This window comes from Micromonospora sp. NPDC005979 (assembly GCF_040614415.1).
GTDB lineage: Bacteria > Actinomycetota > Actinomycetes > Mycobacteriales > Micromonosporaceae > Micromonospora.
Genome location: NZ_JBEXUR010000001.1, coordinates 1 through 57,671, shown reverse-complemented (window position 1 = coordinate 57,671; position 57,671 = coordinate 1). Strand labels below are relative to the sequence as shown.

The following is a 57,671-nucleotide window of genomic DNA, read 5'->3' as shown; positions in this document are numbered from 1 at the left end:
AGGCCACCCACGGTGTAGATCATCATCGGGGATCCGCCGGAGGTGCTGCCGTCACCGGTGGCGACACCTCCAGCGGGTACGGAGCCGGCGGCCGCGCCGCTGACCATGCCGCACGTCGCGGGGTCGGTGGCCTCGGCGGGGATGCCGTTGACCCCGATCGACTTGGCGAACGTCGACTCGCCGAGCGCCTCCATGTCGTACTTGCCGTTCTTGTTGGCGTCGATGCCGTGCTGCACGAGGTGCAGATCCTTCAGGTGCTCGATCGTGCCCTTGGGCAGCTCGGCAGCGGGGATGGTGCGCTCGTAGCTGAGGTTGCCCTTCGCGTCGGCCTTCGGCATCCGGTCCACCGCCAGTCCGCTGGCCTTGGTCGTGTCGCCGGTGGTGGTCAGCGAGATGAAGATGTCCCCGTACATCTTCAGGCCCTCCTCGGTGCTGACGTAGCCGTTGCCGTTGGTGTCGGCGGACTTGTCCGGGCAGTGAAAGTCCATGCCGTTCGCCGCGCCGTGCACGTGCTGGGCGTGCGGTGAGTTCGGCGTCATGCCCTTCGACCGGATCATGACCTTCAGGTCGCCGCCGCTCGTCGCGGTCAACGTCGCGGTGCCGGTCGCCCCGGTCTCGTTGAGGTCCTGCAACTGGACCTGCACGCTCTCGTCGGCGTGCGCGACGCCCGGGAACGCGAGGACCAGCGCAGCCGCTGGAAGGGCGAGCAGGCTTCGGGACAGTCTCACAACAAATCTCCGTCTCCGCCGGGGTACGGCGTCAATGTTCAGGTGCTGTCGGGAGGGATTCGTCGCCTCCCGTACAGCGGATTGGTCCCGGCCCGAATTCTTTTCCGGCCCGGGCAGCGAACCGTCGGACGGACCAGTTCAGGTGACGGTCACTGTCGTGCTGTGCCAGCCGGTCGCGCCGTCGGGGAAGGGCGCGGCCCGTTGGTCGGTCTGGGTCGCGCCGGTGGCGTCGGTGGCCCGGACCCGCAGGGTGTGGCTGCCGGCCGCAGCGTCCCAGCGGTAGGTCCACTGCCGCCACAGGTCCGGTGACGGGCCGTCGGCGAGGCGGGCCTGCTGCCACGGCCCGTCGTCGACCTGCACCTCGACGGCGGTGATCCCCCGGCGTTGCGCCCAGGCGACACCGGCGACCATGACGGGTCCGGCAGGGCGTTGGGCGAAGGGTTTCGGGGTGTCGATCCGGGATGCGGTCTTGACCGGCGCGTCGGCGGCCCACCCGCGCTGCACCCAGTACGGGTCGAACGCGTCGAACGTGCTCACCGTCATCGACGTGAGCCACTTGCAGGCGCCGACGTAGCCATAGAGACCGGGAACGAGCATGCGGACGGGGAAGCCGTGGTCCAGCGGCAGGGGTTCACCGTTCATGGCCACGGCCAGAAGCGCGTCGCGGCCGTCCAGGATCGCGTCGAGTGGCGTCCCGATGGTCATGCCCTCCACCGACCGGCTCACGAGCTGGTTCTGCCCGGCGTGGATGCCCGCCTCGCGCAGTAGCGGGGCCAGGGGAATCCCGGCCCAGCGGGCCGTACCGATGTACGGGCCGCCGACCTCGTTGGAGACGCAGTTGAGGGTGATGTCCCGCTCCACGAGACCACGGGCGAGCAGTTCCTCGAATCTCCAGCTACGGGGTCGGTCGACCGCCCCACCCAGGGTCAGCCGCCACGTCTTCAGGTCGACCTGCGGCACGGTGAGGGCGGTGTCGACGCGGTAGAAGTCCCGGTTGGGGGTGACGAATGCCGCGACCCCGTCCACACCGGCGGACACACCGGCGGGTAGCGGCGGCGCGGGACGCACCGGCGGTGGAAGGCGGACGGCGGCGCGGGACCGGGCACCTACCGCGTTACCGTGACCGACAGCCTGGCCGACGGCGGCCGTGGCACCGGCGGTCAGCGCTGTGCCGGCCGCCGTGGCCAGGAACTGGCGGCGGTTGAGCAGCCGCGGTCGGCGCGACGCGCTGACCGGGACCGTCCGGGCAGCGCGCACCACCAGCAGCATCGCGGCCATCCCGGCTCCGGCCCCCACCAGTACCGGCAGGATGTCCACCGGCGTCGCGGTCGGGCGGGACAGGACGGCCGCGGCACCGAGGGCGGCGAACGCGACAAGGCCGGCCGAGCCGTAGCGGCGCCGCCGCAAGGCCGTCACGCCGAGCACCACCGCGGTCAAGGCCAGAAGGGTGTAGACGCCGGCGAGGAGGGCGATCTTGTCGTTGGCACCGAAGGTGCGGATGGCAAACGCCTTGACCGGCTGCGGTGCCAGGTCGATCGCGACACCGCCGACTGCCAGCACCGGATCGGCGGCCGGGTTGACGAGCGCCGCGACGAGATGCGCCACGCCGAGGGTCACCCCGGCGGTCAGCACGCCGACGACCAGGCCGCGAGCGGCGGTGCTCCTCCGGGACGGCCCCGGCCGGCGGTTCGCCGGCCGGGGCTCGATGTCGCTGGACACCATCAGCTCTTGGGCATCAGAACGCTGTCAACGATGTACACGGTGGCGTTGGCCGTCGACACGTTGCCACAGACCACCATCGAGGTGCCGTCGACGGTGAACGACGTGCCGCTGCCGGTCACCGTGACATCGTCGCCCTGCAGCGTCTTGTGCGTGCCGGCCAGGGTGTCCGGGGACAACTGGGTCGTCACCACGTGGTGGGTCAGGATCTTCTTCAGCATGGCGTCGTCGGCCAGGACCTTGTCCAGATCGGCCTTCGGGATCTTGGCGAACGCGTCGTTGGTCGGCGCGAACACCGTGACGCCCTGCGCGCCGTTGAGCGAGTCCACCAGGTTGGCCTTCTGCACGGCCGTGACCAGCGTCGACAGCAGCGGGTTACCGGACGCGGCGGTGGCCACCGGCACCTTCGCCATCGCCTCGAAACTTCCCGGGTTGGACGCGTCGGTCGGCACCGCCGCGCACCCCGCGCCGAACTGACCCGCCATCATCATCGACGGCGATGCCGAGGCCATCGGCGCGCTCGCCGACATGCTCGGGCCGGCGCTCGTACCGCCGGCGGTGTCCTCGCCGTCGGTACCACCGCAGGCGGAAAGGGCCAACGCGGCGATGACGCCGACCGTGGCAAACAGGTTCCGCTTCATACGAACTCCCCAGATGCTTGTACTCAAGTGCTGCTGTCATGAGGCATTCGAGGCGAACCAGCAGACGGATGGGTACAAGATCGGAAAATCTTGTGATGCCGACAATCGGCGCGACGACCGGCGGGGTGAGCAGGTGAGCGAGACCGTGTACCTGCGCTTCGGTGCCCGTCGCCCACAGGTCGCTGCGGTGTCGTCATGATTCAGGGCGGCGCTGCACAAGCCGGCTGATAATAGGTACCGGCCTCACCTGTGCGATCGCGGCCAGCGCTCGGCGGGACGGACGGCGTCGACGCGGATGGCGCTTCGGCCACAACCCATACCTGGGCGAGCACAGCGCCCAGCGGCCCGGACGTACTCGCGGCGATTGCCCAGTCGACGACTCAACGAGGGCTGCGGGGCCGGGCTGGAGCGACCGTTGCCGGTACGGTCGCCGCTTGGGAGTTCTCGCAGCAAAATGGCCCTCAGCGATGTCCGAGGTCGATTAGATCGATGGCCCGAAGATTTTGCGCCGTATGGCGGGGATGGCTGCGCTCGCGCGGAGGAGCGCGCGGAACACGGTCCGGTTCGACGGTGTCGCGAGGGCGGCGTTGGTGGCATTTCGGCTGGACAGGGCCAGGGCTTGGTTGGCGTCATGTCGCATCGCGGTTTCGTAGCCGCCGATGGCGCTGACGGTGTCGGCGCCGGCGGTGAGGGCTTGGCGCAGGTGTTCGGCGTCGCCCAGGGCGGTGTTGGCGCCGATGCCGGCCATGGGTGTCATGTTGTGGATGGCGTCGCCGAGGAGCGTGATTCGTGAGGGTGCCCACTCGGGGAGCTGGGGCATGGTCCGTAGCGGCACGGTGGTGATGGTGGTGGCGTCCGTCGCGTCGACCAGGGTCCGTAGGGGTGCCGCCCAGTCGCGGACGCGTTCGGTGACGAGTTGCTTGAGCTGGTTTCGGTCGAGATTCTCGACCCCGTGCGGGTACGAGTCGCGGGATCCGGCCCAGGCCCAGACGACGTACTCGGCGGCGCCGTTGCTGACGTCGGTGTTGTCGGGATCGCCGCTGGGCCAGGTGGACAGGAACATCCATCCGTTGCGGGCGGGGACGACGTTGTTGATGCCGCCGTCGGTGAAGTCAGCCGGTAAGGCGGCGGCGACGACGCCCGCTAGGGGAACGCGACCGGCGATGTTGATGATGCCGAGTTCCTGACGCTGCAGGCTGGGGAGACGTTGGTGACGGACGCGGGAGTTACTGCCGTCGGCCCCGACCAGGATGTCGCCGTCGGCGTGGGAGCCGTCGGCGAAGTACGCCCGCACGCCGTCGTCGTAAAGCTCGTAGTGGGTGAACGTCTTGTCCCAATGCACGAGAGGTTCCGCGTCGTCGTCGGTGCCGGTGTTGTGCAGGAGGGCTTCGTAGAGCTTGCCGCGGCTGATCGCGCGGCGTTTGGTGATCGGGTCGGTGGTGTCCTCGGGGAACCTCTTGTCGATGGTGGCCAGGACGCCGCGGCGGGGGTCGTGGAACCGGATGATCAGCGGTACGGGACTTCCAGCCGTGTCGATCATCTTCCAGTTCTCATCGGGGAGGCAGGCGTGCAGGGCCCGCAGGCCGTCGGCGTTGAGGTGGATCCCGTAGCTGGCCGGTTGCTGTGCCCGGTGGGCGGATCGTTCGAACACTCGGGCATCGATTCCCGCGCGTCGTAGTCCGTGCAGGAGGGTGAGGCCGCCGAGGCCCGCGCCGATGATGAGTACGCGCATGAGGTGCTGCCTTTCGTGCCAGCGATCTGGCGTTAAGGGCCTACCGGTCGACAACGGGCAGCCGGTGCATCGGTCGGGTGGTTCACGTGGCGAGCATCGTGCGCAGGAGTCGCTGGAGTTGCTGGGTCTGCGCTGAGGTGAGCGGCGCTGTCGCGGCCGCGGCCGCGGGTTCGGCAGCCTGGTGCGCCTGGGCGAAGACCTCACGGCCGTGCTCGGTCAGGGTGACGGCCCGCAGTCGCCGGTCGCCGGGCACGAGCTGGCGCGAGGCCAGGTCGAGTCGTTCGAGGTCGTCGACGATCCGGACGATCGAGGCTTTGTCGTGGTTGGTGTGCGCGACGAGGTCACGTTGGCTCAGCGGGCCCGAGGCGTGCAGCCGCATCATCACCATCAGATGGCGCCGCTCGATGCCGAACGGCACCAAGGCGTCGTCCATCGCCCTCGCCACGCGGTCGTGTGCCTGACGCAGCAGCAGGCCGATCGCGAAGGGCGACCCCTCCTCCGGGTTCTCCGGAGTGCCGGACGGAGCTGACTGGTTGGCGGAAGCTGATTCTCTAGGCACACCGGAACACTATCTCTCGTGATACAGGTTTGCAAGAGACCGTTTCACGTGTAACCATTTTCCCCATGAGCTTCCAGCGAGCGACCCTCACGATCGGCGATCGGATGCCCCAACACGACGTCAGCCGCCAACCCGAGCCACCACCGCGGTCCGGCCCGCAGCAGGGCCGCCACCAGGCACCCGAGTCGGGATGGGCGGCCATCAGGCAAACCTGGAGCGACCCGGACCGCTGGATCGGAATCGTCGTGGCCGCCGCGCCGGGCCTGGTGTTCGTGGCCGTGAACCTCGTGGCCTCCCTGTACCCGGCGATCACCGCCGCTGCCGTGACCGCTCTCGCCGGCCTGGGCTACCGCCTGGCGCGCCGACAGTCGCCCAGATCGGCACTGATCGGCATCCTGGTCGTGGCGTTGTGCGCGGTGGTCGCCGCCGTCACCGGCGAGGCACGGGGGTTCTTCCTGGTCCCGACGCTGATCCCGTTCGCCGTGATCATGGCGTGCCTGGCCACCATCATCGCCCGCCGCCCCCTGACCGGGCTGCTCCTCAACCGGGTCACCGGCGGCCCTCCTGACTGGTACCGCAACGTCGCGCTGCGCCGCGTCCACCTGACCGCCACCGGCGCGGCGATCGCTATCAACGTCATCAACGCCACCGTGCAGGTGATCTTCTACGAACGGGACGACACAGTCGTACTCGCCGTCGCTCACGCGGCCACGGGACCGGTCTTCGCCACCCTCGTCGCGGTCACGATCGTCGCCGTCCGCAAGACCCTGGCAGCTCAGCGATGACCGTCCCTACCGAGCGCCCGGCCAGCCGCTCAGCCAGTCCGGCAGCCGCGAGCGGCGAGCTGACCGTGACGAGCGTCTTCACCGTGACCGGACAACACCAGGCCCAGCTGTACGCGCTGCTGACCGCCAACGGCCACGACGTACTCGAGCACACGCCCGGCTTCCTCGGCTCAACACTGACCCGCTCCGACGACGGCCGACATGTCATCCACCACGCACGCTGGCGCGACGACGACGCCCTGGCGGCAATGCTGGCCAGCCCGGCCGCGCGTGCCAGCATGGCGGCCTCGCGTCTGCTTGCCGACGTGCAGGTCTTCCGTTCCCACCACACCCTGACTTTCGACGCATCGTGACCAGCACCCAGACCACACCGTCTCCGCAGCCCCAAGCCACGTCGTCGACGCGGCGGTGGCCGATCTGGCTGTTCCGGCTGACCATCACCACTGCCACGGTTCTGGCCTTCGACCAGGCCGTCTTCGCCGGCCAGTTCCTGTCCGGCAGCTACGGGGCACTGCACCTCCATCGGGACACCGCCACAGCCACCGTCGCAGCACTCGCAGCCAGCATCGTCACCTCGGCCCTGTGGCGCCGCGCCGGGACAGGCCCACGCTGGCCAATGCCCGCGTCAATCGTGCTGTTCGTCCTGACCGCACTGCAGACCTGGCTCGGCTACCAACTGATCCTGGCCGTGCACATCCCCCTGGGCGTCACCATCATCGTGCTGCTGATCGCCCTCACCGCCGCCGCATGGAGAAAGACCCGATGAACACCATCAGCCGCAGAACCTTCCTCGGTATCGCCGGAGCCGGGATCGCCGCCGCCGGCATCGGCGTCCCCTTCATCAGCGGCATCGCCGGCGCCAGTTCCACCGGAAAGGTCCTGCCCAGCCGCGCACCGCTGCCACCGCCATTCCGACGGCGGCTCACCCTCCCGCCCGTGCTCCGCCCGACCCGCTCCGACGCCACCACCGACTACTACGACATCGCACAGACCGTCACCCGAGCCACGATCCTCCCCGGGCTGACGACCGAGTTGTGGACCTACAACGGGTCATTTCCAGGGCCCACCATCCGAAGCGAACGAGGCCGCACCGTCACGGTCCGACACACCAACAACCTGCCGGTACCCACCGTCGTCCACCTGCACGGCGGGCGGACGCCACAGGACAGCGACGGCTACCCGACCGACTACGTCTACCCGACCGACATGAGCTACTACGCCCGGCACCACCGCCACGGACATCCCGGCAGCGGCCACGGCATGGTCAACGGCGGCGATACCCGACAGGGCTCTCGGACCTATGCCTTCCCACTAGAGCAGCGAGCGGCGACCCTGTGGTATCACGACCACCGCATGGACTTCACCGGTCCCAGCGTCTGGCGAGGACTCGCCGGCTTCCACCTGCACCACGACGACGAAGAGGCAGCGCTTCGCCTGCCGGAGGGCGACCGTGACCTGCCACTGATGATCACCGACCGCAGCTTCGACGCCGACGGATCGCTGCTCTACCCGAGCCTCGACCCCACCCTGGTGAACCAGCACGGCGTCCACGGCGACTACGTCGCCGGGGTCCTCGGTGACGTCATACTCGTCAACGGCACACCCTGGCCCATCGCATCGGTCGAACGGGGCACCTACCGGATACGGCTGCTCAACGCCTGCAACGCCCGACGACTGTCACTACGACTCGACCCGGCACCCCCGTCCGCCATCACCCAGATCGGCACCGACGGGGGCCTCCTCGCCGAACCCATCCGACACGACCACCTCGAACTGGCCCCCGCCCAACGCTTCGACGTACTCATCGACTTCTCCCACTACGCCCCGGGCGCCGAGGTCACCCTGGTCAACGACTTCGGCACTGCGGCAATGGGACAGGTCATGCGGTTCATCGTCGGCGACGGCCGGCCGCAGGCATTCACGGTGCCGGATCGACTATCCGCTGTTCCCGTGCTGCGGCCAGCCGACGCGGTCACCACCCGCAGGTTCGACTTCCGCGCCGGTGACGTCAACGACCACGACGGCTGGCTCATCTCCCAAGCCCCGTTCAGCCCCGACTCCATCGCCGCGCACGCCCGCCTCGGCACCACCGAAATCTGGCAACTGAACGCCGACTTCCACCACCCCGTCCACATCCACCTCAGCCCGTTTCAAATCCTCGCCCGAGGTAGCGGCGGCCTTGGCCCCTTCGACGCCGGCTGGAAGGACACCATCGACCTACGCCCCGGCGAACAGGCCAAAATCCTCATCCACTTCGACGGCTACCAAGGCAAATACGTCTTCCACTGCCACAACCTCGAACACGAGGACATGGCCATGATGGCGAACTTCGTCGTCAGCTGAGCCGACGGCGCTGAGGTGCCAAGGGCTGACGATCTCGACTGTTGGTTGGTGCCGCCGTGGCAGCTCCAGATGATGACCGTGGTGCCGTTGCTCGTGCCTGCGCCGTTCACGTCAAAGCACTTGTTGCCGTAGACCATCAACTGTCGGCTCGCCGTGTGGGTCCAGCGCTGGTTCGAGGAGCCAAGACAGTCCCACAACTGCACCTGCGCGCCGTTGGTGGTCGTGGCACCAGGCACATCCACACACCGAGGACAGCTGAGTGTCGGAGCTCTGAAACACGAAACCAACGCGGGCGCTCTCTCTACGCCAGCGCCTGCGGACTACCTGTCCGCCTGAACCACGAGGACAACCTGGTCGCCGCGGGCGCCATCACCACACCCCTGCGAGGCGTTCGTCCCGGACCACGTCGACCTTGTCGACGCCTACCCCGACTAACTGTGGTGACCGCCGGGGTTGCTCCTTCGGAACTGTCTGACTAATATCTCAACGCTTGTCTAGTTTTCGGTTGCCGGTGAGGCTTCCGCCTTTGCCGGGACCTGCTTGCGACGAACCCACCAGGTTGAGGAATCGGTATGAAGCTGATCGTTTTCGGGGCCAGCGGCGGCACCGGACGCCTCGTGGTCTCCGGCGCGCTCGACCGCGGGTTCCAGGTGACCGCGGTGGCCCGCCACCTCGACGGGCTGCCGTCACATCCCGATCTCGCGTTGCAACCCGCTGATGTGCTGGCCGGCGGCGACTCGTTGCGGGAGATCGCTGTCGGGCACGACGCAGCGATCTCCGCGATCGGCAGCACGGCCCGGAATCCGAACGGCATCTACTCCAAGGGTGGCCAGGCGGTCGTCACTGCGCTGCAGGACGCTCAGGTGCAACGGTTGATCGTCGTCTCGTCCGGTGGGGTGGAGCCCAAGGACCCCGGGTTGCCCTGGTGGTTCCGGCTGATGATTCCGCTGTTCCTGCGTGAGTTGTACGAGGACATGGGCGTGATGGAGGACATCGTGCGGTCTAGCCGGCTCGACTGGACTCTGGTCCGCGCCGGTTACCTCAGCGACAAGCCGGCCACCGGGACGTTCCGGGTCGAGGACGGGAAGAACCCGCCCGGTGGGTCGCGGCTCAGCCGTGCCGATCTGGCGAACTTCCTGCTCGACCAACTCGACACCAGCCGGTGGAGCAAGGCTGCCCCGACGCTGACCTATTGATCTCATCGTAGGTTCAGTTTTGCGTTCGGGGAGAAGGCACGGCGAGGATTTGACGCATACGACGGCGGAGCACTCCGAGCAGGCGAGCCCGAGGGATCTGCTGACGCTGGGGAAGGTCACCGCCCGTACCGGATGGCGGCCCCCGCTCTGCGTTTCTACGAGAGCAATGGGCTGATCGTCGCAGAGCGCGGTGCGGGCAACCAGCGTCTCACCGCAGGCACATGCTGCGCCGCGTCTCGCTGATCCTCGTTGCTCGGCGACTCGGCATTCACCTTGCCGATGTCGCGGAGATCTTCGCGACGCTGCCGATCGGCCGGCGCCGACCCAGCGGGACTGAGGACATGTCACGCGGTTGGAACCCCCAGCACGCCACGCTGCGTGCCGATGGGAGTACTTCATGATGCGGTGTGCCGTCGCGCACCTGCCAACAGGGCGAGCGAGAACGGTTCGAGAAGACGGCTTTCAGCATCATTGCAGCCGAGCAGGTGCCGGCGATCTTCGGCGCCGACGCGTAGGCGTCAGGCCGGCGGGGCGATGACGTTGCGAATGGCCGGGCCGGCCAGGCGCAGGACGTCGTCGAGGTCGGCGTCTGCGATGTGGGGCATGCGCAGCAGGTAGCGCTGTGCGGCGATGCCCATCATCATGGCGCTGGCCAGGGAAGCGCGCAGGTGGGCTTCCGGATCGTCGACGGTCGCAGCGATCGCGTCGACGACCTCGGTGGTGATGTGACGCCGCAGTAGTTCGGCTGCTTCTTCGCTGGTCATGCTCGCGCGCACGAGCACCGCCATCGGGCTGTTCGGGTCGGCGGCCCAGTTGCTCAGCATGCCGTGCATGAAGTTGTGCACGCTCTGCGCCGGATCGTCGGTGGTCAGCTCCGCGATCGGGATGTGCCAGTGCACCGCGGCCCGGAACAGCTGCTGCTTGCTGCCGAAATACTGCAGGATCGACGACTTGTCGACCTCGGCCGCCGCGGCGATCCCACGGATCGTGGTGCGCTCGTAGCCGAGCTCGGCGAACAGGGCGCGAGCGGCCTCCAGTATGCGCCGCCGGGTGCGCTCGCCCTTGCGTTCGCCCTGCGGCGCCTCTGCGGCGGCCTCGGTCATCGTGCAGCACCCTTCCGTACGTCGGCGTCCGATCGTACAAGCCGGCACATCCCTACTTAGAGCGCGTTTGGTTTGCGGGTCGGTCGGGTGTGCCGCACAGCAGGTCCAATCGATGAGCGTGAGTCGGTCGGTAGGCACGCATGGATCGAGTGCGGCGGTACCCCTCTGACCTGACCGACGCCGAGTGGGAGATCATCGAGCCGATGCTGCCGTCCCCGCAGTGGATGGGCAGACCAGAAAAGCATCCCCGGCGGGTCATCATCGACGCCATCTTGTGCGTGGTGCGCACCGGCTGCGCATGGCGGTACCTGCCGGTCGACTTCCCGCCCTGGCAGACCGTGTACGCGCACTTCACCCGGCTGAACAGCCGCGGCGTGACCGAGCGGATCCTGACCGAGCTACGTGAGCAGATCCGGGTGGCTCACGGCCGTGACCCGGAGCCAACGGCGGGGATCATCGATTCGCAGAGCGTGAAGGGCGCCGACACCGTGCCCCGCGACTCCCGCGGCTACGACGCCGGCAAGAAGATCAACGGCCGGAAACGGTTCATCGTCACCGACACCCTCGGCCTGCTGGTCACCGTCTGGGTCCTCGCCGCGTCCTGGCAGGACCGCGACGGCGCCAAAGGAGCCCTGCTCGCCACCTACGCGGCCACGCCCATCCGACACGTCTTCGCCGACTCCGGCTTCGCCGGCCGCCTCGTCGACTGGGCCCGCGACCCGCTACGCACCACCGTCGAGATCGTCCGCAAACCCACCGACCAGAAAGGGTTCGTCGTACACCCCCGCCGCTGGGTCGTGGAGCGGACCCTGGCCTGGGCCACCGCCCACCGCCGCCTGGCCCGCGACTACGAAACCCGCCGCGCAACGTCAGAGGCCATGATCCGATGGGCCGCCCTCGGCGGCATGCTCCGCCGTCTCACCCGAGGCGAACCCGCCACCCGCCAACAACGCCGCACCTTCAACACACCCGACTGACACCAATGTGAAACGCGCTCTCAGGCGAGGCCCTCGCACACGCGATTACCGGGTGCGGGTGATCGACTTATGCTCGACGTAGCCGGTCAGGCCGACCTTGCCGTACTCGCGGCCGAGGCCGCTGGCCTTGTAGCCGCCGAAGGGTCCGTCGAAGCTGATCGGAGAGCCGTTCAACGTGACTGTGCCCGTGCGCAGCCGGCGGGCGACGGCCAGGGCGCGGGCGGCGTCCGTGGACCAGATGCCGCCGGACAGTCCGTACTCGGAGTCGTTGGCGATCCGCACAGCATCGTCATCGTTGTCGTAGGCGATGACGGCCAGGACCGGGCCGAAGATCTCCTCCTGCGCGATGCGCATGCCGTTGTCGACGTCGGCGAATACGGTCGGTGTGACATAGTTGCCGCTCTCCAGGCCTGCCGGGACCTGCGGCCCGCCGGTCACCAGCCGTGCGCCCTCCTCGATGCCGATGTTGATGTAATCAATGACCCGCTGCTGCTGGTCGCGGCGGATCATCGGGCCGATGAAGGTGTCGGCGGCGGAGGGATCGCCGACCTTCAGCGACTCGACCATTTCCTTCACTGCGGCCACGACCTCCTCGTAGCGGCTGCGCGGGGCCAGGATCCGAGTTTGCAGGATGCACGCCTCACCGTTGTTGCCCAGCGAACCGAACCTGAGGCCCTGCATCGCGGCCGCCAGGTCGGCGTCGTCCAGGATCAGGGCGGCGGACTTGCCGCCCAGCTCGAGACCCACACGCTTCAGCTGCTCCCCGGCGATCGCCGCGATCCGCCGTCCGGCGCGGGTCGAACCGGTGAAGGAGATCTTGTCCACGTCGGCGTGCGAGACGAGGTGCTCGCTGGTCTCACGGTCCGCCGGAAGAACACTGAGGACGCCCTCGGGCAGGCCGGCCTCGTGCCACAGGTCCGCCAGCAGCATCATGCTCAGCGAGTTCTCCGGGGAGACCTTCAGCACGACGGTGTTGCCCGCCAGCAGAGCCGGGATCAGCTTCGCGGTGGCGGCGGAGAACGGGGAGTTCCACGGGATGACCGCGGCGACCACACCGATCGCCTCGCGCCGCACGATGGTGTCGAAGGCCACCGAAGGGTCGGACGGGGTGACGATTTCCTCCCAGCCGAACTCCTCGGCTGCCTGGAGGTAGGCGTTGGTCTGACGGGTCAGGAATGGCTGACCGATCTTGGTGAACCAGCCCGCCGAGCCGTTCTCGGTCGAGATCGCCGCGGCGATGTCGTCGGCCCGAGCGGTGCGCAGCGCATCGTAGCGACGCACGACCTCCTGGCGCTCTTCGGGCGTGGTGCGCGGCCACGGGCCGTGGTCGAATGCCTCACGCGCCGCAGCGACCGCCCTGTCGATGTCGGCCGGCGCGGCCTGCGCCGCACGGCCGATGACCGACTGGTCGTGGGGCGACCGGATATCGAGCATCAGCTCCGGTGCGCTGGGAGTCACCCAGGAACCACCGATGTAGAGCTTGTCGCGCACAGTCATGTCTGTCATTCCTCAGGTGAAAAGTGGTGGAGGGAAGGGGATGGTGGGGTGGGTATCAGGGCTTGGCCGGGCGGACCATCCGCGCGACCTCGGTGTCGGCGAAATCGCCGAGTCCGTCGCGGTCGGTGGATACGCTGAGTTCGCGCCACGCCGCGTCTTCCGCGGCTCGCGCCGTCGTGATCTGCGGGGCGAGCCAGGCGGCGTCGGAGCCGAGCAGAAGCCGCATCGGCGGTGCCGGCTCTTCGGTGAGCCTCAGGATCGCGGCGGCCATCTTGGCCGGGTCGCCCCGCTGCACGTCGGGGTTGTTGCTGTAGGTGCGGGCGAAGGCGCCGACCGTTTCCTCGTACTCGGGGTGGATGTCCGGCACCGTCATCGGGGCGACTGCCCACGGGGTTCGGATTCCGCCAGGTTCCACCAAGGTGACGCGGATCCCGATGGGGGCTACCTCGCGGGCCAGGATCTCGGTGAAACCGCCCAGCGCCCACTTGGATGACTGGTAGGCGCTCAGACCGGGCTGGTTGCGCCGGCCGCCGATGGTGGAGACGTTGATGATGCTGCCAGAACGACGCGGGCGCATCACCGGCAGGACGGCGCGCACCGTGTTGACCGCACCGAAGAAGTTGACGTCGACATCGCGGTGGAAATCGTCGTCGGACATGTCCTCGATCGAACCGACAGTTCGGGCACCGGCGCTGTTCACCAGCACATCGACCGCGCCGAAATCGGCGACCGCGCAGGCGACCGCAGCACGGGCGGAGTCCGGATCGGTGACGTCCATGATGCGTACGCGCAACCGGTCGCGGTACTCGTCAGGTACAGATACGCCGTGGGGCGCGAGGTCGGTCGCTACTACGTTGTGGCCGGCGGCGAGGGCGGCCTCGACGACCCGGCCGCCCAGTCCCCCCGCCGCGCCGGCTATCAAAAAGGTCTTGATCATTGCGTTCATCCCTTTGGCGGCGAACTGGGGCGCGCTCGCGGAGCGGGGCAGGTATGCGGCGCGCATTGACCGGCCCCGTTCCCCAGCCACCACGGTGTCGGTCAGGCGGTGGGGTAATCCGTGGACCGGCTCACCTTGGCCCACGAGTTGGCTTCCGCTATACGGCCTTCCTCTGAGCTGATCGCGATTCCTAGCGCGTCGCTGCCGAGCAGCAGCCGGCGCGGAGGCTCCGCGGCGTCCACAGTGTCGACGATGGCGCGGGCCATGCGGTGCGGGTCGCCGGGCTCGTTCCCGGCATACTGCGCGAATCGATCCAGCCACGCGCCAACCGTCTGCTCGTAGTCAGGCGTGATGGGACCGGAGGGCTCGGCGGCCCCGGTGGCCCAGCCGGTGCGGATACCACCCGGCTCGACGATGGTGACCTTGATGCCCAAGGGGGCCACTTCGTTGGCGAGGACCTCGGAGAAGCCCTCCACAGCAAACTTCGCCGTCTGGTAGGCACCCAGGCCAGGGGTGCCGCCCACCCGGCCGCCGATCGAGGAGATCTGCACGATGTGCCCGGAGCGCTGGCCGCGCATCACGGGTAGGACCGCCCTCGTCACATTGACCACGCCGTACAGGTTCGCCTCGACCTGCGCGCGGAATTCCTCCTCGGGAAAATCCTCGATCGAGCCGCTGGTGGCGTAGCCCGCGTTGTTGACCACCAGGTCGATGGAGCCGAACCGCTGCACCGCCGCGGCGACCACCTCTCGGGCCTGCGCCGGGGAGGTGACGTCGAGCGCGACGGTCGCGAGACGCTCGGGGTGCTCTGCCACCAGGGAAGCCAGCGCTTCCGGCTTGCGGGAAGTCGCCACTACTCGGTCGCCGGCCTCCAGCGCTGCGAGCACCAGTGCCTTGCCCAGGCCCTGCGAGCCACCGGTGATCAGCCAAGTCCTTGTCATCGTACGTATCCTCTCGCTTGTCATTCCTCGCCGCCCGAAGCGGGCAGCAACACAACCGTAGAGTTACGGTCGCTAAATGCAACAGCGATGAGGCGATAATATTCTGTTCCACAGCTCACACGTAGAAGCTCGCCGGGTAGCTGAAACAGTCGAGTATGATCGCAGCACCATGAGAGCCGATGCCGCCCGTAACCTAGATGCCGTCCTCCGCGCCGGAGCTCGACTTCTGGCCGAGGACCCCGGCACCTCCATGTCAGCCGTCGCCGCTGCCGCCGGAGTGGACCGCACCACCCTGCACCGCCGCTTCGCGAACCGCGAAGCCCTGCTCAGCGCCGTCTTCCAGGCCAAGCTCGACTCCGCCGAAAACGTCCTCGACGAGGCCCGCCTGACCGAGGCCCCCGTGCCCGTCGCCCTGCACCGCTACGTGGAGGGAATCGTCCCCGTCAGCCGCGAATGGCCTCTCGACACTCGCCGCATGATGCAGAACGACCCTGCCGCCAGCATCCGCCGCCAGGAGCAGAGCGCCCGAGTCGACGCCTTCATCCGCCGATCACGAGACGAGGGATACCTCCGCGTCGACGTGGACATGACCTGGGCGCGAACGGTCCTCGACCAACTCGTCGACGCCGCAGCCCACCAGTTCCCCACCCTGACGCCACCGCAAGCCGCCGACCTCGTCGTAGCCACCTTCATGAACGGCCTCGGCGCGGCCTGACGGGGGTCTGTGGATCTAACGGTGCTTCCGGCCTGACCCGCTAGGCGTTGCAAGTTCGAGCACTCGTTCAAAGTTCGTGACGGGCGCCGTGCTCGTCGAGAAGGAAGTACTTGGTGCAGATGCCGGTGGCCGAGGCCCAACCCCTCACCCATCCGCCCACAACGGGCACCACAGCCCAAACGATCATCACCGAGTGCGACGCCAAACTGGAGCGCTACCGCGCCGCTCTCGACGCTGGCGCCGACCCGGCCGTGGTCACCGCCTGGATCGCCCAAACCCAGGCCGAACGCACCCACGCGGAAGCCGAACTACGCGCCATCGAGGGCGCCACCCCGCGCCGGATGACCCGAGCAGAGATCACCGCCCTGGTGATCGCGCTCGGCGACATCACTACCGTGCTCCGCGACGCCGACCCAGCCGACAAGGCCGAGGTCTACCGGCAACTCGGGCTCCGGCTCAACTACCAGCCGGAAACGCAAACGGTGCGCGCCGAAGTCAATCTCAGCGCGCACCGTGGGGCAATGGTTCGTGTCCGAGGGGGGACTTGAACCCCCACGCCCTATACGGGCACTAGCACCTCAAGCTAGCGCGTCTGCCATTCCGCCACCCGGACCTGCTCGTTCAGCCTACCTCGCCGACCCAGATGATCTTGCATCCGAAGGCCGGCCCAGCGGGCCGCACGGGGAGTTACTGTACACGGCGCCCGTGGATCATGCACATCACCCTCCCGTCGCTGCTCACAGCGCCACCCAGGGTCACGAGAGTTGGCGTGTAGCGCGACCCCGGCTAGCGTCGGCGGCCCTGTGACGGCAGCATTGCCCTGTGTCCCATCCCTCTCCTCTGGCCGCCGTACAGCAACGGGCCCTCGCGCTGCGCGCGGCGGGCGACCACGACGCCGCCCGGACGTTGCTCGCGGACGCCGTCGGGTCCGCCAGTCCGCCGTACGGCGAGGATCATCCCGAGACGTTGCACACCGCTCACCTGTTGGCCCGCCTGCATCGCGAGGCCGACGACCCGCTCGCCGCCCGCCGGGTGCTCGAGGAGGCCTTCGCGGCGGGCGAGCGGCGCTGGGACCATTCCGAACCGACGATGCTCGCGCTCGCCTTCGAGCTGGCGGAGGTCGCCGAGGAGTTGGGTAACCGGCACGAGGCCCGCCGCAACTACACCAGGGTCGCCAGCGCCGGCCCCGCGGCGCTCGGGGAGAACCACCCGGTCGTACGCGCCGCCCGTGACTACCTCGGCGCGGCCAGCCCTGCCGCCGAGCAGACGTACGTCGGGCCGCCGACCTCCGCCACCTCGTCCGACTCCGGGGCCCGGTCGGCGCTCTCCGGCCCGACGCTGTCTCTGGCGACCCTGGCCGCGATGCGCCCGACAACGGACGGTCCGCCACCGCCCGCGTCGCCCTGGGCGCCGCAGCCTTCGCCGACCCCTGCCGGTCCGACGCGGCCCGCGTCGGCCGTCCCCCCGGTGCCGGCCGCACCGCCGATGCCGCCCCGCCAGCGGGTCGAGCAGCAGGCGGTCGCACCCCGGCCACTGGCCGACCCACCACCTGGGGTGGCCGCCCAGCCCACGCCACACCCCCGGCAGCAGCCTCCACCCGCGCCGCCGCGCCAGCGCACGAACGACGCGCCGGTCCGCCCGACCTCCGGCGGGCCGCAGACACCGCCCACGGCCGGACCGCCCGCTACCGCGCAGCGGCCCACCGCGCCGACCTCCGCCGGGCCGCACCCCAGCCCCCTGCCAGCGCCGCGGTGGGATGACCCCACGATTCAGGTACGGCAGATCGAGCCCCTGCTGGCCGAGGAGGCGGCTCGGCTCGCGACGGCAGGGCCGAGTGGCACGGCCGTCACGGCAGCAGGTCCGGCACCGTCCGGATTGATCCCGACGACGATCAGTCCGGCGGGCACGCCCACGCACCACGCACCCGCGACGCCCGCCACACCGCCGCTGCCGGTCCCCGGACCTCCCCTGCCCTCGGCGCCGGCCTCCGGACCAGCCGCGCCACCCGGCCGCCCGGTGTCCGCTCCGCCCGGGTACGACCATCCCGTCTCCGGGCCGCCCCACCCGGTGTCCGGGCTGCCCTCCAACCCGGTGTCCGGACCTCCCGGCCACGCCTACCCCGTGTCCGGTCCCCCGGCCTCGGCGTTCCCGACGTCCGGACCCCCTCACCCGGTGTCCGGCCCTCGGGCCCAGGCGTTCCCGGTCTCTGCACCACCGCACCCCGTGTCCGGGCCCCCAGACCCGGCGTTCCCGACGTCCGCACCACCGCACCCCGTCTCCGGGCCCCCAGACCCGGCGTTCCCGACGTCCGCACCACCGCACCCCGTCTCCGGCCCCCCGGCCCAGACGTTCCCGATGTCCGCACCGCCGTACCCCGTCTCCGGCCCCCCGGCCCAGACGTTCCCGATGTCCGCACCGCCGTACCCCGTCTCCGGCCCTCCGGGCTCGGCGTTCCCGGTGTCCGGGCCGCCCGGTCTCCCCGTGTCGGCACCACCTGGGCAGAGCCAGCCCGTCTCCGGACCACCCGGCCAGCACTACCCTGTGTCCGCACCACCCGGCCACAGCCAGCCGGTGTCGGCGCCTCCCGTGAGCGCGCCGCCGTGGGGACTGACCGCCCCGCCGTGGAGCAGCAGCGCGCCTCCGCAACCGCTACCCGCGTCGAATGCCGACGCCCCTGGGTTGGCGGACGTCCGGCCCACACCGGTCGCTGACGACATGCCGGGCTCACCGGCCACCGGTGACGGCCAGGCGGGCGCGCCCGAGCGGCCCGGACCGGGCGCGCTGTCGGCCCGACCCGGCGAAGCGTCAGGTTTCGCGGCCGCGTCGACGGAGGTGTTTCCGGCCGTCGGGCCGTCGACCCCTCAGCTGGGCAGGCCCGACGTCGGAGATCTGGCGACCCCACCCGACTGGGCACCGAACCTCGAACCGGCCCCGACGACGCCTGTCGTCCCGATCCCGACCGAGCACAGCGGACCGGGAGCCGTCCCGGGTGGACACGGCGACCCGGCGCACTTCACCGGCGGGCCTGGCGGCTCGGCGTCGACTCCGGTGGACGATCTGGTGCCGGGCCTGGCCGCGCCCTACGACCCGCCGGTCCCGCCCGCCTACCCGGCCGCCGAGCAGTACCCGGCCGGCCCGCGGTACCCGGCGCAGCACGTCCCGGCCAGCCACGAGGTGTACCCGGGGCAGTACTACCCGCAGGAGGCGTACGCGCCGTCGTACCCCGATGGAACCGGCTCGACGGGCCGCAACCGGGCGACGGTGATCGGCGCGGCGGTGGCCGCCGGGGTTGCCCTGGTGGCGGTCGCGGGCCTGGGCGCGGTGGTGTTGAGCCGTGACGACGCGCCGCCGCCGTCCGGGACACCGGTGACGGTGGCACCGGCGACGACCGGTCCCCCTCCCGGCGACCTGAAGCTGAGCGACGACGCGGTGACGATCACGCTGAGCTGGACGGATCCGTCCGGGGGCACGGTGCCGTTCATGGTCGCGGGTGGGCGGGCCGGATCGGCGCTCGGGGTGATGGCGACAGTGGAGCCGGGGCGGACCCGCCACACGGTCAACGGGCTCAGCTCCCGGGTGGACTACTGCTTCACGGTGCTGGCCGTCTACTCGACGGACAGCTTCGCCACCTCGGGTCAGGTGTGCACGGATCGTGAGCGGTCGACACCGCCGAGCTGAGCACGCGCCGGCGAGCTGGTCATCGTCGGATTGACGATTGTGGAGCTGAGCTGGGCGTCCGCCGCGCACGCTCGGTATCCACAGGGGTGACGGTGCGGGTTCCCCCGTTCCCGGCCGGGCCATATGATGGCACCCGGCTCAGGGGAGGGGTCGCCGCGAGGCGTACGCCACCTGCCACGACTCAGGGAAGGCAGCCGGCTGTGGCCAGCATCGACGACGCCGAGCGGACCGACGCCCCCCGTTCCCGGTCCCGACTGCGAGGCGGGCTCGTGACGGTGGGCACGGTCACCGCGCTGCTGGCCGCCATGGGGCTGACCGTCCTGGGGTTGGGCGCGGCGGACAACGCGGTGGCCAACTACGACGCGAGTTCCTGGCTGTGGAGCGGGGTGCGCAGCGAGCTGGCCCGGGTCAACGGGGTGACGGCCCGGGTGGACACCCGCACCGAGATTCCGGGCGCCCGTCGGCACCCGATGCAGGTCGCCCAGACCGACCGGCTGCTGATCCTGCGGGACCTGCAGACCGGGCAGATCAGTTCACTGGACCTCGCCACCTTGCAGCTCACGGCGACCACGCCGACCACGCCCGGCCTGGGTGTGAGCGTCGCCCTGCACGAGGACGCGGCGTTCGTCGTCGACGCGGTGCAGGGCATCGTGCGGCAGCTCGACCCCCGCTCGTTGAGCCCGGTGGGTGAGCCGGTGCGCTATCCGCCGGGCATCACCGGTGGCGCGTTCGATGGCGAGGGCCGGCTCTGGATCGCGGTGCCCAGCGAGGGCACGGTCTCGGCGGTCACCGCCGCGAAGCTGCCGTCCGCGCCGGCTTCGGCCGCGCCGGTCGGCGGAGGGCTCAGCCCGGAGCGGGTCGAGACGTACGACGTCGCCGATCCCAGCCACGAGTTGCAGGTCTCCACGCTGGACGACGGGGTGGCGGTGCTGGACCGGACGGCCGGAAAGCTGGTGCGGGTACAGCGCGGCGAGGTGCGCCCGACGCCGTTGACGCTGCCCGGCCGGGCGGCGGTGCCGGCGCGCACGTCGGGGCCGCGGGTGCCGGTGACGGTGCCGGCCGAGCGGCGGGTGCTGGTGGTGGGTGACGTCGGTGCGGAGCGGACGTTCACGGTGCCGGGCAGCGGCGACCGGTTGAGCCCGGCGGTGGCGTGGGCCGACCGGTTCTACTGCGCCGACGAGGCCACCGGCACCATCTACTCCTTCGATGTGGGCGGCCAGTTGGTCGACACCATCAAGGGCAAGGCGACCGGACCGTTGGAGATGGAGGTCCGGGAGAACCACCTGTTCATCAACTCCCCCGACTCGGCGACGGCTCGGGTGGTGGACGACAAGCACCAGGTGCGCGAGGTCGACAAGTACGCCAACGACGTGTTGGGCGGTGACCCGCCGCCGGCGCCCCCGCCGCCGCCTCCGCCGAAGAAGCCCCGGGTGAGCAAGCCGAGCGCGCCGCGCAGCGTCACGGCCGCCGCCGGCAACGCCCAGGCCCGGGTGAGTTGGCGGCCGGCCGCCGCGAACGGCGCGGAGATCATCAAGTACGTCGTGCAGGGTGCCGGTCAGCGCCTGGAGGTGGGCGCCAACCAGCGCGCGGTCGAGGTGAAGGGGTTGACCAACGGCGAGACGTACCGGTTCGCGGTGCACGCCGTGAACGCCAAGGGTGACGGCCCGCCGCGCAGCAGCAACCCGGTCACCCCGACCGCCGCGGTGCCCGATCCGCCGGCCAGCATCACGGCGCAGGAGCGGCCGGACGGCACGGTGGTGGTGAAGTGGCCGGCCGCGAACGCCCAGGGCAACAAGATCGCCAAGTACGCGGTGACGGCCACGTCGGCGGGTACGAACGCGCCAGCCGGCGAGTCGACGAAGACCGAGCTGGTGGTGCCGGCCGGTGAGTTGGAGTACGGGACCCAGTACGCGTTCACCGTCGTGGCGGTCAACGACAAGGGCGCCGGTTCGGCGGCCTCGCCGGTCAGCAACACGGTGGTGCCGTTCGCGGCGCCGGGTCGTCCGCTGGACCTGCAGGCCGGTACGGTCGCCGACCAGCCGGGCGCGGTCACGGTGCAGTGGTCGCCGGCCGAGGCGAACGGTCGACCGGTGACGAAGTACCAGGTGGACGTCGGTGGCAAGACCACCGAGGTGACCGAGACCCGCACCACCGTCACCGGTCTGGGCAACGGCCAGAACGTCACGGTGAAGGTGAACGCGGTCAACGAGGCCGGGCCGGGCCCGGAGGCCACCGCCACGGCCCGCACGGTCGCGGCGCCCCGGGTGACCGTGACCGGCTCGTCGGCGACGGCGACGGGAGCGACCGTCACGTTCACCGTGGACGCGGGCGGCGGCAGGGCCACCTGCTCGCTGAGCACGTCGGGTGAGCCGGCGAAGGCCGGGGCGTGTTCCAGCATCACGATGACGGGCCTGACGCCGGGAACGGCGTACACGTTCACGGTGACGGCGACCAACGCGGCCGGCAAGACCACCGCGACGCGGGCCCAGGCCACCCAGGCGCTGTACGGGATCGCGACGTGCAACAACGGCCCGGACGGCGACCAGCGGACCTACTGCAACGCGGAGGTCGACGGCCGCAACGGCAACGAGATCTTCTCCGTGACCCGGCAGGACAACGACAAGCAGGTGGGCTGGGCCAAGCCCGGCCGCCGGCTCCAGGCGTACTGCAAGAAGGCCGGCGAGGACGTCGACTCCTGGATCTACAACGACCAGAAGCGCAGCACCTGGTGGGTGCAGGTCAACTTCGAGGGGAAGAACTACATTCCCTGGGCCTGGCTCAACCTGGAAGGCGGCGACAACATCAACGTCCTGCCCACCTGCTGAACCACCAGGCGAGGAGCACCACCGACCGTGAACACCCACGAGCCGCTCACCCAACCGGAGGTCCAGGGCTTCGCCGCCCTGGCCGCCCGGCTGGCCGAGAACGTCAACGCCGTGGTGCTCGGCAAGCCGCAGGTGGTCCGGCTGGCGCTGACGGCGCTGTTCGCCCAGGGGCACGTGCTGCTGGAGGACGTGCCGGGGGTCGGTAAGACGACGCTGGCACGGGCCATCGCCGCGACCGTGCAGGGTCAGTGGCGGCGCATCCAGTTCACCCCGGACCTGCTCCCATCGGACGTGTCCGGCGTGACGATCTTCAACCAGGCGAGCAGGGAGTTCGAGTTCCACCCGGGGCCGGTGTTCGCCAACATCGTCATCGCCGACGAGATCAACCGGGCGTCGCCCAAGACGCAGTCGGCGCTGCTGGAGGTGATGGAGGAGCACACCGTCACCGTGGACGGGGTCCGACACCCGGTGCCGGCGCCGTTCCTGGTGGTCGCCACCCAGAACCCGGTGGAGATGGACGGTACGTACCGGCTGCCGGAGGCGCAGCTCGACCGTTTCCTCGTGAAGCTGTCCGTCGGCTACCCGGACGAGGCGGTCGAGGTGGAGGTGCTGCGCGGCGCGACGGTCCGCTCCCCCGAGGCGCTCGTCCCGGTCACCGACACGGCGACCGTCGGGGAGATGGTCCGGATGGCGCGCCGGGTGCACATCGCCGAGCCGCTGTACGCGTACGCGGTCCGGCTGGCCGCCGCGACCCGCACCCATCCGCAGGTACGCGTCGGGGTCAGCCCTCGGGGTGTGATCGCGTTGACGCGGGCGGCGTGCTCGTACGCGCTGATCGACGGGCGGGGCTGGATCATGCCGGAGGACCTGAAGGCGCTCGCCGAGCCGGTGTTCGCACACCGGCTGCTGCTGACCCCCGACGCGCAGGTGCGCGGGATGACCGCCGCGGAGGTGCTGCGTCAGGCGGTCGCGTCGGTGCCGGTGCCGCTGCCGTCGGGGCAGCCGGCCCCGGTGCAGGGCTGACCGGCAGCAGCGCCATGGGGATCACCGCCCGAGGGGTCGGGCTGCTCGTCGCCGCCGTCGTGTTGCTGGGGACCGGTTTCCGGTTCGCGTACCCCGAGTTGACGTTGCTGGGGGCGGCGGCCGGCGCGGCCGTCGGCTACGCGGCGCTGACGGCGGCCTGGCGGCCCCGGCTGGTGGTCGCGCGTCGGGCCGACCCGGACCGGGTGGCGCGCGGCGAGCCGGCGAGCATGACGCTGACAGTCCGCAACGCCGGCCGGCTGCGCTCGGCGAACCTGCTGGCCGAGGACCGGTGCGGGAGCCGCGCGGTGCCGGTGCCGCTGCTGCGGTTGCGTCCCGGTCGGGACACCGAGGTCCGCTACGACGTGCCGACCGACCGCCGTGGGGTGGTGGCGGTCGGTCCGCTGCGGGTGACCCGGCGGGACCCGCTGGGGCTGGTGGCGCTCGCCCGACCGTACGGGGAGACGGCACCGGTCTGGGTGCACCCTCGGATCCACCCGCTGTCGGCGGTGCCGACCGGCGCGGGGCGCAGCCTCGACGGCCGGGTGGACGGGGTGCCGCACGGGTCGATCACGTTCGACTCGCTGCGGGAGTACGTGGTCGGCGACGAGCTGCGGCGGGTGCACTGGCGCACGAGCGCCCGGGTCGGCGAGCTGATGGTGCGGGAGAACGTGGACACCAGCCTGCCCAGTCTGGTGGTCCTGCTGGACAATCGGGCGGCCGCGCACCCGCACCGCGCGGGCGGGGTGGCCGAGTCGTTCGAGTCCGCGTGCGAGGCGGCGGCGTCGGTCGTAGTCGCCGCGCACCGCGCGGACCTGCCGGTGCGGTTGCTGCTGGTCGGCCCGGAGCCGATCGAGGGCGGGCCGGCCGAGGTGGGGCCGTTGGACCGGCTCGCCGCCGCCGAACTGTCCGACTCCGACGACGCCCTGCGCGCCGTCACCACCCGGCTGCGTCAAGACCGGCTCGGCGACACGCTGATCTTCCTGACCGGCCCCGGTGGGCGGGACGGACTGGGCCACGTCGGCGCGCTGCGCGGCGCGTACCCGTCGGTGGTGGTCGGGGTGTTCGGCGCGGCGGAACCGACGCCGGCGGGCGCGGGCGGCCTGGTGGTGGTCGACGCGGTGGACGGCGCGCAGTTCGCCGCCGAGTGGGACGGGGTGCGTCGGTGGTGACGGGCATCGCGCCGCCGCGGGAGGCGCCGGAGGCGACGGCGGGCGGACCGGGCGCGGCGGGGCGGGTGGTACGGGCGCTGCGGGCGGCCGTCGTGCCACTGACGCTCATCGCGCTCATCGCGCTCGCCGGGGTGGTGCTCGGCCGGGTGTACGCGGGCGACCTGCTGACCCGGCTGGTGATCGGCGCGGCGGTGGGTTCGGTGCTGGTCAGCGTGGCCGCCCGGCGCCTGCCGTCGTGGCTGGTGGCGCCGGTGTCGATGGCGGCGTTGGCCGGGTGGACACTGTGGTCGCTGCGCCTGGCCGCCGCCCGCGCCGACCTGCCGGGCAACCTGTTGGACGTGAGCGCGGACGCGGCGCGCAACGGCATTCCCCGCCTGCTCACCGCGATGATCCCGGTGGAGCCCACTCCGGACACGGTGCTGGTGCCGGTGGTGGCGGCCTGGCTCGCCGGTCTGGCCGGGGCGGAGGTGGCGTTGCGCACCGGCCGGGTGTTGCTCGGCTACCTGCCGGCGGCGGGGCTCTACGCGGCTGCCCTCTACGTGGTCGGCCCGAACGCCGAACCGGCGATCGGCGCGACGGTGGCGTTCGTCGCGGTCGCGGCAATTGGGCTGGCCGCGCCGAACGGGTCGCCGCCGGCCGGCGGCGACCCGGCGGCCGGTCTCGCCCCGGGGGTACGGGCGGCCGTGCGACTTCGGCTGGCCGTGTCGGCGGCGCTCGGCGTCGTCCTGGTGATCGGGCTGGTGGCGCTGCTCGGCCCGGTGGTCGCCGGTCAGGTCGACGGGCGACCGGTCGACCCGCGCCGTTACGTGGAGCCGCCGCAGGTCGAGACGCTCGACGAGAACCCGCTGATCCGGATCTCGGGGTGGGCGCTGCACCCGGAACAGAAGCTCCTCGACGTGAGCACGTCGGGCACCACCGCTCCGGCCGGCGACGCGGACGAGGAGAAGGCGGCCGGGGTGCGGATCCGGCTGGCGGTGCTCAGTGACTACGACGGGATCACCTGGCGGGTCGGCGCGACGTACCGCAACGCGGGGCGGATCCTGCCGGCCACCGCGCCGGCCCGGGACAGCACCGTGCAGACCGTCCGGCAGCAGATCACCGTGGCGGAGCTGACCGGGCGGCTGCTACCGGCCGTGGCGACGCCCCGCGAGGTCAGCGGCGCGCGGGTGGCGTACGACCCGGCGACGGGGACGCTCATCCGGCCGGAGGGGCTGACGCCGGGTCTGCGGTACGAGGTGACGTCGGTCCGGGAGCGCCCGGACAACAACCTGCTGGCGACCGCGAACGTGCCGGCCGGCGAGGAGGTGGCCCGGGTGCTGCGGGTCGCCGACGGTGTGCCGGATCCGCTGCGTCGGCTGGCGACCCAGCTCGCCGAGGAGAACGGCGCCCCGTACGAGCGGGCGGCGGCGATCGAGCAGTTCCTGGCCGAGCACTACCGGGTGGTGGCGGACGCGCCGAGCGGGCACGCGTACCCGAACCTGGCCTTCTTCCTCTTCGGTCCGCGCAACGGTGGCGGGCAGCGGGGAACGTCGGAGCAGTTCGCGGCGGCGTTCGCGGTGCTCGGCCGGCTCTCCGGGCTGCCGACGCGGGTGGTGGTCGGTTTCTCCTCCGGTGGTCAGGGTCCGGTGCGGGCGGGTGACGCGTACGCCTGGCCGGAGGTGCTGTTCGACGGGCTGGGGTGGGTGGCGTTCAACCCGCTGCCCCAACCGGAGAACGAGCCGCGGCCGGTGGAGGAGGATTTCCGCCCCACCCCCGAGGATCCGCCGCCGTCGGAGGTGCCCGCGCCCACCGCGGAGCCGACCGCGTCGCCGGAGCCGGCGGCCGCTGGTGACGGGCCGCCGGCGCGCGGTGGTGTGTCGACGCCGGTGCTGGTCGCGGGGGGCAGCGGGTCGCTGCTGCTGGTGGTGGGGGCCCTGCTGCTCACCCTGCTGGCGATGCGCCGCTCGCTGAGTCGCGGCCGGTTGGTGCGGGGTGACCCCGGCCAGCGCATCGCGGGCGCCTGGCGGGAGGTGACCGACGCGCTGCGGCTGGCCGGTCGGCCGGTCGGCGACGACCTGGCGGCCACCGAGGTGGCCGGACGCGCCCGGCAGGCCCTCGTCGACGCCCGTCACACGGCTGGTTCGCCACCTCAGGTGACGACCGATTCGCCGGTCGACGAGTTGGCGACGCTGCTCAACCAGGTGGGGTTCGCCCCCGGCACGGCGACGGCCGACCAGGCGGCCCGCGCCGCCGAGGTGGCCACCGCCTACGTGACGACGTTGCGGGCGGCCCGTCCCTGGTGGCGTCGTCTGCTCTGGTCGGTCCACCCCGATCCCCTCCGCCGCGCCCGCCGCCTCCGGCGTTGATCAAGAGGTTCGCGTCATCGGTGGACGTCTTTCTGACGCAAACCTCTTGATCAACGCGGAGACTGTCGGGTCGTGAGGCGGCGGATGAGTTTGCGCATGCCGGCCTGCCAGCCGTCGGGGTCCTCGGCGCGACGGCGGGCGTAGTCGGCGACCTCCGGGTGCGGCAGGATCAGGAACCGTTCCTCGGCGAGCCCGGCGATCGCCGCGTCGGCGACCTGGTCCGGGGTGAGCACCGCGCCGGAGGCGGTGATCACCCGGGCGCCGAGGTGCCCCTCGGCGATCCCGTCGGCGAGCATCGGGGTGTCCACCCCCTGCGGGCAGAGGGCGCTGACCCGGATGCCCCGGTCCCGGTAGGTGATGGCCAGCCACTCGGCGAAGCCCACCGAGGCGTGTTTCGTGGCGGTGTACGCGGCGTCGCCCACCGCGGTCAGCACCCCCGCCGCGGAGCAGGTGTGCAGCAGGTGCCCGCCACCGCGGGCGAGCATGCCGGGCAGCACGGCACGGGCCGAGTAGACGTGGGCGAGCACGTTGACCCGCCACGCCCGGTCCCAGCCCGCGTCGTCGACCTCCACTCCCCCGCCGGTGGTGACTCCGGCGTTGGCGCAGAACAGGTCGATGCGGCCGAACCGCCGTTCGGTGTCGTCGACGAGCGCCCGTACCTGGGCCTCGTCGGTGACGTCGACGGCGGCGGCGTGCGCCACCGGGCCGATGCCCTCGGCCACGGCGCGCGCGGCCTCGGCGTCCAGGTCGGCGACGACCACGGCGGCGGCGCCCTCGGCGGCGAAGCGGCGCGCGAGGGCCGCTCCGATGCCACCGGCCCCGCCGGTGACGACCACGATCCGGTCGGTCAGGTTCACGCGGACGCTCCCGCCGGCTCGGCGCCGAGTTGGGCGATGAGGGTCGTCAGCGCGGCGACACCCCCGGCGGTCACCTCCGGGGTGGGCAGCAGCGCGAGGATCGGCACGTCCACGCCGGCTTCGGCGTAGCGCCGCGCCTGGGCCCGACACCGCTCAGGTGAGCCGTGCAGCACCAGGGCGTCGACCACCTCGTCGGGCACGGCCGCACTGGCCGCACGGCGGTCACCGGCGGCCCACGCCTCCCACATCGGCCCGAGCGTCCCGTCGCGGCCGAGCCAGCGGTGGAACTCGGCGTACGCCGGGACCGTCAGGTAGCTGGTGATCAGCCGGCGGCCGAGGGTACGGGCGTACGCGGCGTCCTCGGTGGGGCAGACGAAGATCCGCGCGGCGACCTCGAAGCCGGCCCGGCGCTCGCCCAGCTCGGCCAGGGTTCGCGGCACGTCGTCGGCGCTGAGCCAGTTGAGGATGACTCCGTCGGCCTCGGCGCCGGCCAGCCGGAGCATCCCCGGGCGCAGCGCGGCGAGCAGGATCGGCGGCGGCGCCGTGGGCGGGCGTTCGAGGGCGAACCGGCGCACGGTGAAGGTGTCGTAGACCTCGTCCACCGTCTCACCGCGCAGGGCGGCCCGCAGGAACCGCAGCACGTCCCGGGTACGCCGGAACGGCTCGTCGAACCGCGCCGCGTTCCAGTCCCGCACCAGCACCGGGGAGGACGCGCCGATGCCGAGCGCGAACCGGCCCGGCGCGGCCTCGGCCAGCGCCGCCGCGCTCATCGCGAGCAGCCCGGGCCCACGGGTGAAGACCGGGGTGATCGCGGTGCCCAGCCGTAGCTGCGGCTGCCACGCCGCGGCGAGGGCCAGCGGGGTGAACGCGTCGGTCCCGGCGACCTCGGACGACCACACGTCGGTGAACCCGGATCGCTCGAGGGTCGCGTAGACCCCCTGGTGCTCGGTCAGCGGAACCCCGCCCAACGGCACCGTCATGCCCCATCGATTCGTCACCGATCGATCCTGCCTGGTGACGGCGCCCCTGAGCAAGATCCCCTTAGTGGGCCTAATCGCCGGTTCGCCGCGCCCCGGCCGGCGAAGGGTGTTACCACTGCGAGGTGGACCGGAGCACCGGCGCAGGCCGCTGACCATGGGTTCCAGGGCGGCAGGACACCTGGAGCCGGTCCCGGCGGCGGCCGCGCCCGGTCGGGCGACGTTCCTGGAACTCTTCTTCGACCTGGTGTACGTCTTCGCGCTCACCCGGATCTCCGCGCGGGCGTTCGAGGATCTGAGCCGGGAGCCGGCCCGCGACCACGCCGCGGCGGCGATCACCGGCAGCGGCAAGACGCTGCTGTTGCTGCTGGCGCTCTGGTCGGTCTGGCAGGGCACCGCGTGGACGACCAGCCGCTACGACCCGTACCGAGCGCCGTTGCAGATCGTCGTGTTGACGGCGCTCGTGAGCAGCATGGTGATGGGGGTGGCGGTCCCCCGGGCGTTCTCCGAGACGTCGCTCATGTTCGCCACGGCGTACGTGATCGCGCAGGTGACCCGGCCGGTGATCCTGTCGATCGCGTTGGGGCCGCACCCGTACCGGCGGCTGAAGGTGCGCATGGCGGTGATCTTCGCCGTGACGGGGGTGCTCTGGGTCAGCGGGGCGCTGCTGGAAACCGACACGCAGGTGGTGCTCTGGTCGGTGGCCCTGGCGGCCGAGTACCTGGCCGCACGGTGCGGCTGGCCGGTGCCGGGGCTGGGCCGCTCCACGGTCTCGAAGTGGGAGATCGCGGGCGAGCACCTGGCCGAGCGGTACCAGCAGTTCTTCCTCGTGGCGCTCGGCGAGACGATCCTGGTGGCCGGTTTCGCGTACAGCAAGGGCCCGTACGGGTCGGGGCACATGTGGGCGTTCGCGTTCGCGGTGGCCACGTCGATCATGCTGTGGCGGATCTACGTGCAACGCGCCGGGCAGATCCTGGGCGAGGCGGTGCAGACGGCCCGCCACCCCGCCAACATCGGCCGCTCGGCGGCCGACACTCACCTGATCATGGTGATCGGTCTGGCCGCGACGGCGGTCGGCTACGAGCTGGTGATCGAACATCCACTCGGCCACGCCCCGCCGCCGTGGGTGGTCATGGTGCTCGGCGGACCCGCGCTGTTCCTGGCCGGCCGGGCCCGCTTCGAGTACGAGGTCTTCGGACGGGTGTCGCCGTCCCGGTGGATCGCCATCGGAGTGCTCGCGGCGGCGGCCGTACCGCTGCTGTTCCTGCCGGGGGTGGTCGCCACCGCCACCGGGACGATCGTGCTCGGCGGCGTCGCGGTCGCGGACGCCCGCCGGGCGCGCGGCGCGCCGCCGGAGCCCGCCGCGACGCCGTTCTGAAGCACCGGTGTACGCGACCAGGCCGGTTGGGTCGAGTCTCACAGCCCCTGGCCGGCCGAGGGACCGGACACACGCCCTAGTCTCGGCGGGTGACCTTCTCCCTCGTCGCCCGCTCCGCCGACGGCCGCCGCCACGGCGTCGTCGTGGCCAGCAAGTTCCTCGCCGCCGGAGCGTTGGTGCCGGCGGCGGCGGCAGAGGTCGGCGCGCTGGCCACCCAGGCGCACGTCAACCTCGCCTACCGTCCGCAGGGCCTCGCGTTGTTGCGCTCCGGGGTGGCCGCCGCCGACGTGGTGGCCGGCCTGGTCGCCGCCGACCCCGAGCGGCAGCACCGGCAGCTCGCCGTGGTGGGCGCCAGCGGGCCGGGCGCGAGCTGGACCGGGCCGGCCTGCCACCCCTGGGCGGGCGGACGCGTCGGCGACGGCTGGGCCGCGCAGGGCAACATCCTGGCCGGCCCCGAGGTGGTCGACGCGATGGGCGAGACGTGGCAGGGCGCCTCGACGCTGCCGTTCGCCGAGCGGCTGGTCGCCGCGCTGCGGGCCGGTGACGAGGCCGGCGGGGACCGACGCGGCCGGCAGAGCGCCGGCCTGCTGGTGGTCGAGCGCGGCGGTGGGTACGGCGGCACCAGCGACGTGGTCGTCGACCTGCGGGTGGACGACCATCCGGACCCGGTCGCCGAACTCGGTCGGCTGCTGACCGTGCACACCATGCTGTTCAGCCGGCCCGACCCGGCGACCCTGCTCGACCTGAGCGGCGCGGTCGCCGACGAGGTGGCGGCGCTGCTCACCGCGCTGGGTCACCCGGTGGGCGACGCCGGGCCGGAGGCGGCGCTGGTCTCCTGGGCGGGGCTGGAGAATCTGGAGGAGCGCCTGGTGCCGGGGCGGATCGACCCGGTGGTGCTCACCCACCTGCGGGGCGTCGCCCCGCACGTGCCCGCGCCCCGCCAGGGCGCCTGATCAGCCCTTCACCTTGGGCACCAGCCGGTGCATGACGGTCAACGCCAGCGCCATGACCACCGCCATCGTTCCGGCGATGCCCGCGGCGCTGCCCGCGTACCCGGCGAACAGGGCTCGGCGGCCCAACTCCTCCGGGCCGGTCCCCCGCAGATCCACCAGCCAGGTGAGCGCCAGCCCCGAGGCGATCAGGGCGAGCACTCCGGCGACACCGAGCACGGCAGCGGCGACGCGGTGCGCGTCGCCGGGCTCGATCTGGGCCTGTTCCCGTTGGGTGATCAGCAGGAGCAGCCCGGCCAGCGCCGCCCAGACACCCACCACCAGGTAGGCGGCGACCGCGTCACTGGGCCGGTGCCAACCGGCGGAGAGGGTGGCCACCCCGGCGACGGCGGCGTAGAGCGCGCCGACGAAGGCGCCGACGGCCCGCACCTTGCGGGGCAGGACGAGCATCAGCGCGACCGCCACCGACGCGGCCACGGCGGTGTGCCCACTGGGGAGGCTGTTGCCCACCGCGTCCCGCTCCGGGTCGACGCCGAAGTCGGGGCGGCTCAGCCCGTACTTGAGCAGTTGGGTGGAGACGTTGGCCCCGGCGATGAGCAGGGTCGCGGTGACGGCCAGGGCGATCCGCCCCCGGATGAGCGCGATGAAGCCGATCATCGCGGTGGCGGCGAGCAGCGACACCACCGACATCGCGTTCAGGATCCGGTCCACCGGCCCGTCGATGCGGTCGTGACCGATCTCGTTGCCGGTGAGGGCGACCGTGTCGACCCACTGACCGATCTCGGTGTGCACGGCAACCCGCCACACGGCGAGGAAGGCGGCCCCCTGGACGAGGGCCAGTACGACCAACCAGACCGCGGTCCAACCCCGTGCCGTCGCGCGCATCCGCACACCGTAGCGGCCGGACCGGACCGGTCTGTCGGTGGCCCACCGGCTGGTGGCGGTTAGGTTGTGGCGGGGGTGAGGAGGTGGCGGTGTTCGTCCCGCTCTACCTGAGTGGACAGGTGCTCGCGCTCGTGGTGGCCCGGGTCGCGTTGACCTGGCCGCTGGTCGCGGCGGCGCTGGCCGTGAGCTGGGTGGTGCTGCGCCGATCGCTGCCACCGGAACACCCGGGGTTGCGTCACCCGGTCCCCGCGCTGCCGGACGCCGCACCGCGATTCCGGGCATAAAAAGTGGAGAGGCCGCCACGGGGGGAGCGGCCTCTCCGGTGACGTACGTTACTCCGTCAACGTCCTTGGTGTGATCCCGTGACAGCCGGAATTTCTGGGCTTTTTCGCGGCAGTCTTCAGTCCGGGCGGTGGGGTGGGCCGGTCGACCCGCTGCGTTGACCAGATGACCGGCCCACCCCGGCCTGACCGTGGGTGTCAGGCCGTCCGCCGGCCGGGTCCCGTCGTTCCCCCGGACCCGGCCGAACCCCGGGGTGGGCGGGGCACTCCACCCACCCCGGGTTGCTCTCAGCCGTTCGGGAACAACGTCCCGTAGTCGGCGTACGCCATGGCCACATCGGCCTGCGCCCAGAAGCGGTGGTAGTTGAACGTGGGCTCCGGGCCACCGTTCAGGTACGCCTGCACCTTCGGCCAGTCCGGGTCGTTCTTGTAGAACGACCGGATGTCCAGGAAGCTCTTCCCGGCGGCGATGGTGTCGCCGTTGGGCATCTTCCCGGTCCAGCCCGGCGGGACGTAGAGGCCCTGACCGCTGGAGGCGTCGTAGACGTCGTCGAAGCGCTTGTAGTCGCCACGCGTCTCGGTGGTGGAGACACCCTTCGAGTCACTGGCGGCGTCCAGCGCGTCGAGCAGACCCTTGGCGGTGGTCTTCGCCGCCGCGTTGCCCGACTTGGCCGCGTACGCGATCAGGATCCGGGCGTAGGAGGCGGCGACGCCGACGTCCTGGCCCTTGCTGATCACCTCGACGTGCAGGTTGGTGTTGGGCTGCGGGCTGCTCGGGTTCCAGGTGGTCGGCTGGCCGGTCCACTTCATGTCCGACGGGATCGACCAGTTGGTGCCGACCGTGGTGTTGGCGATCGCCCACGGCACCCACTTGTCCAGCAGCGCCTTGGCCTTGGTGTTGCCGGTCTGCAGGTACAGCTCGGCGATCCGCTGCATCGACCACGCTTGCATACCGAACCACTGGTTCGACGGCGGGTCGTTGTAGACCGGGTCGACGTCGTAGAACATGCCGTAGAAGGTGCTCGTGCCCGACGGCGGCTGGGCGTAGCTGCCGTCCCAGCTGTTGGTCGCGCCGCCGGCGATGCCGCCCTCGGACGACTGGAGCCAGGTGTAGAACTCCAGCTGCCGGTCGAAGCTCTTGGTCCAGTCGGAGACCGCGGTCGACGACTGCGGCTTGAGCTCCGGCGTGTTGGTCAGCGCCCAGGCCGCGAACGGGTTCTGGTAGCCGAAGTGGTTGTGGCTGGAGCCGATCCGCCAGGACCAGTTCTGGCTGGTGTCGTACGCGCCACCCCAGGCGTAGTACCAGGACAGCAGGTAGTGCGCCGAGTCCCGGCCGCTGCCGGCGGGGCAGGTGCTGGCCCCGACGCAGTTGCCGATCTTCTTGAAGTACTTGTCGAACATCGCGTACCGCAGGTAGTCACCCATCTTGGCGGCCTTGGCCACGGTGGCGGCGACGTCGGCCTGCTTGCCCTGCGCCTTGGCCCAGGTCAGCGCCCAGTAGGCGGCCTGCACCGCACGGGCGTCGGCGTCCGGGGCGTTGGTGTACTTCCACTGCTTGGCGGGAGCGCCGGTGTCCTTGACGAACAGGTCGAGGTAGCCGTACTGACCGCCGTGCTTGAAGGTGTCACAGGACGGCTGCGGGATGGTCTCCCACACCGACTCCTGGGTGCCCCGCTGGAAGGTGTTGATGTACGCCGGCTTGGTGGTGCCGTCGCCGCAGCGGCCGAAGCCGTACGCGTTGTCGACGTCCATTAGCCAGTGCATGCCGTAGATGTCGCCGGTGCCGTAGGTGGACTGCAGCTCCGAGCGCAGCGGGTCCTGCCCGACCGAGATGTTCGGGTTCAGGGCCGACGGGTACTGGCTGGGCAGGTTGTACTCCGCGGCGTACTGCGGGGTGCCGGCCGAGGCCGCGGTGGGCTGGTCGGCGTGCGACGGGATGATGTACTTCTCCATCACCGTCCAGGCGTTGTTGAACGGGGCCCAGTTCTGGGTGACGCGGCCGTACTGGGCCTCCAGCCAGATCCAGAAGCTGAACGCCTCCGAGGTGGTCTCGTGGCCGTGGTCGGGCGCCTCGACGATCAGCGTCTCGACCGAGTGGTACGGCACGCCCTCGGGGCTGAAGTAGCCCGAGTTCTTGATCTTGCCGTACTGGTCGAGGAACTTCTTGATGTAGGCGTTGTCGCCGCCGGGGGTGTCGTTGTCGATCTCGGTGGCGGCGACCGCCAGCGAGGCGAGACCGGTGGCGGCGGCGGTGATGGTGGCGCTACCGCCGACGGTGTCGGTGTCCTCGGCCGCGGCGACCGTGACGGTGACCCCGGTGTTCCAGTTGCTGGGGGTCAGCGTGACGGTGGTCGGCGAGACCGTGATGTCGCTGTCGCCCGAGGGGGTGAGGGTGACCGGCACGCTTGTCGTCGGCGCGGCGCTGAGCTTGAGGCTGAAGGTGGACGTGCCACCCTCGTTGACGCTCACCGCGGACGGCGTGGCGACCAGCGTCGGGCCGTTCGCGGCGCCAACGGTGAACGACTTCTCGGCGACCCCGATGCCGTTGGCGTTGTCGTACGCCTTGGCCTGCACGGTGTAGCTGCCGGCCGGCAGGTCCTCCTGGGTGTAGGAGTACGGCGCGGTGGTGTCGGTGTTGATGAGCAGGCCGTTGCGGTAGAACTCGACCTTGCTGATCGTCCCGTCCGGGTCACTGGCGGTCGCGGTCAGCGGCACGTCGGCGGGCGCGGTGAACGGCCCGGAGGGCAGGCTGAGCGTGACGGACGGCGGCTGGTTGGCCGGGGTGCCGTTGCAGGGGGTGCCGTTCAGGGTGAACGAGGTGGGCTTCGGGTTGCTGCCCGTGTGGGAGCCGTTGAAGCCGATGGTGGTGGAGGCCCCGGTGCCGAGGTTGCCGTTGTACGACTCGTTGGTCGCGGTGACCTCGCTGCCGGACTGGCTGTACCGGGCCGACCAGCCCTGCGTGACCCGCTGGCCGCTGTTCGGGAAGGTCCACTTGAGCGACCAGCTGCTGATCGGGTCGCCCAGGTTCTTGATGGTCACGTTGGCCGTGAAGCCGGTGTTCCAGTCGTTGGTCGCGTAGACCACGTCGCAGGCCGGTGCGGCCTGTGCGGCGCCAGCGGGCAGCGTCACCCCGCCGACGGCGAGCGCGGCGGCGGCGAGGATCGCCACTCGACGGCGTCGTGCCAGATGTCTCATGTGCGCGGTGTCTCCTCGGACCAGGCCGGGTAATTCCCGGCGAGGCGCCTGCCCGCAGGTGGTGGTGGTACGCGGGGGATTCGAGGCGCCCGGGAAGGTGGTAGCCCCGGGCCCGGCCGGGGTGCGGCGATGCGGCCCGCGCGGGAGGGGGTCCCGCCGGCTCGCTCGGGTGCCGTGACCGGAGGTGGTGCTCCGGCTGCCCTCGGCGGTCCCGCGCCCACGCGATCTGGCTCCTGTCGCGTTGAATCGACAGTCTGCCATGGAAGCGCTCCCACAACAAGCCGAGCGGGGCCGAGAACACCCACTTGTTTCGATCTCGTTTTGGGTCTTTCACAAAGGCGTGACGGGCGTTACAGTCGCAACATCGGTCGATGGGAGCGCTTCCATCGACAAAGGTTCCAACTGGAAGATCGCCGGGACCGTCCTCGTGGCGGACCCGGGGAACCATCCGAAGGCCGACGGCGGGCCAGCCCGGACGCCGCCGTCAGCCATCATCCCGCCACAGGGAGGGAGGTGGAACCAGAGCCACTCGCGTGGCCCGGCTCCCGCGCGACACGCACGGCAGGACCCAATTCCGCCCGTGTGTGTGCAGTTACGGTGGGGACGGGGGTTGCCCTCCCCCGTCCCCACACTAAACCCCCGTACACGATGGGAAAAGAGGCCGACGGGACAGGCGCGAAGCGCCGCCCGGTCGGCCTCGTTCGCTGTCCGGGGCCCTCAACCGCCTCGACCCGCCATCGTCGGCCGCCGTGACGGCCGGCTCACCGGGTCGAGCGCTTCTGGCCTATCCTGGGAGCGCTCCCGAATCTGGGCGGTGGGCCCCGTATCCATGAGGAGAATCCATGTCGATACCTACCGGGCCCGCCGGCCCGCTGCGCTTCCCCCGCCACTTCGGTTGGGGCGCGGCCACCTCCGCTTACCAGATCGAGGGCGCCACCAAGGAGGACGGCCGCGGCGAGTCGGTCTGGGACACCTTCAGCCGCGTCCCCGGTCGTACCCGCAACGGCGACACCGGCGACGTGGCCGCCGACCACTACCACCGGTACGCCGAAGACCTCGACCTGATGCGTGACCTGGGTCTGCGCAGCTACCGCTTCTCCATCTCCTGGCCCCGCATCCAGCCCGACGGCAGTGGAACGCCCAACCAGCGGGGGCTCGACTTCTACCGTCGTCTCCTCGACGGTCTGCACGAGCGCGGCATCGCCCCGATGGCGACCCTGTTCCACTGGGACCTGCCGCAGGCGTTGCAGGACGCCGGTGGCTGGGAGTCCCGCGACACCGCCCTGCGCTTCGCCGACTACGCCGACGCCGTCTTCAGCGCCCTCGGCGACCGGGTGCCGGTCTGGCTCACCATCAACGAGCCCAAGACCGTCGTACAGAACGGCTACCTCACGGGCCACCACGCGCCCGGTCGGCAGGACCCGGACGCCGCCTACCTCGTCGCCCACCACCTGCAGCTCGCGCACGGCCTCGCGGTACGCGCGCTACGGGCCTCGGACAGCACCGCCCGGATCGGCCCCGCGCTCAACCTGCACCCCTGCTACCCCACCGACGACTCCGCCGAGGCCGCCGCCGCGGCGCACCTCTACGACGGCTACGAGAACCGCCTCTACCTCGACTCGGTGCTCAAGGGCAGCTACCCGCAGGACGTCCTGGCCGACCTCGGCCCGCAGAGCCGGATGGTCCGGGGCATCCGCGACGGCGACCTGGCCGTGATCTCGTCACCGGTCGACCTGCTGGCCGTGCAGTACTACACGCCCATCTACGTCGCCGCCGACGGCCGCACCGAACACCGCTGGCCCACCTCCGAGGCCGGCTGGCAGCAGATCTACCCCGACGGGATGTACGACGTCCTGACCCGGGTCACCCGCGACTACGGCCCGATCCCGCTCACTGTGACCGAGAACGGTCTGCCCACCCCCGACACCCTGGCCGCGGACGACACCGTCGACGACAGTGGCCGGATCACCTTCCTGCGCGACCACCTGGCCGCCGCGCACCGCGCCATCGCCGACGGGGTGCCGCTGGAGAGCTTCCATGTCTGGTCGATGCTCGACAACTTCGAGTGGGACGAGGGATACGAGCAGCGTTGGGGCCTGGTCTACGTGGACTACGTGACCCAACGGCGCGTGCTCAAGCGCAGCGCCCACTGGTACCGCTCCGTCATCGCCGAGGGTGGCTTCTGAACCCCTCGCCCGGACGGCCGGGCCCGGACGGCTCGGCTCGGGTGAGCCGGTGACCGTCCGGGTCACGGCCGGAAGACTCAGCGGGGCAGCGCCTGCTGCAACTCCGCTCGCAGCGCCGGGGTGAGCATCTCCCCCGCCTGCTTCGCCAACCGCGCCATCTCGTAGCCCACCACGCCGATGTCGGCGTCCCCGGCCGCGAGCGTGGCCAGGATCGACCCGTCGCGCACCTGCATCACCAGGAAGTAGCCCCGACCCATCTCGACCACCGTCTGCTTGACGATGTCGCCGTCGAACATCTGCGCCGCGCCCGCCGTGATGCTCATGAGCCCGGACGTCACCGCGGCGAGCTTGTCCGCGTGGTCGCGGGGCAGGTGGTCGGAGATCGCCACCAGCAGCCCGTCGGAGGAGACCACCACCGCGTGCGCCACGCCCGGCACCCGCTCCGCGAACGCGCTCACCAGCCAGCTCAGGTCACGTGCCTCCTGGCTCAACGTCGTCACTGTCGTCGTCCTCCTTCGTCGTGCCCCCACGAGGGTGGCACCGGTATCTCGGTGGTGTCCTCGGCCTCGGCACGCCGTACCCCGCTGTAGAGCCGGGAAAGCATGCCGCCGACCGCGTCCGGGTCGAGGTCGGCGCGCGGCGGCGACGACTCCGGCTGGGCGGGGCGGGTGACCGCGGAGAGCTGCGCCATGGGTACGCGTACCGGAAGGCCCCGCTCGTTCGTGCCGGCCGTCACCGGAGTCGCGGGCGGCACGGGCTGGACCGGGGCCGCCGGCGCGGCCGGCCCCTGCCGGGACCACCAGCCACCGCCGTCGCCCGCGGACGCGGCGGCCGGAGCCAACACGTCCTCGGCGCGTACCGGCACGGGTCGGGTCTGGCGGGGCACGGCGGCGGCCGGCGGACGACCGGCCACCGGAAGGTCCAGCGGCGCGGTCGCTGTCCCGTGGACGCCGCCGGACGGGGGCACACCCGTCCCACGCTGCGCCGCGGCGCCCCGGGCCGCGTTCGACGCCAGCATCCGGGCGGGCGCGGGTGGATCCAACTCGACCGCGCCGCCGGGCGCCAGCAGGGTCGCCGGCAGCACGAGCCGCGCGACGAGGCCACTGTGGCGCCCTTCGAGCTGCACGCGCACACCGAGCCGGCTCGCCAGGTGACTGACCACGAACAGGCCCATCCGCTCGACCGCCGCGACGTCCGCGGCCGGCGGGCTGGCCAACACCGCGTTCGCCTCGGCGAGCGCGGACGGGCTCATGCCCAGACCGTCGTCGGCGATCTCGATGAGCGCGGTGGACGCCTCGACCCGGGCGGTCACCACGACGAACGTGTCCGGACGGGAGAACGCCGTGGCGTTCTCCAGCAGCTCGGCCAGCAGGTGCACCAGCTCGCCGACCGCGTGCCCGACCACGTTGACGGCGCCCATCGACTCAAGCCGTACCCGCTGGTACTGCTCGATCTCGGCGGCGGCCGCCAGCAGCACGGTGCCGAGGCCCACCGGACGGTTCCACCGGCGGGTGGAGTCGGTGCCGGCCAGCACCAGCAGGCTCTCGTCGTTACGGCGCATGCGGGCGGCCAGGTGGTCGAGCTTGAAGAGGTTCTCCAACTGGTCCGGGTCGCTCTCCTCACGCTCCAGGTCGTCGAGCAGCTCCAGTTGCCGCTCCACCAGCACCTGGCTGCGGCGCGCGAGGTTGACGAACATCGCGTTGACGTTGCGGCGCATCAGCGCCTGCTCGACGGCGACCGTCACGGCGCTGCGGTGCACCGCGACGAACGCCTCGGCCAGCTCACCGATCTCGTCGAGCGAGCGGACGACCGCCGGGGACACGTCGATGGTCGGCACGCCACCGGTGACGGTGCGCAGCCGGTCCAGCGCGTCGGGCAGCTCCACCTGCGCGATCCGCAGCGCCTGGCTGCGCAGCAGGCGCATCGACCGGGCGACCGAACGCCCGACCAGCAGAGAGATCAGCAGGGCGACCAGCAGCACCGCCACGACGCCGCCGACCACCAGCAGGGTGGTCCGGAGCTGGCCGCTGCTCGCGTCGTCGGCCTGGCGCACCGCGTCGTCGAGCACACTCGCCTCGACCTGCCGTAGCAGCTCCTGGCGTTGCTGGCTCGCCGACCACCACTGCTCCGAGGGCAGCACCTCCGGCGCCGCGTCGCCGACCGGCAGACTGCGCTCCTCCAGCCGGGTGGCGACCTGGAACCCCGGGTTCACCGAGGTCTCGTCGTACCGGCGGATCTGGTCGCTGGTGGCGGACACCCGGAACGCGCCGAGCGCGGTGAGCTGCTGGGCACGCAGGTCGGAGAGGATCACCCGGTCCTCGGTGCCGTACCGGCCGGCCCGGCCGGCACCGTAGAGCTGGGCCCGGACCCGGGAGGACAGCTCCTTGACCCGGGCGATCTGGACGTAGCGCAGCACCGCGTCGCTCAACCCCGGTCGGTCCTGGCCCGGTGTCGGCTCGGCGAGCAGGTCCAGCAGCGAGTCGACCGCCCGGTGGTAGTTGCTCAGGATGGTGTCGTTGCTGAGCACCGCCGGCGGGATGGCCGGTCGGATGTCGACGACCTGGTCGTACGCCTCGAGCACCTCGGAGTAGGCGACCCGCCAGGAGGCGTCGGCGTCGGCCAACGGCTCGGCCGCCCGCCGGAGGTCCTCGACGGCGCGGTCGGTGGCCGACTGCAACGGCCGCAGGGCGGTGGCCGCCGCCTCCCGGTCGCCACCGCGGCGCAGCTCGCCCAGCTCACCCGCCGAACGGTCCCGCTCCTGCTGGAGCTGGTCGACCACGGCGGTGATCTGCCGGCCGATGCCGACCTGCCGGGAGAAGTCGTTCAACGTGGCCGTCCGACCGACAAGCGCGCTGGTCTGCACGCCCGCCAACACCAGGAACGCCATCGACGGCACCAGCAGCACGGTGGCGAGCTTGGTGCTCATCCGCCAGTCCCGCAGCCGGAACGGCGAGCGGCGTCGATGCGGAACGACCCGGACGTCGAAGCGACGCCGACGGTGGTTCGACACCGCACCGATCGACGGGTCGGGACCTGCCGCCACCCTGCCTCCTCCGTCCTGCCGCGTCCACCGCGACCCGGGGAGCGGAGTCCATCCAACCAGGCTCGGTGGCGCTGTCAACGGCCCGGGCAGGGCGAAAGTTCAGGAAGGATACTGCGGGTGGGAACGTCCTGTCGTGGTCGGTGAGACCAGTTCGTCCGTCCGGCCGATGTCGGCGAGCGCCGCCGCCGCATCAAAGTGACCCAGGGCCACCAACGCCGCTCCGGTGGCACCGATCTCCGGGTTGCGTTGGTGCGACACCGGTCGCGGCGCGAGTGAGGCGGCGAACGCCTGCCGCCACCACACCGACGCGGCCACCGCGCCGCCGCCCAGCACCACCCCGACCGGCTTGTCGACTGTGGACTCCAGCACCGCGAGGTCCTCGGCGACCAGCCCACACAGCCCCTGCATGAGCCCGGCCAGGATGTCCACCGCCGTGGTGCTGAAACTCAGACCGCGCAGCTCGCCGGTGCCCGCCGGGGCCAACCCGGGCGCCCGGTCGCCACCGAACCGGGGATCGGCCGGCCGGCCACCACCCACCGGCACCAGCGCCAGCGCCGCGTCCAACTCGTCCCCCGGGGGCAGCCGCATTTCCCGGTTCGCCCAGGCGAACAGGTTGCCACCGCTGGAGTAGGCCGCCCCGGTCACCACGTGGTCGTGGTCGACCCGGTAGCGCCAGAGACGCTCGGGCAGCCGCGGCAGCGGCTCGCCGGCCGGGATGCGCTGCATGAGGCGTACCGCTGCGGAGGTGCCCACCGTGACCGCGGCCCGGCTCGGGTCGGCGCAGCCCGAGCCGACGTTGGACGCGCCACCGTCGCCCACCGGCGGTGCCCACCGGGCCTCGGCCAACTGCGGCCAGCGGCGGGCCCGGTCGGGGCGGAGCCGGCCGTGCCAGTCCAACTCGCCCAGCGGCGGCAGGTCGCGGGGCCGTGCGCCGGCCAGCGTCAGCGCCTCCTCGTCCCAGCGCAGGGTGACGAGGTCGAGCAGGCCCGTGCCGGAGGCCTGCGAGATCGACATGGGCGCCGTCTGGAGCAGCTCGCCCAGTACGTACTCCGGAAGGCCGACGAACCGGCTGATCGGCGTGCCCGACTGGTCCCGCAGCCAGGGCAGGCGCACCGGCCAGTAGGAGCGGTGCCACCAGCAGCCCGTGCGTTGGTGGAAGCCGGCCGGGTCGGCCGGGCCGGACGTGTCCCCGACCGGCGCGGGCCGGGTGTCCAACCAGGTGACGACCGGGCCCAGCGGGGTGCCGTCACGGTCGAGCGGGAGCACCGAGTGCCACTGCGCGGACGTCGCCACCATGCCCACGTCGTGCAGGTGTCCCGCCTCGGCCAGCTCGTCCAGGCACTCGACGAGGCTGGCGAGGTAGTCGGGGCCGGAGAGGGTGCCCGTGCCGTCGTCCCCGATGGCGAGTTTGACCTTGCGCCGGGCCAGGGCGCCGGGCAGCGGCCGGGTTTCCCCGTCCAGCACCAGCCCGCGTACGGAGGAGGTGCCCAGGTCGAGCGCGAGAATGTTCATCGCCGGTCAAGTTACCCGGTGCCGGCCGCGCCGGGACGATGGTCCGGCCCGGCACACCCGTACGCCCGATGGGGTCCCGAGTGAGGCCTCGACCGCGTAAGGTGATGCGCATGCTCGCGCACCCAACCTCCTGGTGGCCCGCCAACCCGGCGGCCACCCCCCGCGCGTAGCTCCATCCACGCGGCCGCCACCGAGGCGGCCGCCGGATCTCCGGCCCGGACGGCCGCCCCGCTGGCGGCGCCCGGCGCCCACGGAGACCACGATGACCAGCCAGAACCCCCTGACCGACCTGCTCGCCGCCATCTACCGGGGCGACGATCCCGGCCCCTTCGCGCTCCTGCGCCGCGAGGGCGCCGACGACCTGGAACTGTTCACCGGCCCGGTCGGCACCGTCGACCGGCTGGCGGACATCCCGCTGCCCCCGGGTGAGCCCGGGGCGCGGACCTTGGCCCTGGTGCCGTACCGGCAGATCGCCGAGCGCGGCTTCGCCTGCGTCGACGACGACGCCCCGCTGGAGTGTCTCCAGGTCCGCGCACACGGTCGGATCCCGCTGGCCGAGGCGCTCGCCGCGCTGCCCGACGAGCCGGTCCGTACCCGGGACGCCGCCTTCGACGTCAGCGACGAGGAGTACGCGCGGATCGTGCAGCAGGTGCTTACCGACGAGATCGGTCGCGGCGAGGGCGCCAACTTCGTCATCCACCGCACCCTGCACGCCACCGTGCTGGGTACGCCGCTGGTGGCCGCGCTGGCCGCGCTGCGCCGGCTGTTGGTCGCCGAACGCGGCGCCTACTGGACGTTCGTGGTGCACACCGGCGCCCGCACCATGGTCGGGGCCAGCCCGGAACGGCACGTCAGCGTCGACGACGGGCTCGTCATGATGAACCCGATCAGCGGCACCTTCCGGCCCACCGGCGGCATCCCGGACCGGGCGGCCCTGCTGCGGTTCCTCGCCGATCCGAAGGAGATCGAGGAGCTGTACATGGTGCTCGACGAGGAGCTGAAGATGATGGCGACCGTCGCCGAGCACGGCGGACAGGTCATCGGCCCCTATCTCAAGGAGATGTCGCACCTGGCCCACACCGAGTACCTGCTCGCCGGCCGGGGCACCCGCGACGTGCGGGAGGTGCTGCGGGAGACGATGTTCGCGCCCACCGTGACGGGCAGTCCGATGGAGAACGCGTGCCGGGTGATCGCCCGACACGAGCGCCGGGGTCGGGGCTACTACGCGGGCGTGCTGGCGCTGCTCGGCCACGACGACGCCGGCCGGCAGACGCTGGACGCGCCGATCCTGATCCGTACCGCCGAGATCTCCCCGTCCGGTCGGCTGCGGGTGCCGGTCGGCGCCACCCTGGTCCGGCACTCGACCGCGGCCGGCGAGGTGGCCGAGACCCACGCCAAGGCCGCCGGGGTGCTGGCCGCGCTGGGTCTCGGCCCGGCGGCGTCCACCGGCGAGCGCGGGCCGGTCGTGCGGCTGGCCGACGACCCGGAGGTACGCGACGCGCTGGCCGCGCGGAACACGCCGCTGGCCCGGTTCTGGTTGGACCAGCGGTCGCCCGACGCGCCCGGGCTGCCCGGGCTGGCCGGCCTGCGGGCCCTGATCGTGGACGCGGAGGACACCTTCACCGGCATGTTGGCGCACCAACTGGGCGCGTTGGGTCTCGCGGTCACGTTGCGCCCGTGGCACGCCGGCGGCCCGGTCGACGGGTACGACCTGGTGGTGGCCGGGCCCGGCCCGGGTGACCCGGGCAGCGCGGACGATCCGAAGATGGCGGCGTTGCGGGACCTGCTCGGCGAGTTGCTGGCATCCGGTCGGCCCACCCTCGCGGTCTGCCTGGGGCACCAGGTGCTGGCCGGGCTGCTGGGGCTGCCCCTGCACCGCAGGGACGCGCCCTACCAGGGGCTGCAACGGGAGGTCACGCTGTTCGGCCGGTCCCGCCGGGTCGGCTTCTACTCCTCGTTCACCGCCCGCGCCCAGGTGGACCGGCTGGACACCGCGTACGGGACCGTGGAGCTGGCCCGGGACGTCCGCGACGGGTCCGTGCACGCCCTGCGCGGGCAGGGCTTCGCCGGGGTGCAGTTCCACCCGGAGTCGGTGCTCAGCCCGGACGGACTGACCGTGCTGACCGAGGTGTTGACGGACCTGCTGCCGGCGTCGCGCCCGGTCGGCCAGGGTTAGCTCCCGGCCACGGCATGGTTACCGTCGCCGCGGGGTAGGGCTGGTGCGGCCGGTGGCGCGAACGGGTCGAGAGCCCCCGTCCGCGCCACCGGTCGACTCAGCCGCCCAGGCCCTGCTTGAGCGCCGTGCCGATCAGCACCGCCCGGCGGGCGGTGAGGGCGCAGGCGCCCAGCGCCACCGCGTCCGGGGCGATCTCCCCGTTGTTGCTGGTGTGCGAGGCGCCGTACGGGTTGCCGGCGATGAACTGGCTGGAGTCGGTGTAGCCGGGAGGGACCACCACACCACCCCAGTGGTAGAAGACGTTGAAGAGCGACGTCAGTGTCGTCTCCTGACCACCGTGCGACGTCGCCGTGGAGGTGAAGGCCGCGTAGACCTTGTTGGCCAGCGCGCCCTGCGCCCACAGCGGGCCGGTGGTGTCGATGAACTGCTTCAACTGCGCGGCGATCATGCCGTACCGGGTGGGCGAGCCGAAGATCGTCACGTCGGCCCAGGCCAGGTCGTCGATCATCGCCTCGGGAACGTCCTGGGTCTCCAGATGGTGCGCCTGCCAACCGGAGTTCGAGCGGATCGCCTCGTCCGGCGCGAGCTCCCGTACCTTGCGCAGGCGCACCTCCGCGCCGGCCTCCCCGGCGGCCTCACACGCGGCCTGCGCCATCTGGTAGGTGATGCCGGTGGCGCTGTAGTAGATCACCGCCACCTTCGTCTGGGCAGCCATCAGAGTTGTCCCCTTCTCGTCTCGGGTCAGCTCCCGCGACTACCCCGGCGGTGCGGAGACAAACGACGGAAGGCGGTGTTCCGGTCGTCCGGGCTCAAGTTTTCCGCAAGTTCCCGGACGTTCCGAACCGGTCGCCCGCGCGGACGGCGATCCTGATGCCATCCGGTGCCGGCGAGCGAACCTGCCGCCCCCTGGCACCGGCGCCTGAACGGGGGATCGCGCTCCGCCGGCAACGGCGCTGGCGCAGCGCGATCAGGGGTCCACCGTCGTCGAACGTCCCCGCCAGCTCAGTGGACCAGCATCGTCATCAGCCGGTCCAGCTCGGCCGCCGGGTCGACGGTGAGGCCGGTGTGTACCGGACCGGCCTGGATCATCGTGCTGCGCGGCGCGACCAGCCAGTGGAAGCGCTCACCGAGCCGCATGCGGGTGGCCGGCCCGTCGCCGGAGCAGGTCCGGTCCAGCGACTCCAGCACCGCGGCGACGGCCGGCAGATCGACGTCGGGCGCCAGGGCGCGCGCCCGGTCGGCGTCCAGGTGCGTCCGCGCGGCCAGGAAGTCACGCTGCTGGCAGTAGAGCAGCACACCCACGTTGATCTGTTCTCCGCGCTCGACGCGGGGCACGAGCCGGATGACCGCGTACTCGAAGGGGTGCCTCACGCCGCGCTCCCCGTCGGTAGCCAGTCCGCCGGGTCGGCGACCCGCCGCGACAGGTGCGACACGTACGCCTCCCGCGCCTCGTCGGCCGAGCCGAAGTCGGCCGTGGTCAGCCACTGGGCTGGCACCAGCGCCAACACCTCCCGCAGGAGGTCGGGGGTGACCCGGGCGGCCAGCTCGTCGTTGGCCTCGGCGACCCGGTCGGCGTACGGCGCGAGCACGTGGTCCTCGGCCCGGTAGGCGCGGTGTACGGCGGCGTCGGCGCGGGGCCAGTTGTGGTGGAAGTACAGCGCGGCGCCGTGGTCGATCAGCCACAGCTCGCGGTGCCAGATGAGCAGGTTGGGGTTCCGCCAGCTCCGGTCGACGTTCTCCACGTACGCGTCGAACGACAGCACCCGGGAGGCCAGCAGCGGATCGACGGGATGCGCCACCGGGTCGAAGCCGAGCGCGCCCGGCAGGAAGTCCATCCCCAGGTTGGCGCCGCCGCTGTTGCGCAGCAGCTCCTGTACCTCCTGGTCGGGCTCGGCCCGCCCGATCACCGGGTCGATGTCGAGGACCACCAGCGGTGGCACCCGCAGGTCCAGCCGGCGGGCCAGCTCGCCGCAGATCACCTCGGCGACGAGCGCCTTGGGCCCCTGCCCGGCCCCGGTGAACTTCGCGACGTACGTGCCGAGGTCGTCGGCCTCGACGAGGCCCGGCAGTGAGCCACCCTCGCGCAGTGGGGTGACGTAGCGGATCGCGGTGACCTGGCGGAGCACGCCGCCCACCCTACTGTGATCTCCGGTCACCGGGGTTGCCGCAGGCCGCGCAGCAGCAGGTCGACGAGACGGCGGGGGTCGTAGTCCGGGTCGTTGTCGCGACTGACGCAGAGGTTGCCGATGCCGCGCATCAGTTCGTACGGGCGCGTGCCGGGGGTGATCTCGCCCGCGTCGACGGAGGCGTCGAGCAGTTGCCCGCAGACCGGCACGAGACGGTCGAGAAACCAGGCGTGCAGCGTGTCGAAGCCGCCGGCGTCCGACTGCAGGGCGCCGGCCAGGCCGTGCTTCGTGACCAGGAAATCGGTGAAGAGGTCGACCCACTGGCGGAGGGCCGCAAGGGGGGAGGCGGCGTTCGCCAGCAGGGTCGGGCCCGCTTCGGCACAGGCCTCGACCTGGTGGCGGTAGACGGCGACGACGAGGTCCGCCCGGGTCGGGAAGTGCCGGTAGATCGTCCCGATGCCGACCCCCGCGCGGGCCGCGATCTCCCGGATCGGCGCTTCGACGCCGGAGGTGACGAAGACCGCGGCGGCGGCCGCGAGGAGCGTCTGCTGGTTGCGTACGGCGTCGGCTCGTCGGCCACGGGCCGGCACTTCGGGGGTCTGGCTCGTCGCCGACACGGTTCTCCTCCACACGCCGCTTGAGAAACGGATCAGCGTTCCGTATATTAGTGGAACGGCGATCCGCTTCAACTGTAGCGGAGGCGGGGACACCCCTGCCGTGCCACGTCCGTCCCAGGGGAAGGCAACCATGACCACATCGACCCTCGTCGCCGACACCCCGATCGTGTCCGTCGGCCCGATCGTGCTCCCGGCACCCGACCGGGCCGTGGATTTGCGGCTTCGCGTCTCCGCACCGATGACCGGCACCGAACTGCCGATCATCCTGCTCTCGCACGGCCACGGGCTCTCCAACAACCTCTCGTCACTCAACGGCTACGGGCCCCTCGCCAACCACTGGGCGGCACAGGGCTTCGTCGTGATCCAGCCGACCCACCTGGACTCGAGGACCCTGAGCCTCGATCCCAGCGACCCCGAGGCGCCGCTCTACTGGCGGTCCCGCGCCCGGGACATGACACGAATCCTCGACCAACTCGACGCGGTCGAGGCCGCCGTGGGACAGCTTCGCGGGCGTCTGGACCGGAGCCGGGTCGCCGTGGCCGGGCACTCGATGGGCGGACACACCGCCAGCCTGCTGCTGGGCGCCCGGCCCACCGATCCCCACGACGGGAGGCCTGTCGACCTGTCCGAGCCACGGATCGGAGCGGGGGTGCTCCTCGCCGCGCCCGGCCGGGGCGGAGACGCGCTCACCGAGGTCGCGAAGGGCTACGGCTTCTTCGAGACCACGGACTTCTCCGCGATGACGACGCCCGCGCTCGTCGTGGCCGGCGACCGGGACACCTCCGAGCACCTGACGGTGCGGGGCGCGCAGTGGCACGCCGACCCGTACGTCCTGTCCCCCGCCCCCAAGTCGCTCCTGACCCTCTTCGAGGCGGAGCACGGTCTCGGCGGGATCTCCGGCTACGACGCCGCCGAGACCACCGACGAGGACCCGCGACGGGTCGCGGCGGTCGCGGCGCTCACCGGGGCGTACCTGCGCAGCACGCTCTACCCGGGAGATCCCGCGTGGCAGTCCACCCGCGCGGCGCTCACCTCGGGGGTCGACGCGGTCGGGCGGGTCGAGTCCAAATAGGCCGGGGTGGGGGCCAGCGGCATGCCCTGGCCCCCCAGCCACCCGGGCCCGGTGTCAGTCGAGCTTGTCCCGTAGGTCGTCGACCTGGTTCTGAAGGCGGTCCACCGCGCCCTTGTTGTTGACGAACGTGGTAATGCCCGCGGCGAGGCCCAGGCCGATCAGGACCGCCAGGATGCTCAGCACCAGGCCGCCGATGGACACGCCCCGGCCGGTCACGCCCGGCCGGCGGGCCATCTTGAGCCCGACGATGCCGAGGACGATGCCGATGATGCCGAGCACCAGCCCGACCCAGGCGAGGATGGCTGTCAACACGCTGAACAGGCCGGCCACACCGAAGACCAGAGCGAAGGTGGCGGCCGCGCTGGTCTTGGCGCCGGTGGACGCCCGATGGGCCCGAGAATCGGCCGGTACGCCGGCACCACGGGCCGGTTGGCTTGCGGCAGTCATGGGACTCCCTTCCGTACGCGCGGCGCGCGTACTTCCGGCCGGCCGCATTCCCACCGGCGCGGCGGTTAACCGTGCGTGTCGGTCCTCGGGCCTAGGCTGCGGCGTGGCGACCGGAAGGGGTGCGATGACTGCCGACCTCAGCGCGGCCGAAGCGCTGGCACTGCGGATGACCAGCCTGCTGCTGCGCCCGCCCGTCGGGCCGGGCACCGTCGCCGAGGTGGTCGAGTGGTTCGGGGCGATGCAGGCTCAGGACCTGGCGAGCGGGCTGTGGTCGCTCGGCGCCCGGCTGCCGGGGTGGACGGTGACCGACGTGCAGGCCGCGCTGGAACGCCGCGAAGCGCTACGCACCTGGCCGATGCGGGGCACCGTGCACCTCATCCCGCCCGCCGACACCCGCTGGATGTTGGAGCTGACCGGCGTACGTGCGCTGGCAGGCTCGGCGACCCGGCGCGCACAGCTCGGGCTGACCGAGGCCGACGAGGCGCGGGCGCTCGACGTACTCGGCGTCGCGTTGGCCGGTGGCGGCCGGCTCACCCGCGCGCAGTGTCTCGCCACCCTGCGCGAGGCGGGGCTCGGCACCGACGGCCAGCGCGGCTACCACCTGCTCTGGTACGCGAGCGTGCGCGGCGTGACCTGCGTGGCGCCCACCATCGGCACCGAGCAGACGTTCGCCCTGCTCGACGAGTGGGCGCCGGAGCAACGCCGCCCGGAGCGGGACGAGGCGCTGGCGCTGCTCGCCCACCGCTACGTCCGGGGCCACGGGCCGGTCACCGACCGCGAGTTCGCCGGGTGGAGCGGCCTCACCCTGACCGACGCGCGGCGCGGCCTGACCGCCGCCGCCGACCTGCTGAGCACGGTACGCGTCGACGGCGAGCCGATGTACGTGGACGCGGCGCTGGCCGACACCCCGCGCGCGCCGGCGGCCGAGGTGCTCGCGTTGCCGGGCTTCGACGAGTACCTCCTCGGCTACCGGGATCGCACGCTGATGCTCGACCCCGCGCACCGGGCGGCCGTGGTGCCGGGCAACAACGGCATCTTCCAGGCGACCGTGGTTTGCGCCGGTCGCGTGGTGGGCGTGTGGAAGCGCAAGGTCGGGCGGGAGGCGGTCACCCTCACCGTACGACCGCTGGTGCCGATGACCGACGACGACCGCGCCGACGTCGAGCGGGCCCTGACGCGGTACGCCGACTTCCTCGAACTGGCACCCCGCTTCGACTGGGCGGCCGCCTAGGTTCTGTCCTGCGCCCCCGGCACCGGTGGCTGCACAGGTCTAAAGAACGAGCCTCATGGCCGGCGAGGCCGAAGCTGAAGTAGGGGGACCTGCGGTGCCTTTCCAGAACCACCCCTGATTAGTGGGAGCGGTTGCCGAATTGTATAGAGACACCTTGTGGGTGAAGTCCGTGACCAGGAGACCGTAGGTGTTGGCGCTCCAGACCCAGCTGTACTCGGACGATGCCTCCCACCGGAACTCGACCTTGGATCCATCGCAGGAACCGCTGATTACCCGATAGAAGTCCTGTTGCTTCAGGCAGCGTCCGGTTGCCTCGTTCTGCAGCATGAAGGTGCCCGGGTAGGCATCGAGCTTCTGCTGTCGCCACCTCTGCGGCCCATCGCAGCCGGTAAAGGTGTAGACGCTGGTGCTGAAGTCGGTGGCCAGGCAATGCTTGGTTGCATAGTTGAACAGGTATCTCCACGACGTGTAGGTGTCGGCACTAGCCGGTGCGGCGGACGAGACGACCAGGCTGCCAGCCGCTGCGATGGTAGCCAGCAGTCCAGCAGCAATACGTCGTAGTCGAGGCTTCATTGCAAATCGCATGCCACTCGCTCCCTTGGCTCATCCCCACGGACGAATTTCATGATCGCCGCCGAGGCGAGTGATTGGTTGACGCCTGGTGCCAGGCTGTTGGCGATCCGTGCCGAGTTGTCGGATGCATTGTCCCGAGATGCAGCGCTGCTGGGGTGAGCCCGGACTGTTCCGGCAGGTCAGCCATGCTGGCGGCGCAGGTCACAGCCGCACGCTGGGCCTTGCGGGACCACGAGACACGCGCACGTGCCCAGATGGCTGCACGCCTACAACAATCACCGCAGCCACCACCGCACTCGGCGGCAAACCACCCGCCACCCGCGTCCCCAACCTGTCCGGACAGAACACCTAGTCCGTGGCGGCCGGGCCGGGCTCGGGGGTCGTACGCCGGGGACGGGCGGTGGTGAGCAGGTCGACGATCCGGGTCACGCCGGGGTCCGTGCGGATCTGCGCCACGCTGGCTGGCAACGGCAGCCGCCAGTTCGGGTACTCGTCGACCGTGCCCGGCATGTTGGGTTGGCGCACCTCCCCCAGCACGTCGTAGAGGGACACGCCGAGCAGTCGTGACGGGCTGGCCGCGAGCGCGGCGTGCATCGCCACCACCACGTCGCCGTCGTCCGGCGGGCCGCCGGCCTTCGTCGCAGCGTCCGGCCGGCCGGTGGCCTTGCCTGCGGCGTCCGGCGGGCCGCCGGCCTCGGTTGCGGCGTCCCGCGACCTGGGCAGCAGCGCCTCGTTGCGCAGCATCGCCAGCAGCCGCTCGCGGTCGGCGGCGGCCCGGGCGCGTTCGACGGCCACATCGGTGCTGAGCAGCTTCAACTCGTCGCGCACCCGCACGTGCTCGCCGGTCAGGAATCCCGGAGCGGTCGGCAGGTCGTGGGTGCTGATCGTGGCGAGAGCATTGCGGGGCCAACGGGCCGGCGGGGTGAACGCGCCGTCGTCGTCCCGGGCGAACCACAGCACCGTCGAGCCGAGCATGTTGCGCCCGCTCAGCCCACGCGTCACCGCCGGCTGGACCGTGCCGAGGTCCTCGCCGACGACCACCGCGCCGGCCCGGTGCGCCTCCAGCGCCAGGATGCCGAGCATCGCCTCGGCGTCGTACCGCACGTAGGTGCCCTCGGCGGCCCCGGCGCCCGGAGGCACCCACCAGAGTCGCCAGAGCCCGGCGACGTGGTCGACCCGCAGGCCGCCCGCGTGCCGCAGGGTCCGCCGCAGCATGTCCCGGTACGCCGCGTACCCGGTCTCGGCGAGCCGGTCCGGTCGCCACGCGGCGAGGCCCCAGTCCTGGCCGAGTTGGTTGAAGTCGTCCGGGGGCGCGCCGACCCGTACCCCCTGGGCCAGGACGTCGGCGAGCTGCCAGCCGTCCGCGCCGCCCGGGTCGATGCCGACGGCCAGGTCGTGCACCACGCCGACCGGCATGCCGGTCGACCGGGCCGCCGCCGTCACGGCGTCGAGCTGCTCGTCACAGAGGTGTTGCAGCCAGGCGTGGAACGCCACCCGGTCGGCGAGTTGGCGACGCTGCTCGGCGACCGCCGGGGAGTCCGGCTGGTGCAGCTCGGCCGGCCACGCCCGCCAGTCGTTGCCGTGCCGCTCGGCCAGCGCGCACCAGGTGGCGAAGCTGGTCAGCGCCGGGTCCGCGTCGAGGTCCACCGCCTCGGCGTACGGGTGCAGCAGCTCCAACGCGTGCCGCTTGGCGGTCCACACCTCGTCGTAGTCGATCAGGTCCCCGCGGTCGGGGCGTAGCGCGTCGACCACCGCACGGGTGGCCGGGTCCGCCGCCGCGTACGCCGTGGTGTCGCTGACGCGCAGGTAGAGCGGATTCACGAAGCGTCGGCTGGCCGGCGAGTACGGCGAGGCGGCCACCGGGTGCGCCGGTCCGACCGCGTGCAGCGGGTTGAGCAGCACCAGCCCGGCGCCCGTTCCGCCCGCCCATCCGGTGAAGTCGGCCAGGTCGCCGAGGTCGCCCATCCCCCAGGAACGCTCGGAGCTGAGCGCGTAGAGCTGGAGCATCCAGCCCCAGGTGCGGGGCGGCACGGGCAGCCGCCGGGGCACCACGACGAGGGTCACGTCCCGCCCGTCGCAGGCCAGCCGGTGCCAGCCCAGCGGCAGGTCGGCGGGCAGCTCCGCGTCGACCGTCCGGCGGCCAGCGTCCTCAAGGGACACCACGCCCGGGCCGGGCAGCGCGTGCGTCGCGCCCCCGGTAAGCACCAGGGTCGGCGGCAGCGCGGTCCGGTCCACCGCGCGGGCGGCAGCGAGCGCGTCGGCGATCGCGGCAGGGCTGGTGGCGTCCACGCCGAGCAGCCCGAGCACGCCGACGACGGTCTCGGAAGCGACGTCAACACGGCGGTGCCGCCAGTCCTCGTACCAGGTGGACACACCATGCGCGGCGGCCAACGCGACAAGTCCCCGATCCATCCCGCCCCCACCTCACGATGCGACCTCCGACCACCTTGCCACGACCGGGGTTGTCGCGCAGGACAGGTTGGTAGAGCAAGGGCCCGTCGATCATGAAGTTGTGGTGCCCGCTTTGATATTTTACGGGCGTTTTCTGGCCCGCCACAACTCCATGATCGACGAGGCAGTGCCGGTACGTCCTCAATCCGTGAGGGCGCTGGCTGAGCGTCCTTCGCTCAGGGTCAGGTTGCGGCCTGTGTTCGGGTCGAAGAGGTGGATCTTCTCCAGGTTGAACCAGGCTCGGCGGGGCTGGCCCTCGACGGCGCCGGACTCGGCGGACAGCCGGGTCACCAGGTTGCCGCCGGCACCGGCGAAGTCGCCCGCGCCCGCGTCCGCGGCCAGCTCCTCCAACTCGGCGGCGCTGGCCCGCTCACCCTCCACGGTGAAGTACACGTACTTGTCCGAGCCCATCGACTCGACGATCTCCACCGGGGCCTCGAACTCCAGACCCCGGCGGCGGGTCTCGTCGTCGACCAGTTCGGCGTCCTCGAAGTGCTCCGGCCGGATGCCGAGGATCAGTTCGCGGGGCGCGTCGGCCGCCTCCAGCTCTTGGCGCAACCGGTCGCCGAGCGGCACGTCGCCCAGGGCCGTACGCAGGCTGCCGTCCTGCACCGCCGCGTGCAGGAAGTTCATCGACGGCGAACCGATGAAGCCGGCCACGAAGAGGTTGCGGGGGTGGTCGTACAGCTCCTGTGGCGGCCCGACCTGCTGCACCGCACCCCCGCGCATGATCACCACGCGGTCGCCGAGGGTCATCGCCTCGGTCTGGTCGTGGGTGACGTAGACGGTGGTGGTGCCGAGCTGCTTCTGCAGGCGGGACACCACCGTGCGCATCTGCACCCGCAGCTTGGCGTCGAGGTTGGACAACGGCTCGTCCATCAGGAACGCCTTCGGCTGGCGGACGATCGCCCGACCCATCGCCACCCGCTGCCGCTGACCACCCGAGAGGTTCGCGGGTTTGCGGTCCAGCAGCGCGGTCAGCTCCAGCACCTTGGCGGCCTCGTCGACCTTGGAGTTGATCGTCTCCTTGTCCAGCTTGGCCAGCCGCAGCGGGAACGCCATGTTCTCCCGCACGGTCATGTTCGGGTACAGCGCATAAGACTGGAACACCATGGCGATGTCCCGGTCCCGGGGGGCCTTGTCGTTGACCCGCTGGCCGCCGATGCGCAGTTCGCCGGAGCTGATGTCCTCCAAGCCGGCGATCATGTTGAGGGTGGTGGACTTTCCGCAGCCGGAGGGCCCGACCAGGATCACGAACTCGCCGTCGGCGATCTCCAGGTCGACGTCCTGCACGGCGACGGTCCCGTCCGGGAAACTCTTGCTCACCTTGTCGAGCACGATGTCAGCCATGACTACCCACCTATCCCTTGACTGCGCCGGAGGTCAGGCCGGAGACGATGCGGCGCTGGAAGAAGAGGACGAACAGGATGATCGGTACGGTGATCACCACGGCGGCGGCACAGATCGCCCCGGTGGGGTCCTCGAACTGTGACGCGCCGGTGAAGAACGACAGCGCCGCCGGCACCGTGCGGGACCGCTCGGTGGAGGTCAGCGAGATGGCGAACAGGAAGTCGTTCCAGCAGAAGATGAAGACCAGGATCGCCGTGGTGAACAGGCCGGGCGCGGCCAGCGGGGCGATCACCCGCCGGAACGCCTGTGCCTGCGTGGCGCCGTCCATCTTCGCCGCCTTCTCCAGGTCCCACGGGATCTGCTTGAAGAACGCCGACAGCGTGTAGATCGCCAGCGGCAGCGCGAAGGTGATGTACGGCAGGATCAGGCCGGGCCAGGTGTCGAAGATCCCGAGCTGCCGTTCGATCTCGAACAGCGGCGACACCAGTGACACCTGCGGGAACATCGCGATCAGCAGGGAGATGCCGACCAGCAGCTTCTTGCCCGGGAAGTCCAGGCGGCTGATGGCGTACGCGGCCATCGCACCGAGGACCACCGCGATCAGCGTGGCGATCAGTGCGATGCCGATCGAGTTGACAAGTGCTCGCACGAACTGGTCGGTGTCGAAGATCGTCCGGTAGTTGTCAAGCGTCCACTCACGGGGGATGAACTTCCCGTCGGTGAGGGTGGCCGGCGTCTTGAACGACAGCGAGGCGATCCACAGCACCGGGACCAGTGCGAAGACGACCACGAGGACGTCCAGCAGGCCCCACCGCAGCTTCGCGCGCGTGGTGGTTTCCGCAGCCATGTCAGCGCCTCTCCCCATCGTCGCTACCGGGGGCAGCGGTACCGAACAGCTTCACGAAGACGAAGGCGATGATCGCCACGGTGAGGAAGACCAGCACCGACATCGTCGAGCCGATGCCGAGGTTGAGACCCCGCAGCAGGTTGTTGTAGGCGAGCATCGACACCGACGAGGTCTCGTTGCCGCCGGCCGTCAACACGAAGATGTTGTCGAACACGCGGAACGCGTCCAGGGTGCGGAACAGCAACGCGACCAGGATCGCCGGCTTCATCACCGGCAGCATCACCTTGGTGAACTTCTGCCAGGAGGTCGCCCCGTCGGTGGAGGCGGCCTTGAGCAGGTCCTCCGGGACCAGCGCCAGCCCGGCCATCAGCAGCAGCGCCATGAACGGCGTGGTCTTCCAGATCTCCGCCAGCATGATGATCGCCAGCGAGCTGGCTCGCTCGGTGAGCGGAGCGCCGTCGCTGAACAGGTCGGCCAGGTAGCCGGTGCCGGGGGTCCAGGCGTACCGCCAGGAGAAGGCGGCGACGACCGTGACGATGCCGTACGGGATGAGCGCCGCGGTACGGACGACGCCCCGCCCGACGAGCGTACGGTGCATGATCAGCGCCAGCCCCATGCCGAGCACCAGCTCGACGGCCACGGTGACCACAGTGATCAGCGCGGTCACCCCGAACGCCGTCCACCAGAACTCATTGGTGAGCACGGTGACGTAGTTCTCCAACCCGACGAACTCACGCTGGTCGGGAAAGCGCAGGTCGTAGCGCTGCAACGACAGCCAGAACGAGTAGATGATCGGGTACGCGGTCACCAGGACCATGACCAGCGCGGCGGGCGCGCAGAGCAGCCAACCGAGCCGGCGTTCGGCCTTCTTGTTCTCGCTCAGCGGCGCCTTGCGGCGACCTCCGCGCTGCGCGGGCACGGTGGGTGTCGTGCTCTTCTCAACGGTGTCCGCGCTCATGGCAGCACCCCCTTCGATTCCAGGGCGTCGGCGATGGCGTCGCGCAGCTCGTCGGCGGTCTGCTGCGGGCGGATCCCGGACGGCGGCGACAGGATCGCCGACATGACGGTGGAGATGCTCTGGTAGGCCGGGGTCAGGGGGCGGGTCGCCGGGTCCTTCAGCTCTTCCAGGATGGTGTCCTTCATCGGGTACGCCTCGGCCATCTCCGGCTCGTCGAAGACGGCCTCGATGGTCGGGGGCACGCCGTCGTTGATCGCGGAGAACTTCTGGTGCTCCGCGCTGCGCAGGCACCGCGCGGCCTCGAACGACAGTTCCGGGTGCTTCGAGTACGAGCTGACGGCCAGGTTCACCCCGCCGATGGTGACCTTGCTGGCGGTGCCCTCGTCGATGCCCGGCACGCGGGCCCAGCCGACCTGCTTGGCCAGCTCCGGGTTGGCCTCTTGAAGGGCCGGGTAGACGAACGGCCAGTTCACCTGGAACGCGCCCGACCCGGACTGGAACTCCAGCCGGACCGGGTCCTCGGTGGCGTTGCTGAACGACGGTGAGGTGACGCCCGACGTGGCGAACCGCTGCAACTGTTCCAGCGCCCGGACCGTGCCGTCGTCCATCACGGCCTTCTTGCCGTCGTCGGAGAGGACTTTGCCGCCCGCGCTCTCGGCGAGGGTGTTGTAGAGGACGACCAAGCCCTCGTACTGCGCGCCCATGGTGAGCACCTGGTACGGCTTGCCCTGGTCCTTGAGCTGCCGGGCCGCGGTGATCATCTGGTCCCAGGTGGTCGGCGGCTGCGGCACCAGGTCCTTGCGGTACCAGAGGAGCTGCACGTTGGTGTTCTTCGGCGCGGCGTAGAGCTTGTCCTCGTAGCGGGCGGTCGCCAGCGGCCCGGCGAGGGTGCCCTGCTCGACCTCGGCCTTGTCCTGGCCGGTCCACTCGCGGATCCAGTCGGCGCTGGCGAACTCCTGGGTCCAGGTGACGTCCAGGCCGAGGATGTCCATGCCGGTGTCCTCGGCGGCGAGCCGGCGCACCATCTGCACCCGCTGGTCGTCGGCCTGCCGGGGCAGCACCCGGTAGGCGATCTCGTACCGTCCCTGCGCCTGTGTGTTGCAGTCGTCGACGACCTTCTGCAGGTTCTGCTCGGGCGGGTAGTACAGGTTGAGCGTCGGTGGGCCACCGTCGTCGGATGCGCCGCACGCGGCGAGCGGCGCGACCAGCGCCAGCGCGGCGGCAGCCGCCCCGACCCGGGCAACGGGCCGGCGTCGGTGTCGGGCCGTTTCGGGGTCCGTCATCGCCTTCCCCCTCTCGTGCACAAGGGACCGGGGAGGGCATCCGTGCCCCGGCGCACGGTGAGCTGTCTCCGAGCCCAGGAGCTGCTAAAACGTCCCGCTCGGATACTCCGTGCGGCTACACTGCCCCACTCACCACGCCGCGAAACCTGCCGGCAACACGGCGCGTCAAGCTCCCACCCCAACCGACCCCCAACCCCAACCCCGCCCCCCTCTCAGCCCTGTTGATCAAGAGGTTTGCGTCAGGAAAGGCGTCTTTCCTGACGCAAACCTCTTGATCAACAGGGGGGCGCCCAGCAGCACAGACCACAACCCCCCCCCCGACCAGCGCGCGGCGCGGGCGGCCCGGCCGGGGGGCCGGGCGCG

Annotated in this window: 47 protein-coding genes, 1 tRNA gene and 2 pseudogenes (1 of these 50 running past the window's edge); 21 read left to right on the top strand and 29 right to left on the bottom strand. The window is 71.4% G+C overall.

Annotated features, from left to right (window positions below; all coding sequences use genetic code 11):
- From ABZ272_RS00250 to ABZ272_RS00230, 5 genes are all read right to left on the bottom strand, one after another.
- Nucleotides 1-728: the 5' portion of a hypothetical protein gene (locus ABZ272_RS00250; RefSeq protein WP_355047677.1), read on the bottom strand. 61 nt of this gene lie to the left of the window's left edge; 728 of the gene's 789 nt are visible here — the first part of the coding sequence; its start codon is at nt 726-728; its stop codon lies off the left edge, out of view.
- 138 nt (nt 729-866) lie between these two features.
- On the bottom strand, nt 867-2,372 hold the full coding sequence (locus ABZ272_RS00245; RefSeq protein ID WP_355048237.1) for a molybdopterin-dependent oxidoreductase: 1,506 nt from the start codon (nt 2,370-2,372) through the stop codon (nt 867-869).
- A 77-nt stretch (nt 2,373-2,449) separates the two neighbouring features.
- Nucleotides 2,450-3,088, bottom strand: coding sequence for a fasciclin domain-containing protein (locus tag ABZ272_RS00240; RefSeq protein ID WP_355047676.1), 639 nt, complete (start codon nt 3,086-3,088; stop codon nt 2,450-2,452).
- A gap of 481 nt (nt 3,089-3,569) precedes the next feature.
- On the bottom strand, nt 3,570-4,874 hold the full coding sequence (locus ABZ272_RS00235; protein ID WP_355047675.1) for an FAD-dependent monooxygenase: 1,305 nt from the start codon (nt 4,872-4,874) through the stop codon (nt 3,570-3,572).
- A 28-nt stretch (nt 4,875-4,902) separates the two neighbouring features.
- The gene (locus tag ABZ272_RS00230; RefSeq protein ID WP_355047674.1) at nt 4,903-5,379 is read right to left on the bottom strand and encodes a MarR family transcriptional regulator; all 477 of its coding nucleotides are present in this window, start codon (nt 5,377-5,379) and stop codon (nt 4,903-4,905) included.
- 65 nt (nt 5,380-5,444) lie between these two features.
- On the opposite strand from ABZ272_RS00230, the gene ABZ272_RS00225 reads away from it, so the two are divergent.
- The 4 genes from ABZ272_RS00225 (at nt 5,445) to ABZ272_RS00210 (ending at nt 8,507) form a co-directional block, all read left to right on the top strand.
- Nucleotides 5,445-6,164 carry a DUF3159 domain-containing protein gene (locus tag ABZ272_RS00225; RefSeq protein ID WP_355047673.1) on the top strand — a complete coding sequence of 240 codons (720 nt, stop codon included), beginning with the start codon at nt 5,445-5,447 and terminating at the stop codon, nt 6,162-6,164.
- Between the two features lie 65 nt (nt 6,165-6,229).
- The gene (locus ABZ272_RS00220; RefSeq protein ID WP_355047672.1) at nt 6,230-6,517 is read left to right on the top strand and encodes an antibiotic biosynthesis monooxygenase; all 288 of its coding nucleotides are present in this window, start codon (nt 6,230-6,232) and stop codon (nt 6,515-6,517) included.
- The gene (locus ABZ272_RS00215) at nt 6,514-6,930 is read left to right on the top strand and encodes a hypothetical protein (RefSeq protein ID WP_355047671.1); all 417 of its coding nucleotides are present in this window, start codon (nt 6,514-6,516) and stop codon (nt 6,928-6,930) included. Before ABZ272_RS00220 ends, ABZ272_RS00215 begins: the two co-directional genes overlap by 4 nt.
- Complete coding sequence (locus ABZ272_RS00210; protein WP_355047670.1) at nt 6,927-8,507, top strand: multicopper oxidase domain-containing protein; 1,581 nt, start codon at nt 6,927-6,929, stop codon at nt 8,505-8,507. The genes ABZ272_RS00215 and ABZ272_RS00210 overlap by 4 nt, the downstream gene beginning before the upstream one ends.
- Here ABZ272_RS00210 and ABZ272_RS00205 read toward each other — a convergent pair.
- Nucleotides 8,426-8,743 carry a ricin-type beta-trefoil lectin domain protein gene (locus tag ABZ272_RS00205; protein WP_355048236.1) on the bottom strand — a complete coding sequence of 106 codons (318 nt, stop codon included), beginning with the start codon at nt 8,741-8,743 and terminating at the stop codon, nt 8,426-8,428. The genes ABZ272_RS00210 and ABZ272_RS00205 overlap by 82 nt on opposite strands.
- 336 nt (nt 8,744-9,079) lie before the next feature.
- Between ABZ272_RS00205 and ABZ272_RS00200 the strand changes: the two genes are divergently transcribed.
- Nucleotides 9,080-9,703: an SDR family oxidoreductase gene (locus ABZ272_RS00200; RefSeq protein WP_355047669.1), complete on the top strand. Its 624-nt coding sequence runs from the start codon at nt 9,080-9,082 to the stop codon at nt 9,701-9,703.
- 518 nt (nt 9,704-10,221) lie between these two features.
- On the opposite strand, the gene ABZ272_RS00195 is transcribed toward ABZ272_RS00200, so the two are convergent.
- Nucleotides 10,222-10,806: a TetR family transcriptional regulator gene (locus ABZ272_RS00195; RefSeq protein ID WP_355047668.1), complete on the bottom strand. Its 585-nt coding sequence runs from the start codon at nt 10,804-10,806 to the stop codon at nt 10,222-10,224.
- Nucleotides 10,807-10,946: 140 nt separating this feature from the next.
- Here ABZ272_RS00195 and ABZ272_RS00190 point away from each other — a divergent pair, with 140 nt between their 5' ends.
- Nucleotides 10,947-11,783, top strand: a complete 837-nt coding sequence (locus ABZ272_RS00190) for an IS5 family transposase (RefSeq protein WP_355047667.1) — start codon at nt 10,947-10,949, stop codon at nt 11,781-11,783.
- A 45-nt stretch (nt 11,784-11,828) separates the two neighbouring features.
- On the opposite strand, the gene ABZ272_RS00185 is transcribed toward ABZ272_RS00190, so the two are convergent.
- From ABZ272_RS00185 to ABZ272_RS00175, 3 genes are all read right to left on the bottom strand, one after another.
- Nucleotides 11,829-13,280: an aldehyde dehydrogenase gene (locus ABZ272_RS00185; RefSeq protein ID WP_355047666.1), complete on the bottom strand. Its 1,452-nt coding sequence runs from the start codon at nt 13,278-13,280 to the stop codon at nt 11,829-11,831.
- A gap of 55 nt (nt 13,281-13,335) precedes the next feature.
- A complete protein-coding gene (locus ABZ272_RS00180) occupies nt 13,336-14,217 on the bottom strand; it encodes an SDR family NAD(P)-dependent oxidoreductase (protein WP_355047665.1) in 882 nt (293 codons plus the stop codon).
- 101 nt (nt 14,218-14,318) lie between these two features.
- Nucleotides 14,319-15,158 (bottom strand): oxidoreductase, encoded by an 840-nt coding sequence (locus tag ABZ272_RS00175; RefSeq protein WP_355047664.1) that lies wholly within the window; start codon nt 15,156-15,158, stop codon nt 14,319-14,321.
- A 169-nt stretch (nt 15,159-15,327) separates the two neighbouring features.
- On the opposite strand from ABZ272_RS00175, the gene ABZ272_RS00170 reads away from it, so the two are divergent.
- Nucleotides 15,328-15,873: a helix-turn-helix domain-containing protein gene (locus ABZ272_RS00170; protein WP_355047663.1), complete on the top strand. Its 546-nt coding sequence runs from the start codon at nt 15,328-15,330 to the stop codon at nt 15,871-15,873.
- Nucleotides 15,874-15,986: 113 nt separating this feature from the next.
- The gene (locus ABZ272_RS00165) at nt 15,987-16,421 is read left to right on the top strand and encodes a hypothetical protein (RefSeq protein WP_355047662.1); all 435 of its coding nucleotides are present in this window, start codon (nt 15,987-15,989) and stop codon (nt 16,419-16,421) included.
- Here the strand turns inward: ABZ272_RS00165 and ABZ272_RS00160 are convergent.
- Nucleotides 16,403-16,486, bottom strand: a tRNA-Leu gene (locus ABZ272_RS00160). The genes ABZ272_RS00165 and ABZ272_RS00160 overlap by 19 nt on opposite strands.
- A 209-nt stretch (nt 16,487-16,695) precedes the next feature.
- On the opposite strand from ABZ272_RS00160, the gene ABZ272_RS00155 reads away from it, so the two are divergent.
- The 5 genes from ABZ272_RS00155 (at nt 16,696) to ABZ272_RS00135 (ending at nt 26,913) form a co-directional block, all read left to right on the top strand.
- Entirely contained in the window at nt 16,696-19,551 is a 2,856-nt protein-coding gene (locus ABZ272_RS00155; RefSeq protein WP_355047661.1) for a tetratricopeptide repeat protein, read from the top strand.
- Between the two features lie 200 nt (nt 19,552-19,751).
- Entirely contained in the window at nt 19,752-22,376 is a 2,625-nt protein-coding gene (locus ABZ272_RS00150) for a fibronectin type III domain-containing protein (RefSeq protein ID WP_355047660.1), read from the top strand.
- A gap of 27 nt (nt 22,377-22,403) precedes the next feature.
- Nucleotides 22,404-23,399 carry a MoxR family ATPase gene (locus ABZ272_RS00145; RefSeq protein ID WP_355047659.1) on the top strand — a complete coding sequence of 332 codons (996 nt, stop codon included), beginning with the start codon at nt 22,404-22,406 and terminating at the stop codon, nt 23,397-23,399.
- A 14-nt stretch (nt 23,400-23,413) separates the two neighbouring features.
- Nucleotides 23,414-24,568 (top strand): DUF58 domain-containing protein, encoded by a 1,155-nt coding sequence (locus ABZ272_RS00140; RefSeq protein WP_355047658.1) that lies wholly within the window; start codon nt 23,414-23,416, stop codon nt 24,566-24,568.
- 65 nt (nt 24,569-24,633) lie between these two features.
- Entirely contained in the window at nt 24,634-26,913 is a 2,280-nt protein-coding gene (locus ABZ272_RS00135) for a transglutaminaseTgpA domain-containing protein (RefSeq protein WP_355048235.1), read from the top strand.
- 50 nt (nt 26,914-26,963) lie between these two features.
- Here ABZ272_RS00135 and ABZ272_RS00130 read toward each other — a convergent pair whose 3' ends face one another.
- Nucleotides 26,964-27,770, bottom strand: a complete 807-nt coding sequence (locus tag ABZ272_RS00130; protein WP_355047657.1) for an SDR family oxidoreductase — start codon at nt 27,768-27,770, stop codon at nt 26,964-26,966.
- On the bottom strand, nt 27,767-28,750 hold the full coding sequence (locus ABZ272_RS00125; RefSeq protein WP_355048234.1) for an LLM class F420-dependent oxidoreductase: 984 nt from the start codon (nt 28,748-28,750) through the stop codon (nt 27,767-27,769). Before ABZ272_RS00125 ends, ABZ272_RS00130 begins: the two co-directional genes overlap by 4 nt.
- Before the next feature lie 154 nt (nt 28,751-28,904).
- Between ABZ272_RS00125 and ABZ272_RS00120 the strand changes: the two genes are divergently transcribed.
- Entirely contained in the window at nt 28,905-30,125 is a 1,221-nt protein-coding gene (locus tag ABZ272_RS00120; RefSeq protein ID WP_355047656.1) for a low temperature requirement protein A, read from the top strand.
- Between the two features lie 89 nt (nt 30,126-30,214).
- A complete protein-coding gene (locus ABZ272_RS00115) occupies nt 30,215-31,078 on the top strand; it encodes a DUF1028 domain-containing protein (RefSeq protein WP_355047655.1) in 864 nt (287 codons plus the stop codon).
- Here ABZ272_RS00115 and ABZ272_RS00110 read toward each other — a convergent pair whose 3' ends face one another.
- A complete protein-coding gene (locus ABZ272_RS00110) occupies nt 31,079-31,966 on the bottom strand; it encodes a phosphatase PAP2 family protein (RefSeq protein ID WP_355047654.1) in 888 nt (295 codons plus the stop codon).
- Between the two features lie 77 nt (nt 31,967-32,043).
- Between ABZ272_RS00110 and ABZ272_RS00105 the strand changes: the two are divergent.
- Nucleotides 32,044-32,244, top strand: a pseudogene (locus ABZ272_RS00105) (DUF3159 domain-containing protein); the annotation flags it as partial.
- 285 nt (nt 32,245-32,529) lie between these two features.
- Here the strand turns inward: ABZ272_RS00105 and ABZ272_RS00100 are convergent.
- Entirely contained in the window at nt 32,530-35,427 is a 2,898-nt protein-coding gene (locus tag ABZ272_RS00100) for a glycoside hydrolase family 48 protein (RefSeq protein ID WP_355048233.1), read from the bottom strand.
- A gap of 851 nt (nt 35,428-36,278) precedes the next feature.
- Here ABZ272_RS00100 and ABZ272_RS00095 point away from each other — a divergent pair.
- On the top strand, nt 36,279-37,622 hold the full coding sequence (locus ABZ272_RS00095) for a GH1 family beta-glucosidase (RefSeq protein WP_355047653.1): 1,344 nt from the start codon (nt 36,279-36,281) through the stop codon (nt 37,620-37,622).
- A 77-nt stretch (nt 37,623-37,699) separates the two neighbouring features.
- On the opposite strand, the gene ABZ272_RS00090 is transcribed toward ABZ272_RS00095, so the two are convergent.
- From ABZ272_RS00090 to ABZ272_RS00080, 3 genes are all read right to left on the bottom strand, one after another.
- Nucleotides 37,700-38,113, bottom strand: coding sequence for a roadblock/LC7 domain-containing protein (locus ABZ272_RS00090; protein WP_197281421.1), 414 nt, complete (start codon nt 38,111-38,113; stop codon nt 37,700-37,702).
- 5 nt (nt 38,114-38,118) lie between these two features.
- Complete coding sequence (locus ABZ272_RS00085) at nt 38,119-40,665, bottom strand: nitrate- and nitrite sensing domain-containing protein (protein ID WP_355047652.1); 2,547 nt, start codon at nt 40,663-40,665, stop codon at nt 38,119-38,121.
- 99 nt (nt 40,666-40,764) lie between these two features.
- Entirely contained in the window at nt 40,765-42,177 is a 1,413-nt protein-coding gene (locus tag ABZ272_RS00080; protein WP_355047651.1) for an FGGY family carbohydrate kinase, read from the bottom strand.
- Nucleotides 42,178-42,439: 262 nt separating this feature from the next.
- Between ABZ272_RS00080 and ABZ272_RS00075 the strand changes: the two genes are divergently transcribed.
- Nucleotides 42,440-44,353: an anthranilate synthase family protein gene (locus ABZ272_RS00075; RefSeq protein WP_355047650.1), complete on the top strand. Its 1,914-nt coding sequence runs from the start codon at nt 42,440-42,442 to the stop codon at nt 44,351-44,353.
- 97 nt (nt 44,354-44,450) lie between these two features.
- On the opposite strand, the gene wrbA is transcribed toward ABZ272_RS00075, so the two are convergent.
- From wrbA to ABZ272_RS00055, 4 genes are all read right to left on the bottom strand, one after another.
- Nucleotides 44,451-45,068, bottom strand: a complete 618-nt coding sequence (gene wrbA, locus ABZ272_RS00070) for an NAD(P)H:quinone oxidoreductase (protein WP_355047649.1) — start codon at nt 45,066-45,068, stop codon at nt 44,451-44,453.
- Nucleotides 45,069-45,355: 287 nt separating this feature from the next.
- Nucleotides 45,356-45,724, bottom strand: a complete 369-nt coding sequence (locus ABZ272_RS00065) for a DUF3037 domain-containing protein (RefSeq protein ID WP_355047648.1) — start codon at nt 45,722-45,724, stop codon at nt 45,356-45,358.
- Nucleotides 45,721-46,479 carry a HipA family kinase gene (locus tag ABZ272_RS00060; protein WP_355047647.1) on the bottom strand — a complete coding sequence of 253 codons (759 nt, stop codon included), beginning with the start codon at nt 46,477-46,479 and terminating at the stop codon, nt 45,721-45,723. Before ABZ272_RS00060 ends, ABZ272_RS00065 begins: the two co-directional genes overlap by 4 nt.
- Nucleotides 46,480-46,505: 26 nt before the next feature.
- The gene (locus ABZ272_RS00055; RefSeq protein WP_355047646.1) at nt 46,506-47,096 is read right to left on the bottom strand and encodes a TetR/AcrR family transcriptional regulator; all 591 of its coding nucleotides are present in this window, start codon (nt 47,094-47,096) and stop codon (nt 46,506-46,508) included.
- Between the two features lie 130 nt (nt 47,097-47,226).
- Between ABZ272_RS00055 and ABZ272_RS00050 the strand changes: the two genes are divergently transcribed.
- Entirely contained in the window at nt 47,227-48,168 is a 942-nt protein-coding gene (locus tag ABZ272_RS00050; protein WP_355047645.1) for a chlorophyllase, read from the top strand.
- A 54-nt stretch (nt 48,169-48,222) separates the two neighbouring features.
- Here the strand turns inward: ABZ272_RS00050 and ABZ272_RS00045 are convergent, their stop codons facing one another.
- Nucleotides 48,223-48,615, bottom strand: coding sequence for a DUF4190 domain-containing protein (locus tag ABZ272_RS00045; protein ID WP_355047644.1), 393 nt, complete (start codon nt 48,613-48,615; stop codon nt 48,223-48,225).
- Between the two features lie 124 nt (nt 48,616-48,739).
- Between ABZ272_RS00045 and ABZ272_RS00040 the strand changes: the two genes are divergently transcribed.
- A complete protein-coding gene (locus ABZ272_RS00040; protein ID WP_355047643.1) occupies nt 48,740-49,846 on the top strand; it encodes a winged helix DNA-binding domain-containing protein in 1,107 nt (368 codons plus the stop codon).
- 39 nt (nt 49,847-49,885) lie between these two features.
- Here ABZ272_RS00040 and ABZ272_RS00035 read toward each other — a convergent pair whose 3' ends face one another.
- Nucleotides 49,886-50,431: a hypothetical protein gene (locus tag ABZ272_RS00035; RefSeq protein ID WP_355047642.1), complete on the bottom strand. Its 546-nt coding sequence runs from the start codon at nt 50,429-50,431 to the stop codon at nt 49,886-49,888.
- A 237-nt stretch (nt 50,432-50,668) separates the two neighbouring features.
- On the opposite strand from ABZ272_RS00035, the pseudogene ABZ272_RS00030 reads away from it, so the two are divergent.
- Nucleotides 50,669-50,771: pseudogene (locus tag ABZ272_RS00030) on the top strand (IS481 family transposase); the annotation flags it as partial.
- Here the strand turns inward: ABZ272_RS00030 and malQ are convergent.
- The 5 genes from malQ to ABZ272_RS00005 form a co-directional block, all read right to left on the bottom strand.
- Nucleotides 50,768-52,831: a 4-alpha-glucanotransferase gene (gene malQ, locus ABZ272_RS00025; protein WP_355047641.1), complete on the bottom strand. Its 2,064-nt coding sequence runs from the start codon at nt 52,829-52,831 to the stop codon at nt 50,768-50,770. The pseudogene ABZ272_RS00030 and the gene malQ overlap by 4 nt on opposite strands.
- Before the next feature lie 180 nt (nt 52,832-53,011).
- Nucleotides 53,012-54,220 carry a sn-glycerol-3-phosphate ABC transporter ATP-binding protein UgpC gene (gene ugpC / locus ABZ272_RS00020; protein WP_355047640.1) on the bottom strand — a complete coding sequence of 403 codons (1,209 nt, stop codon included), beginning with the start codon at nt 54,218-54,220 and terminating at the stop codon, nt 53,012-53,014.
- A 10-nt stretch (nt 54,221-54,230) separates the two neighbouring features.
- Entirely contained in the window at nt 54,231-55,067 is an 837-nt protein-coding gene (locus ABZ272_RS00015) for a carbohydrate ABC transporter permease (RefSeq protein WP_355047639.1), read from the bottom strand.
- A 1-nt stretch (nt 55,068) separates the two neighbouring features.
- Nucleotides 55,069-56,025: a sugar ABC transporter permease gene (locus ABZ272_RS00010; protein ID WP_355047638.1), complete on the bottom strand. Its 957-nt coding sequence runs from the start codon at nt 56,023-56,025 to the stop codon at nt 55,069-55,071.
- Entirely contained in the window at nt 56,022-57,308 is a 1,287-nt protein-coding gene (locus ABZ272_RS00005) for an ABC transporter substrate-binding protein (RefSeq protein ID WP_355047637.1), read from the bottom strand. The genes ABZ272_RS00010 and ABZ272_RS00005 overlap by 4 nt, the downstream gene beginning before the upstream one ends.
- Nucleotides 57,309-57,671: the final 363 nt, after the last annotated feature.

What these genes read in the sequence shown, in the direction of transcription:
- ABZ272_RS00240 (WP_355047676.1), bottom strand. Translation starts at nt 3,088, where the DNA reads ATGAAGCGGAACCTGTTTGCCACGGTCGGCGTCATCGCCGCGTTGGCC.
- ABZ272_RS00225 (WP_355047673.1), top strand. Translation starts at nt 5,445, where the DNA reads ATGAGCTTCCAGCGAGCGACCCTCACGATCGGCGATCGGATGCCCCAA.
- ABZ272_RS00210 (WP_355047670.1), top strand. Translation starts at nt 6,927, where the DNA reads ATGAACACCATCAGCCGCAGAACCTTCCTCGGTATCGCCGGAGCCGGG.
- ABZ272_RS00200 (WP_355047669.1), top strand. Translation starts at nt 9,080, where the DNA reads ATGAAGCTGATCGTTTTCGGGGCCAGCGGCGGCACCGGACGCCTCGTG.
- ABZ272_RS00195 (WP_355047668.1), bottom strand. Translation starts at nt 10,806, where the DNA reads ATGACCGAGGCCGCCGCAGAGGCGCCGCAGGGCGAACGCAAGGGCGAG.
- ABZ272_RS00190 (WP_355047667.1), top strand. Translation starts at nt 10,947, where the DNA reads ATGGATCGAGTGCGGCGGTACCCCTCTGACCTGACCGACGCCGAGTGG.
- ABZ272_RS00185 (WP_355047666.1), bottom strand. Translation starts at nt 13,280, where the DNA reads ATGACTGTGCGCGACAAGCTCTACATCGGTGGTTCCTGGGTGACTCCC.
- ABZ272_RS00180 (WP_355047665.1), bottom strand. Translation starts at nt 14,217, where the DNA reads ATGATCAAGACCTTTTTGATAGCCGGCGCGGCGGGGGGACTGGGCGGC.
- ABZ272_RS00175 (WP_355047664.1), bottom strand. Translation starts at nt 15,158, where the DNA reads ATGACAAGGACTTGGCTGATCACCGGTGGCTCGCAGGGCCTGGGCAAG.
- ABZ272_RS00170 (WP_355047663.1), top strand. Translation starts at nt 15,328, where the DNA reads ATGAGAGCCGATGCCGCCCGTAACCTAGATGCCGTCCTCCGCGCCGGA.
- ABZ272_RS00140 (WP_355047658.1), top strand. Translation starts at nt 23,414, where the DNA reads ATGGGGATCACCGCCCGAGGGGTCGGGCTGCTCGTCGCCGCCGTCGTG.
- ABZ272_RS00125 (WP_355048234.1), bottom strand. Translation starts at nt 28,750, where the DNA reads ATGACGGTGCCGTTGGGCGGGGTTCCGCTGACCGAGCACCAGGGGGTC.
- ABZ272_RS00120 (WP_355047656.1), top strand. Translation starts at nt 28,905, where the DNA reads ATGGGTTCCAGGGCGGCAGGACACCTGGAGCCGGTCCCGGCGGCGGCC.
- ABZ272_RS00095 (WP_355047653.1), top strand. Translation starts at nt 36,279, where the DNA reads ATGTCGATACCTACCGGGCCCGCCGGCCCGCTGCGCTTCCCCCGCCAC.
- ABZ272_RS00080 (WP_355047651.1), bottom strand. Translation starts at nt 42,177, where the DNA reads ATGAACATTCTCGCGCTCGACCTGGGCACCTCCTCCGTACGCGGGCTG.
- ABZ272_RS00075 (WP_355047650.1), top strand. Translation starts at nt 42,440, where the DNA reads ATGACCAGCCAGAACCCCCTGACCGACCTGCTCGCCGCCATCTACCGG.
- wrbA (WP_355047649.1), bottom strand. Translation starts at nt 45,068, where the DNA reads ATGGCTGCCCAGACGAAGGTGGCGGTGATCTACTACAGCGCCACCGGC.
- ABZ272_RS00050 (WP_355047645.1), top strand. Translation starts at nt 47,227, where the DNA reads ATGACCACATCGACCCTCGTCGCCGACACCCCGATCGTGTCCGTCGGC.
- ABZ272_RS00045 (WP_355047644.1), bottom strand. Translation starts at nt 48,615, where the DNA reads ATGACTGCCGCAAGCCAACCGGCCCGTGGTGCCGGCGTACCGGCCGAT.
- ABZ272_RS00040 (WP_355047643.1), top strand. Translation starts at nt 48,740, where the DNA reads ATGACTGCCGACCTCAGCGCGGCCGAAGCGCTGGCACTGCGGATGACC.
- ABZ272_RS00035 (WP_355047642.1), bottom strand. Translation starts at nt 50,431, where the DNA reads ATGCGATTTGCAATGAAGCCTCGACTACGACGTATTGCTGCTGGACTG.
- malQ (WP_355047641.1), bottom strand. Translation starts at nt 52,831, where the DNA reads ATGGATCGGGGACTTGTCGCGTTGGCCGCCGCGCATGGTGTGTCCACC.
- ugpC (WP_355047640.1), bottom strand. Translation starts at nt 54,220, where the DNA reads ATGGCTGACATCGTGCTCGACAAGGTGAGCAAGAGTTTCCCGGACGGG.
- ABZ272_RS00015 (WP_355047639.1), bottom strand. Translation starts at nt 55,067, where the DNA reads ATGGCTGCGGAAACCACCACGCGCGCGAAGCTGCGGTGGGGCCTGCTG.
- ABZ272_RS00010 (WP_355047638.1), bottom strand. Translation starts at nt 56,025, where the DNA reads ATGAGCGCGGACACCGTTGAGAAGAGCACGACACCCACCGTGCCCGCG.
- ABZ272_RS00005 (WP_355047637.1), bottom strand. Translation starts at nt 57,308, where the DNA reads ATGACGGACCCCGAAACGGCCCGACACCGACGCCGGCCCGTTGCCCGG.